The 51,177-nt window shown below is 62.0% G+C and carries 45 protein-coding genes; 20 read left to right on the top strand and 25 right to left on the bottom strand.

The genetic code is table 11. From position 1 onward, the window contains the following. Together VFO93_RS06360 and VFO93_RS06355 are read left to right on the top strand one after the other, a co-directional pair. Positions 1-185, top strand: a 185-nt coding sequence (locus VFO93_RS06360; protein WP_325133509.1) for a hypothetical protein, incomplete at its 5' end; no start/stop codon positions are given. Further along, a complete protein-coding gene (locus VFO93_RS06355) occupies positions 179-982 on the top strand; it encodes an OmpA family protein (RefSeq protein ID WP_325133508.1) in 804 nt (267 codons plus the stop codon). The genes VFO93_RS06360 and VFO93_RS06355, both read left to right, overlap by 7 nt. 197 nt (positions 983-1,179) lie before the next feature. Here VFO93_RS06355 and VFO93_RS06350 read toward each other — a convergent pair whose 3' ends face one another. From VFO93_RS06350 to VFO93_RS06340, 3 genes are read right to left on the bottom strand one after another with little or no spacing between them, the layout of a single operon-like run. After that, positions 1,180-1,566: a hypothetical protein gene (locus tag VFO93_RS06350; RefSeq protein WP_325133507.1), complete on the bottom strand. Its 387-nt coding sequence runs from the start codon at positions 1,564-1,566 to the stop codon at positions 1,180-1,182. Between the two features lie 18 nt (positions 1,567-1,584). Beyond that, positions 1,585-2,985 (bottom strand): M20/M25/M40 family metallo-hydrolase, encoded by a 1,401-nt coding sequence (locus VFO93_RS06345; protein ID WP_325133506.1) that lies wholly within the window; start codon positions 2,983-2,985, stop codon positions 1,585-1,587. Positions 2,986-3,021: 36 nt separating this feature from the next. After that, the gene (locus VFO93_RS06340; RefSeq protein WP_325133505.1) at positions 3,022-3,573 is read right to left on the bottom strand and encodes a histidine phosphatase family protein; all 552 of its coding nucleotides are present in this window, start codon (positions 3,571-3,573) and stop codon (positions 3,022-3,024) included. Positions 3,574-3,759: 186 nt separating this feature from the next. Here VFO93_RS06340 and VFO93_RS06335 point away from each other — a divergent pair, with 186 nt between their 5' ends. Together VFO93_RS06335 and VFO93_RS06330 are read left to right on the top strand one after the other, a co-directional pair. Next, positions 3,760-4,446 (top strand): response regulator transcription factor, encoded by a 687-nt coding sequence (locus VFO93_RS06335; protein WP_325133504.1) that lies wholly within the window; start codon positions 3,760-3,762, stop codon positions 4,444-4,446. 96 nt (positions 4,447-4,542) lie between these two features. Further along, positions 4,543-5,898, top strand: a complete 1,356-nt coding sequence (locus tag VFO93_RS06330; RefSeq protein WP_325133503.1) for a HAMP domain-containing sensor histidine kinase — start codon at positions 4,543-4,545, stop codon at positions 5,896-5,898. A gap of 6 nt (positions 5,899-5,904) precedes the next feature. On the opposite strand, the gene VFO93_RS06325 is transcribed toward VFO93_RS06330, so the two are convergent. Together VFO93_RS06325 and VFO93_RS06320 are read right to left on the bottom strand one after the other, a co-directional pair. Next, on the bottom strand, positions 5,905-6,630 hold the full coding sequence (locus VFO93_RS06325) for a hypothetical protein (RefSeq protein ID WP_325133502.1): 726 nt from the start codon (positions 6,628-6,630) through the stop codon (positions 5,905-5,907). Between the two features lie 39 nt (positions 6,631-6,669). Further along, complete coding sequence (locus tag VFO93_RS06320) at positions 6,670-9,243, bottom strand: ATP-binding protein (protein ID WP_325133501.1); 2,574 nt, start codon at positions 9,241-9,243, stop codon at positions 6,670-6,672. Positions 9,244-9,519: 276 nt separating this feature from the next. Here VFO93_RS06320 and VFO93_RS06315 point away from each other — a divergent pair, with 276 nt between their 5' ends. Then, positions 9,520-10,461, top strand: coding sequence for a UTP--glucose-1-phosphate uridylyltransferase (locus VFO93_RS06315; protein WP_325133500.1), 942 nt, complete (start codon positions 9,520-9,522; stop codon positions 10,459-10,461). A 108-nt stretch (positions 10,462-10,569) separates the two neighbouring features. After that, entirely contained in the window at positions 10,570-13,902 is a 3,333-nt protein-coding gene (locus VFO93_RS06310; protein WP_325133499.1) for a UTP--glucose-1-phosphate uridylyltransferase, read from the top strand. Between the two features lie 78 nt (positions 13,903-13,980). Here the strand turns inward: VFO93_RS06310 and VFO93_RS06305 are convergent, their stop codons facing one another. Then, positions 13,981-14,679 carry a hypothetical protein gene (locus VFO93_RS06305; protein WP_325133498.1) on the bottom strand — a complete coding sequence of 233 codons (699 nt, stop codon included), beginning with the start codon at positions 14,677-14,679 and terminating at the stop codon, positions 13,981-13,983. A gap of 50 nt (positions 14,680-14,729) precedes the next feature. Then, positions 14,730-15,809 carry an AAA family ATPase gene (locus VFO93_RS06300; RefSeq protein ID WP_325133497.1) on the bottom strand — a complete coding sequence of 360 codons (1,080 nt, stop codon included), beginning with the start codon at positions 15,807-15,809 and terminating at the stop codon, positions 14,730-14,732. A 310-nt stretch (positions 15,810-16,119) separates the two neighbouring features. On the opposite strand from VFO93_RS06300, the gene VFO93_RS06295 reads away from it, so the two are divergent. Both VFO93_RS06295 and VFO93_RS06290 read left to right on the top strand, forming a co-directional pair. After that, positions 16,120-17,655: an ATP-binding cassette domain-containing protein gene (locus VFO93_RS06295; RefSeq protein ID WP_325133496.1), complete on the top strand. Its 1,536-nt coding sequence runs from the start codon at positions 16,120-16,122 to the stop codon at positions 17,653-17,655. Positions 17,656-17,847: 192 nt separating this feature from the next. Beyond that, entirely contained in the window at positions 17,848-18,438 is a 591-nt protein-coding gene (locus VFO93_RS06290) for a DUF4269 domain-containing protein (RefSeq protein ID WP_325133495.1), read from the top strand. Positions 18,439-18,470: 32 nt separating this feature from the next. Here VFO93_RS06290 and VFO93_RS06285 read toward each other — a convergent pair whose 3' ends face one another. From VFO93_RS06285 to VFO93_RS06270, 4 genes are all read right to left on the bottom strand, one after another. Next, complete coding sequence (locus VFO93_RS06285; protein WP_325133494.1) at positions 18,471-18,854, bottom strand: hypothetical protein; 384 nt, start codon at positions 18,852-18,854, stop codon at positions 18,471-18,473. Between the two features lie 101 nt (positions 18,855-18,955). Continuing rightward, positions 18,956-21,748, bottom strand: coding sequence for a hypothetical protein (locus tag VFO93_RS06280; RefSeq protein ID WP_325133493.1), 2,793 nt, complete (start codon positions 21,746-21,748; stop codon positions 18,956-18,958). Positions 21,749-21,774: 26 nt separating this feature from the next. Next, positions 21,775-22,320: a carboxypeptidase-like regulatory domain-containing protein gene (locus VFO93_RS06275; RefSeq protein ID WP_325133492.1), complete on the bottom strand. Its 546-nt coding sequence runs from the start codon at positions 22,318-22,320 to the stop codon at positions 21,775-21,777. 35 nt (positions 22,321-22,355) lie between these two features. After that, positions 22,356-23,102, bottom strand: a complete 747-nt coding sequence (locus tag VFO93_RS06270) for a hypothetical protein (protein ID WP_325133491.1) — start codon at positions 23,100-23,102, stop codon at positions 22,356-22,358. Positions 23,103-23,215: 113 nt separating this feature from the next. On the opposite strand from VFO93_RS06270, the gene VFO93_RS06265 reads away from it, so the two are divergent. Continuing rightward, positions 23,216-24,727, top strand: coding sequence for an APC family permease (locus tag VFO93_RS06265; RefSeq protein WP_325133490.1), 1,512 nt, complete (start codon positions 23,216-23,218; stop codon positions 24,725-24,727). Positions 24,728-24,904: 177 nt separating this feature from the next. On the opposite strand, the gene VFO93_RS06260 is transcribed toward VFO93_RS06265, so the two are convergent. The 8 genes from VFO93_RS06260 to VFO93_RS06225 form a co-directional block, all read right to left on the bottom strand. Next, positions 24,905-25,147, bottom strand: a complete 243-nt coding sequence (locus VFO93_RS06260; RefSeq protein WP_325133489.1) for a T9SS type A sorting domain-containing protein — start codon at positions 25,145-25,147, stop codon at positions 24,905-24,907. A gap of 105 nt (positions 25,148-25,252) precedes the next feature. Then, complete coding sequence (locus VFO93_RS06255) at positions 25,253-25,474, bottom strand: hypothetical protein (protein ID WP_325133488.1); 222 nt, start codon at positions 25,472-25,474, stop codon at positions 25,253-25,255. Continuing rightward, the gene (locus VFO93_RS06250) at positions 25,471-25,734 is read right to left on the bottom strand and encodes a hypothetical protein (RefSeq protein ID WP_325133487.1); all 264 of its coding nucleotides are present in this window, start codon (positions 25,732-25,734) and stop codon (positions 25,471-25,473) included. The genes VFO93_RS06255 and VFO93_RS06250 overlap by 4 nt, the downstream gene beginning before the upstream one ends. Positions 25,735-26,377: 643 nt before the next feature. Next, positions 26,378-27,292 (bottom strand): T9SS type A sorting domain-containing protein, encoded by a 915-nt coding sequence (locus VFO93_RS06245; protein ID WP_325133486.1) that lies wholly within the window; start codon positions 27,290-27,292, stop codon positions 26,378-26,380. A gap of 54 nt (positions 27,293-27,346) precedes the next feature. Then, positions 27,347-27,931, bottom strand: coding sequence for a hypothetical protein (locus tag VFO93_RS06240; RefSeq protein WP_325133485.1), 585 nt, complete (start codon positions 27,929-27,931; stop codon positions 27,347-27,349). Beyond that, on the bottom strand, positions 27,870-29,039 hold the full coding sequence (locus VFO93_RS06235; RefSeq protein WP_325133484.1) for a hypothetical protein: 1,170 nt from the start codon (positions 29,037-29,039) through the stop codon (positions 27,870-27,872). The genes VFO93_RS06240 and VFO93_RS06235 overlap by 62 nt, the downstream gene beginning before the upstream one ends. A gap of 256 nt (positions 29,040-29,295) precedes the next feature. Beyond that, positions 29,296-29,856, bottom strand: a complete 561-nt coding sequence (locus VFO93_RS06230) for a carboxypeptidase-like regulatory domain-containing protein (protein ID WP_325133483.1) — start codon at positions 29,854-29,856, stop codon at positions 29,296-29,298. A 179-nt stretch (positions 29,857-30,035) separates the two neighbouring features. Further along, positions 30,036-30,485, bottom strand: a complete 450-nt coding sequence (locus VFO93_RS06225; RefSeq protein WP_325133482.1) for a hypothetical protein — start codon at positions 30,483-30,485, stop codon at positions 30,036-30,038. Positions 30,486-30,668: 183 nt separating this feature from the next. On the opposite strand from VFO93_RS06225, the gene VFO93_RS06220 reads away from it, so the two are divergent. From VFO93_RS06220 to VFO93_RS06200, 5 genes are all read left to right on the top strand, one after another. Next, positions 30,669-30,899, top strand: coding sequence for a hypothetical protein (locus VFO93_RS06220; RefSeq protein WP_325133481.1), 231 nt, complete (start codon positions 30,669-30,671; stop codon positions 30,897-30,899). A 267-nt stretch (positions 30,900-31,166) separates the two neighbouring features. Continuing rightward, complete coding sequence (locus VFO93_RS06215; RefSeq protein ID WP_325133480.1) at positions 31,167-32,327, top strand: efflux RND transporter periplasmic adaptor subunit; 1,161 nt, start codon at positions 31,167-31,169, stop codon at positions 32,325-32,327. Positions 32,328-32,341: 14 nt separating this feature from the next. Further along, positions 32,342-32,815 carry a DUF6896 domain-containing protein gene (locus tag VFO93_RS06210; protein WP_325133479.1) on the top strand — a complete coding sequence of 158 codons (474 nt, stop codon included), beginning with the start codon at positions 32,342-32,344 and terminating at the stop codon, positions 32,813-32,815. 12 nt (positions 32,816-32,827) lie between these two features. Continuing rightward, the gene (locus tag VFO93_RS06205; protein WP_325133478.1) at positions 32,828-36,130 is read left to right on the top strand and encodes an efflux RND transporter permease subunit; all 3,303 of its coding nucleotides are present in this window, start codon (positions 32,828-32,830) and stop codon (positions 36,128-36,130) included. 70 nt (positions 36,131-36,200) lie between these two features. After that, positions 36,201-37,775, top strand: coding sequence for an efflux transporter outer membrane subunit (locus VFO93_RS06200; RefSeq protein ID WP_325133477.1), 1,575 nt, complete (start codon positions 36,201-36,203; stop codon positions 37,773-37,775). Between the two features lie 73 nt (positions 37,776-37,848). Here the strand turns inward: VFO93_RS06200 and VFO93_RS06195 are convergent, their stop codons facing one another. Both VFO93_RS06195 and VFO93_RS06190 read right to left on the bottom strand, forming a co-directional pair. Next, complete coding sequence (locus VFO93_RS06195; RefSeq protein WP_325133476.1) at positions 37,849-38,316, bottom strand: peroxiredoxin; 468 nt, start codon at positions 38,314-38,316, stop codon at positions 37,849-37,851. A 332-nt stretch (positions 38,317-38,648) separates the two neighbouring features. Beyond that, the gene (locus VFO93_RS06190) at positions 38,649-39,668 is read right to left on the bottom strand and encodes an alpha/beta hydrolase (protein ID WP_325133475.1); all 1,020 of its coding nucleotides are present in this window, start codon (positions 39,666-39,668) and stop codon (positions 38,649-38,651) included. A 127-nt stretch (positions 39,669-39,795) separates the two neighbouring features. Here VFO93_RS06190 and VFO93_RS06185 point away from each other — a divergent pair, with 127 nt between their 5' ends. Continuing rightward, positions 39,796-41,649, top strand: a complete 1,854-nt coding sequence (locus VFO93_RS06185; protein WP_325133473.1) for a M2 family metallopeptidase — start codon at positions 39,796-39,798, stop codon at positions 41,647-41,649. A gap of 105 nt (positions 41,650-41,754) precedes the next feature. Here the strand turns inward: VFO93_RS06185 and VFO93_RS06180 are convergent, their stop codons facing one another. The 4 genes from VFO93_RS06180 to VFO93_RS06165 all read right to left on the bottom strand — a co-directional run bounded on the left by VFO93_RS06180 (position 41,755) and on the right by VFO93_RS06165 (position 44,676). Next, positions 41,755-42,381 (bottom strand): porin family protein, encoded by a 627-nt coding sequence (locus VFO93_RS06180; protein ID WP_325133472.1) that lies wholly within the window; start codon positions 42,379-42,381, stop codon positions 41,755-41,757. A gap of 55 nt (positions 42,382-42,436) precedes the next feature. Beyond that, entirely contained in the window at positions 42,437-43,150 is a 714-nt protein-coding gene (locus tag VFO93_RS06175) for a GAF domain-containing protein (protein WP_325133471.1), read from the bottom strand. A gap of 27 nt (positions 43,151-43,177) precedes the next feature. Continuing rightward, the gene (locus tag VFO93_RS06170) at positions 43,178-43,900 is read right to left on the bottom strand and encodes a pirin family protein (protein WP_325133470.1); all 723 of its coding nucleotides are present in this window, start codon (positions 43,898-43,900) and stop codon (positions 43,178-43,180) included. A gap of 200 nt (positions 43,901-44,100) precedes the next feature. Then, the gene (locus VFO93_RS06165) at positions 44,101-44,676 is read right to left on the bottom strand and encodes a DUF3109 family protein (protein ID WP_325133469.1); all 576 of its coding nucleotides are present in this window, start codon (positions 44,674-44,676) and stop codon (positions 44,101-44,103) included. Positions 44,677-44,897: 221 nt separating this feature from the next. On the opposite strand from VFO93_RS06165, the gene VFO93_RS06160 reads away from it, so the two are divergent. The 5 genes from VFO93_RS06160 to VFO93_RS06140 all read left to right on the top strand — a co-directional run bounded on the left by VFO93_RS06160 (position 44,898) and on the right by VFO93_RS06140 (position 51,056). Further along, positions 44,898-47,144: an ATP-dependent helicase gene (locus tag VFO93_RS06160; protein ID WP_325133468.1), complete on the top strand. Its 2,247-nt coding sequence runs from the start codon at positions 44,898-44,900 to the stop codon at positions 47,142-47,144. A 21-nt stretch (positions 47,145-47,165) separates the two neighbouring features. Further along, positions 47,166-47,759 (top strand): hypothetical protein, encoded by a 594-nt coding sequence (locus VFO93_RS06155; RefSeq protein ID WP_325133467.1) that lies wholly within the window; start codon positions 47,166-47,168, stop codon positions 47,757-47,759. A 40-nt stretch (positions 47,760-47,799) separates the two neighbouring features. After that, complete coding sequence (locus VFO93_RS06150; protein ID WP_325133466.1) at positions 47,800-48,561, top strand: DUF4290 domain-containing protein; 762 nt, start codon at positions 47,800-47,802, stop codon at positions 48,559-48,561. An 81-nt stretch (positions 48,562-48,642) separates the two neighbouring features. Beyond that, complete coding sequence (gene murA / locus VFO93_RS06145; protein WP_325133465.1) at positions 48,643-49,947, top strand: UDP-N-acetylglucosamine 1-carboxyvinyltransferase; 1,305 nt, start codon at positions 48,643-48,645, stop codon at positions 49,945-49,947. 245 nt (positions 49,948-50,192) lie between these two features. Next, positions 50,193-51,056, top strand: coding sequence for a DUF4349 domain-containing protein (locus VFO93_RS06140; protein WP_325133464.1), 864 nt, complete (start codon positions 50,193-50,195; stop codon positions 51,054-51,056). The last annotated feature ends 121 nt before the right edge of the window (positions 51,057-51,177 follow it).

Below are 51,177 nucleotides of genomic sequence, written 5' to 3'. Positions count from 1 at the left end.
AAAACGGCCCGGCGCGGGCCGGCATGGCCCCCGGCGGCGGGCGGCCACCCGGCAAAAGTAGCCCGCCGCGCCCTTCGCCCGGCCAGGTAGTGGCGCTCAACAACCCCCGCCCCGGCCGGTTCGTTTGTAAGACCCAGCTTCGGCCGGCTGGCCGGGGCTGCTTTTTGCTTTACTGCTTATGCTGAAACTACCTGCCTTCGCCCCAGCCACGCTGCTGGCCGCCGCGCTGCTCGTGCTGCCGGGCTGCAACAAGAAAACCATCGCCCTGCTGCAACAGCAAAACGCCGACCTCACCAAGTCGCGCGACCAGCTGCAACTTGAAAAAGACGCCTTGCAGCGCGATAAAACCAACTCCGAGAACAGCCTCACCAACCGCCTGCTCAGCAAAGACCAGCAGGTAAGCCAGCTCAACCAGGCGCTGGGCAACACCGAGCAGGACCTGGCTGGCAAAAACGCCCGCATCGCCGAAATGCAACGCATTCTGGATGAGAAGGATGCCGCCACCAAAGCCCTGCGCCAAAAGGTGAGCGACGCGCTGCTGGGCTTCAACTCGCAGGACTTGCAGGTGAACGTGAAAAACGGCAAGGTCTACGTGTCGCTCTCCGAGCAGCTGCTTTTCAAATCGGGCTCGACCAAAGTTGACCCCGCCGGCCAGGACGCGCTCATCAAGCTGGCTAACGCGCTGACGGGCAACAAGGACATCAACGTGCTCATCGAAGGCCACACCGACAACGTGCCTATCAAAGGCGTGGTAAACGGGGCCCGCGACAACTGGGACCTGAGCGTGCTGCGCGCCACCGAAATCACGCGCCTACTGGTGTCGGCCGGCATCGCGCCCGAGCAGATTACGCCCTCCGGCAAAGGCCAGTTTTTGCCCGTAGCGGCCAACGACACGCCCCAGAACAAGGCCCTCAACCGCCGCACCGACATTATTTTGACGCCGAAGCTCGATGAGTTGTTCTCGATTTTGAATACGCAGTAAGACGCTGGCCGTAGTTTAGCGCACAGCGCGCAACTGCTGGCCGATAACGAATGCCGTCTCCAGACTGCCGGATTAATTACGCCTCTCAACATATCTAATCCGGCAGTCTGGAGACTGCACTCATCATAGTAGCTGGCAGTCGTGCCGCTGCACGGCTAAGACTACCGCCAGGCCATCCACCTTAATTGTCAGCATATTCAGCGAGGGCATATTGCCCAGACGGTACCTACCACTACGCCGCCAAGTAATAGCGCAGTACTACATACTACCAGCACCACCGTCAGTATAATATGCTGCTTTTTACTGTATTCAGTATGCCGTTGGCATTCTTGCTGAAAGGCCAGCGAATTCAGTATCCGGGCTGCCAGCTTATCGGCAAAAACAGGAAAGACTATATAACTGGTGGCCAATACTAAAAGCGGCACTGGAAGGCGAAGTTTGCTAACAAACAAGCCCCCAAATAACGCTGCCCCTGCAACGGCGGTAGCCAAGAAACTAAAGACACCAGCGGCCTTTATCTTTCTGGCTTCGACATTCTTAACCCACACTAATAAGTAGCAGTAAGTTAGTACCTTGCTCAGCATAGAATAATTCTACTACGCTTACAATCCATACCGCGAGAGCAGATAAATCAGCGACGCCATACTGGCCCCGCCTAGCTCCAGCTCGCGGCGGTTGACTTGCTCGAAGGTATCGAGGCCCGAATGGTGCAAGTCGAAGTAGCGCTGCGAGTCGCCGTCGTAGCCGAAAAGCGCGGTGGGGCGCACGGTACCCACCAGCGGCTCGATGTCGGTGCCAGCGTGGCCGGGCGTGAGCGAGTTGGCATGGTAGGGCGCCAGCAGCGGGCCCCAGGCGGCCACTTTTTTGAGAGCGGCGGGTGTAGTTTCGGCCGTGAAGCCGCGGGGCGTGAAGCCACCGCCGTCGCTCTCGATGGCGGCGAGGTGGGTTTCGTGGTTTTGCTTGGCCAGCTCGGCGTATCGCTGGCCGCCGCGGGTGCCGTTTTCCTCGTTCATAAACAGCACGGCGCGCACCGTGCGCTCGGGGCGCAGGCCAGCGGCCTTTAGTAAGCGCACGGCCTCAATGCTTTGCACCACGCCGGTGCCGTCGTCGTGGGCACCCTCGGCGAGGTCCCACGAGTCAAGGTGGCCACCCACGGTGATAATCTGGTCGGGGTATTTAGAGCCGCGCACCTCCCCTACCACGTTGTAGCTGGTTTCGTCGGGTAGGGTTTCGCAGCTCATTTCCAGCTCAAACTGCAAGTTAGCATCGGCTTTCAGGAGCTGGCTGAGCTCGTCGGCGGCCTGGGTGCTGAGGGCCGCGCCGGGTACCTGGGTGGGCGTATCGCCGTAGGCCGTGGCCCCGGTGTGGGGGTTGTTGTCGCGGGCGCTGGTGAGCGAGCGCACGAGCGCGCCCACCGCCCCGCGCCGGCCGGCCTCGGCGGGGCCGCTACGGCGCTGGTCGCCGGCGCCGCCATAGGCCGCGCCCGGCTCGATGAGCGCGTCGTTGAAGGGGCGGTTGAAGAAGATGAATTTGCCTTTCACGGCCGCGTCGGGCAGGGCTTTGAGCTCGGCCAGGCTTTTGACCTCAACCACCCCGGCGCGCAGCTTGCCGCCCGTGCCTACCGAGCCGCCGAGGGCGCACACGGCGGCGGGCACGCTGCGGCCCTTGTTGCCGATAATCTGGCCTTTTTCCTTGCTGCCGCGCACCCAGTGCGGCACCCGGCACTCCTGCAAGTACACCTTATCGAAGCAGTTAGCTTTCTCCATCGTGAGCTTGCCCCAGGCCACGGCCTGCGCCGCCTGCGGCGAGCCCGACAGGCGCGGCCCCACTTTTTTGCAGAGGTAGCGCAGGTTTTCGTAGCTCTGGCCGCGTAGCAGGGCCTCGTCGTATATTTTGCGGAGCGCCAGCGAGTCGGTTTTGGGCGCGGAAGTCAGGTTTTGGGCGCGAGTGGGCGTGGCCCTGGCCAGCAGGCCGGCCAGTAGCAGAGAAGCAAGTAGCCGCATGGGTTTTGTAGATTCAGTTTTCAATAAATTTCTGGGTTAGCGCATGCTAGCGCCGCTTATCAGCGGGGCGGCCGCGCCGTAGCGGCTCACCTTGAGCCGGGCCGGCCGGCCCTCGCGCAATTCCACCTTGAATAAGTAGTCATACTCCTCATCTTTAATCTCCAGCATGGGCGCTTTCACGCCCAGCGCGGCCAGCAGCGGCAGCAGCGTATTGGAGTGGCCCACCACTACTACCGTGTGGCTGGGGTACTCTTTGTAGAGCCGGATGGCGAAGGCATCGGCCTCTTTAGGGCTGTAAACCAGGGGCGTGAGGTGGGTGGCCTGCGCCAGCGGGGCCAGCGTGGCGCGGGTGCGGCGGGTGTCGGTGGTGAAGAGGGCCACCGGGTGCTTGCCGGCCAGCTTGCTGGCCAGGGCCTGGGCGCGGGCCTGGCCGGCGGGCGTCAGCAGCGGGTCGGCCACGCCGGGCGTGGGGTCTTTTTCGCCGTGGCGCACTAGGTAAATAATCGTGGCGGGCGGCCCGGCCAGCGCCGGGCGGCTGCCCAAGGCCAGCACCAGGCCAAGCAACGCGCTCAGCAGAAAGCGTTTCATATTTCGCGGATTGAAAAGTCAGCAATGACTTTGCAAAGTACCACGTTCGGCGGGTTTGGGGCGCGGTTGGGCCGGCGGCGGACATATTTCGCCCAACTTCATCAAACCGACAGCCAATCTTCATCTTCACCTTAACGCTTGCTTCCGTATGTTGTAGTATCATTCCCCTTTCCCCTCCCCGACACTATGCACGTTTTGCTGGTTGAAGACGAAAAAAGCCTGCACCAGGAGGTGCGGCAGTTTCTACAACAGGCTCAGTACCTGGTCGATTCGGCCTACACCTACGCCGAAGCCTCGGAAAAGCTCTACGTCAATTCCTACGACTTCGTGCTGCTCGACCTGGGTTTGCCCGGCGGCGATGGCCTCGATTTGCTGCGCGACAGCCGCCGCAGCGAAAAGCAGGAGGCGTCGTTTATCATCCTCACGGCGCGCGGCGACCTCGACGACCGCATCAAAGGGCTCGACCTGGGGGCCGACGACTACCTGCCCAAGCCCTTTTCGCTGCTCGAGCTCACGAGCCGGATGCAGGCCATCACGCGCCGCAAGTTTGGGCTGAAGCGCTCGGAAATCACCTTCGGCGATGGCTTCGTGATGGACGTGACCGCCCGCACCGTGCGCCACGGCGCGCCCGACTCGCCCGAGGTGCCGCTCACCAAGAAGGAGTTTGACTTACTGCACTACTTGCTGCTGCACAAAGGCCGGGTACTCACGCGCTTGCAGCTCGGCGAGCATCTGTGGGGCAATGTGCTGGAGGACGACTCGGATTCGAACTACATCGACGTGCACATCAAAAACGTGCGCAAAAAGCTGACCCAGTTCGGCTCGGCCGACTTTATCGAAACGGTGCGCGGCATCGGCTACCGGGCGGTGTAGGGCACTGGCAGTTTTGGGCAGTGCAAAACGGCCGTCATGCTGCGCTCCGCTCAGCATGACGGTTTTATTTTTAGCCTTCCTCCTATCCTACCTAAAATGAGACTCCAAACCAAGCTCGGGCTTTTCAACGGCCTTTCCAAGCTGCTGCTGGTGGTGCTGGGGGCGCTGCTGATTCCGCCCGTGGTGCAGCAGGTGGCCGTGGCCCACACCGACCAGCGCCTGCAAGAGAAAAAGCAAGAGGTACTCGACCTCATTGCCCGCGACGGGCTGGCCACTTTTTTACGCGAAGAGCACAACGAAACTTACGCCGACTACAACATCCTCAAGCAGGAGTACATCACCCTTACGCCGCTGCTGGCCAACGACAAAACACCGCCCACCGAGCGCATTTTTGAGGAGCCGCGCCAGGTGGGCAAGGCCGTGGAAGACTTCCGCATTTTGAGCTACGTGGCCCCGCCGGGCGCGGGCCGGGCCGAGGCCGCCCGCCGCTACCGCCTCGAAATCGGCTCGTCGCTGGGCACCGTGGAGCTGCTCACCGACACGCTACGCTCGCTGGCCTTGTGGGTGCTGGTGGCGGGCGCGGCGCTCACGGTGTTTGTCGATGCTGCTTTTGCGCACTACCTGCTGCGCCCGCTGCGCGAGCTGATTTCGCGCAAGCTGCGGGGCATCCGGCAGCCGGGCGAGTTTTCGTTTGCCCGGCTCGATACCGATACCACCGATTTTCGGCACCTTGACGACTCGCTTTCCGCCCTTATGCGGCAGTTGCAAGCTTCGTTTGAGAAGGAACGCGAGTTTATGAGCAATGTCTCGCACGAATTGCTGACGCCCACCAGCATCCTGCAATCGCGCTTCGAGAACATGCTGCAAGACCCTACCCTGCCCGAAACCCACGCCCAGCAGATAGTGGAAAGCCAGCGCACCCTCTACCGCCTGCGCAACACGGTGCGCACGCTGCTGCTTATTGCCAATATCGAAAACGACCAGTACCTGCGCGATGCCAGCGTGAGCCTCCGCCAAACCGTGGCCGACGTGGCCGAGGAGCTTGATGACCGCCGCCAGCAACGCGAAATAACGCTGCACGTCGACCTCAGCCCCGACTACGTGGTGCCCCAGGCCAATGCCACGCTACTGCACACGCTGCTGCGCAACCTACTCTCCAACGCCCTCAAATACAACCACGAGGGCGGCCAGGTGCGCGTGCTGGGCCGCCCGCGCCCCGAGGGCGGCTACCAGCTGCGCGTGGAAGACGACGGCCCCGGCATTGCCCCCGACGACGTGCCGCTGCTCTTTGACCGCTTCCGGCGCTTCCACGCCACCGGCCCCAAGTCGCCCGAGGGCTACGGCCTGGGCTTGCCCATCGCGCAAACCATCGCGCAGTTTCACAAGGCCGTGCTACGGGCCGAGTCGGAGCTGGGCAAGGGCACAGCGTTTGTGGTGGAGTTTGCGGGATGAGGTGCTTTAATAGTCGTCTATCTTGAAAAGTGCTGTATCGAACACTGCTTCATTGTGATTATGATAGAGCTTACGTTGGAATCGCTTACCGTTACGCATTCTATATACCTCTATTTCGCCATTTCCCATATTATACTCCAGCCCTGCCGTTTGTTCTATTGAATCTCCACGCCAGTGGTATATCCTCTTAGAATGAACGCTAAACGCCCCACCAAAATAGAATGAATGCAATTCTTTTTTATTCCAATCATAGCTTATATTATGCAAAGATAAATTTGGTCGATAATGCATAACTCCTGCACTATCACTTATGAATACATAGGGCAGTTTTTGCCCATGCATATTAGCGTTTCCATAGACTATAAAATCGTCTTTATTATCCCCATTCAAATCATCCTTCTTAAAATCAGAAGCATAATCAGCAAAAGTAAATCTACCAGTTAATTGCGTAGTTGAATGAATCGATTGAAAAAATAATAAGACAGAATCAGTAATTGCCACAACTCCTATTTTATCAGTACCCAAATTCTCTCCATATAATACGTATCGGGCGCTATCACCTCGACTAACAAACTCACTCAAATGCATGTATTTATACAAGGAATCGGTTAATGATTTTTCTGATGTTGCTGTCAGAATAGTTGCCGCTGCTTGATTATCTGCATGCTTATTACCACTGCCCTGGCAAGAATAAGCTAGGCAGCCTAGAGAACAGACTACTAGTTGTTTCAAAAAACACCGATTTATCGTAATAGTATTCATACTAAATTTCTATCCCGCTACAGGTAACGTCAACGTCAACTCGGTAAACTCCCCTTCCTCACTGTCCAGCGCAAACGTGCCGCCGTGGCCCTTCGTGATAATGTCGTGGCTGAGCGACAACCCCAGACCGGTGCCTTCGCCGGTGGGCTTGGTAGTGAAAAAGGGCTGCAACACCTTCTGCCGAATGGCCTCCGGGATGCCGGGGCCGTTGTCGCGAATCTGGATTTTGACCTGGCCCACCTCGCGCTGGGTGCGCACCTGCACCTCGGGGTGGTAGGCGGGGCCAGCGATGCGCGCCTTCTGCTGCACGGCGTAGAAGGCGTTGGTAAATACGTTGAGCAGCACGCGGCTGAGGTCTTGCGGCACGGCGGGCACCGGGCCGAGGCCGGGGTCGAGGTGCAGCAGCAGCTTAGCTTCGAAGGCTTTGTCTTTGGCGCGGGCGCTGTGGTAGGCGAGCTTGCCGTATTCTTCGAGCAGGGCGTTGACGTCGGTGGGCGCTTTCTGGCCGGTGCTGGTGCGAGCGTGCTCCAGCATCCCCTTCACGATGGCCGAGGCCCGGCGGCCGTGCTGGTTGATGCGCAACAGGTTCTGGTGCACGTCGGCCAGCAGTTCGTCTTCCAGGGCCAGGTCGGGGGTGGGCTGGCGGCGCTGCTCCAGCAGCTCATCGAGCAGTTCGGTACTTACTTCGGAGAAGTTGTTGACAAAGTTGAGCGGGTTCTGGATTTCGTGCGCGATGCCAGCCGTGAGCTCGCCCAGGCTGGCCATTTTTTCGGATTGAATAAGTTGGCTCTGCGCGGTTTTCAGGTCGGCCAGGGTCGCCTGCAGGGCATTTTTCTGCTCTTCGAGCGCGGCATTGGCCCGGCGCTGGGCGCGGCTGCTGCGGTACAGCAAAAACGCCCCCATCGCCAGCATACCCACCACCGCGTTCAGAATTATTACCAGCAGCTTTTGCCGCCGGGCGGCCTGCTGGCGTATCTGCTGCTCTTTAGTAAGGTATTGAATGCGTGCTTCTTTCTTTGATAGATTCTGGCGGTATTCGAGCGCGGCCAGGCGGCGGGTGGTGGCCTCGGCGGTGAGGCTGTCCTTATAGGCGTTGTATTGCAGGTTGTACTGGTAGGCCCGCGCGTAGTCGCCCTGCTGGGCAAAGGCCGCGCTCAAGGCCTGGGTTTTGTCGCGCAGCTGGCGGCGGGCAGCCAGCTGGCGCACCACCTGCGGCGAGCTGCGGCGGTCGGTGAGCAGGGTATCGAGCCACTTGTCGGCCAGCGTAATGCGCGGCAGGCCATATACGCTCGTCGGTGCGCCGGGCAAGGCGGGCGGCGGCAAAGCCGCCAGGCTGCGCAGCGCCCGCCGCTCGGTGGGGGCGCTGGCCTCGGGCTCTTTGGCAGGCTGGTTTTGGGGCCGGGCAGCACCCAGGGCGGTGCTCAGCGCCTGCAGCAGCGGGGCGTAGAAGTCGCTCAGCCCGGCCGACTGCCTGGCCAGCCGGGCTTGCAGCTGGCCGACTTGCCCCAGCGCCCAGCCCGCTTCGGCGGCATCGCGCAGGGAGGCGGCCAGCTGCGCGGCGTCTTGCACCAGCGCGGCGGCCGGGCCGGGCGCCTGCGGCAGCCGGGCGGCGGCCAGTTGGCTCAGGGCCACTGCTTGGCCAGGCACGTAGGCCAAGCGGCGGGCCTGCGCCAGCAGCGTATCGGGCGGGGCGGGCGGGTTGTCGGGCCGCTTGCCGGCTTGCTCCAGCGCACTCTTCAGGTGCTGAACGTTTAGGGACGACGTGCTGCCGGGGTTGGGAGCGGGGGTTTCTCCGTTTTGCATCAGGCTGATGCTGCCGTTGACGGTAGCAGCTTTCAGCAGCGGGCCACCGCCCTGGCCGAGGCTACCGCTGGCCTCCTTGCGCCGGCCCACCGGCACGGCGAGCCAGCCTTTGGGCAGGCTACCGGCCTGAGTGCTCAGCAACAGTCGGGCCGAGTAGCCGGCCGGCACCTGCCACCGCACGCCGCCGTTGGTGGTACGCACGTCGAGCCCCTCGCCTACCCACGCGCTGCCGCCGAGCGCCAGGCTGAGGCTGCCGTTCACGGTTTCGCCCGCCACCCGGCCGCCCAGGTCGCGCAGCGTCACGTCGCCGTTTTGGTTATGAAACTCGATGTTAGCCTGCACGTTATCGATACGAATGCTACCATTGCCCGACGTGACGACAAGCGCCGTTTGGCGGGGCACGAATAGTTCGTAGCGCACCATGCGCTCGAGGCTGCCCTCGGGCAGAATGGCGCGCAGCACATTACCCGCCGCTACAATACTGATGGCCTGCACGCGCGCCTGGGCTTCCTCCTGGGTGCGGCCGCCGCATTGTACCAGGGCTTTGATGCGAATATCGGGCCCGGCCCAGCCGTGGATGGTAGTGCCCCCATTGCCGCCCTCAATGAGCAGCGCCTGGCCCACGGGCGCGGGCATGGTCAGGTCGCGGATTTCGCAAACCTGCTGCTTGTCGCGCCCCACCCGCGCGCCCGGCTGGCACGCCAGCGAAAACGCCGGCTCGGCCGGGGCCTGCGCCGCGCCCGAAAAGCACACGCCTCCCAGCAAAAGTACGACCAGCAAAATTCTGAATAAATATACTCGCATAACGTCGCCGAAAGCCTCGCCACCACCAGCAGGCGCGGGCCGACAAATAACCTACCGGCCGGGCATTCATTCGTTACGGCCGCCAGTTATTTTAATTCTATCCCGCCACACCCGGCAAAACTATCGGCAACGATTGCTACTTACGGCTCACTAGCCGCTTGCTACCAAAGCGGCGGCTTTTGGTACTGTGCGCCTTACGCACCACCTCAACACCTAGCGTAACTTGCGGCCCCTTCCCCATCGAAGCCCGATATGAAAGTCAGAAAAGCCGTCATTACGGCGGCCGCCCGCGGCGAGCGGCTCTACCCCGTAGCCGATACCATCCAGAAAGCCATGCTGCCCGTCGTGGACCTCGACGGCCTGCACAAGCCTACCATCCAAATAATTGCTGAAGAAGCGTTTAGCAGCGGCATTGAGGAAATCTGCGTGGTTTGCGCCCCCGGCGACGGCGAGCGCTACCTGGCCGCCTTTGCCTCCTTGCGCGACAACCTGGGGCGCTCGTATCAGGGCAGCGACTGGGCCATGCAGCAGGCTGAGAAAATCGACTTCCTGCTGAGCCGCCTGCATTTTGCCGAGCAGGCCGAGCCGCTAGGCTACGGCCACGCCGTGGCTTGCGCCCGCGCCTTTGTGCAGGACGAGCCGTTCTTGCTTTTGCTCGGCGACTACCTCTACGTATCGGCCCAGGCCGGGCAGCGTTGCGCGGCCCAACTGCTGGCGCTGGCCACGCGGGAGGAATGTTCCGTATCGGCCGTGAACCCCACCATAGAGCACCAACTTGGGCGCTATGGCACCCTCACCGGCGCGCTCGTGGCCGGGCAGGCGGGCGTGTACGAGATTGAGAAAATCATCGAAAAGCCCTCGCTCAGCACCGCCGAGTTGGAGCTAGCCACGCCTGGCCTGCGCGCCGGCTACTACCTGTGCTTTTTCGGGATGCACGTGCTCACGCCCAGCCTTTTTGGCATCCTGGAGCGCCACCAGGCCACTAGCAATGGTAACCTGCTGCTGACGCCCGCCCTGCAAGAGCTGGCCGAAACCGAGAAGTACCTGGCCCTCGAAGTGCAGGGTACCCGCTACGACCTTAGCCGCCCCCACGGCCTGCTGCGCGCCCAGCTGGCCCTAGGCCTGGCCGGCGACGCCCGCACCGAAACGCTCAGCACCATGGTCGAACTCCTCGCCGAAGCCAACGGCCGGTAAATTTTATAGATGTTAGACAGGAGACGTTAGACATGAGAGATGAGAACTGCTCTACTTTGCTGAGTTCTCATGTCTCATGTCTAACGTCTCCTGTCTCAGTACATTTCCATGAATATCCTCATTGAGACGATAACCGCGACCGACCCCGCCAAGCGGGACCGGTCGTTTTACGAGCTAGCCAAGGCCCTATCGGCCAGAGACCTGCTAAAAAGCCTGCGCGAGCTCGACGACTTCCGCAAGGCTACGCCCAGCCTCTACGACAAGGTGCGGGCCATCCTGTTCCTGTACGCCGGCTACCGGTTTTTCTTGCAGGAAGCGCCGGCTACGCCGGCCGTGGGCAAGATTCCCTACGCGGGCTTCGAGGACTTGCTGGCGCGGCGCTTCGAGCAGGCCATCAGCACGTTTCTGGCTGAGCTGGACGCGCACGGGCCGAACGCCATGCTGTTCAGCGCGCTGGCCGATAGCTACCACCAGCTTTCCTTCCAGACCCTGGCCAACCAGGTGCGCAAAAGCGTGCGCTCGACCAAGGGCAACCAGTGGATGTTCCGCGTGGGGCACCAGGACGAGCACCCCATCCGCATCCACAGGGCGCTGCTGCAACGGCCCGAAGGCTCGCTCTTCTACCCGGTGCTGCACGAGCACACGGCCGTGCGGATGGACCTGACGCACAGCGGCTGGTCGGATATTTTTTTCCTGGGCATGGACTACCCCGAGGGCGCGCGGGTCGTCAATTTATCCATTGACCTCGGCGTATTTGGGCGCGACAAGGACATTCGGCCGCCGCTGCACGCCTTCGTGCGCGTGATTGCCGAACCGGTGCTGCGCCTCACTAGCATCGACCTGAACACGACCAAGGACGTAACCGATTTGGCTGACTTGTTCAACTTCGGCAACGACTACCTGAGCTTGGTAAAGGCGGGCGTTATTGCCTCGGGCCTCATCCCGCCTTCCTTCGAGGGCACGGCCCAATCCCTACCCCAGCTGCTGGCGCGCATCGTAGCACCGGGCATGGGCATCGAGCTGGTTACCAAGGTAAATGACATTCCGAAGGGCTCGCGCTTCGCGGTGTCGACCAACCTCCTAGGGTGCATTATCAGCCTGCTGATGCGCGCCACCGGCCAAACCAAAAACCTCACCGGCGGCCTCGACGAAGACGAGCGCCGGCTGGTAGCCTCGCGGGCCATTCTGGGCGAGTGGATTGGTGGCTCGGGGGGCGGCTGGCAGGATTCGGGCGGCGTGTGGCCGGGCATCAAGGCCATTCAGGGCACGTTTGCCCAGGCCGGCGACCCCGAGTTTGGCATCAGCCGGGGCACGCTGCTGCCCCGCCACCGCGTGCTGGCAGGAGAAGATATTCACCCCGAAATGGGCGAGCGCATCCGCAACTCCTTGGTGCTGCTGCACGGCGGCATGGCCTCCAACGTGGGGCCGATTCTGGAGATGGTGAGCGAGAAATACCTGCTGCGCGGTGAGAAGGAATGGGCCGCCCGGCAGTTCACCAACCAGGTGTTTGACAACATCTTGGGTGCCTTGAAAGAGGGCGACGTACCCAAGCTGGCCGCCAACACGGCTCGCAACTGGGAGTACCCGATTAAGACGATTATCCCCTGGGCCTCGACTTACTTTACGGAAGAGATTATTGCCCGCGCCAAGCAGCAGTTCGGGGCCGATTACTACGGCTTCCTGATGCTGGGCGGCATGTCGGGCGGCGGCATGGGCATGTTTGTGAACCCCGCCCGCTACGAGGACTACAAGCTGCGGGTGCTGGAGCTACTGCGCTCGACCAAGCAGGAGCTGTCGGCCGCGCTGCCCTTCGCCATGGAGCCGGTGGTGTACAACTGGGACATCAACTACAAGGGCAGCTGGAGCACGTTGCACGAGGGTGCCGAGGCGCTGATGCCCGAGCAGTACTACGCCATCCACGTCTCGCAACTCGTGAAGCAAGACCCAGCTAGTATCTCCTACATTCGGCGGGCGGAAATTGATTTCTTCACCGCTCACTGCGAGCAAAATAACCTGGCCTACCCCCTGCTGCGCACCATCGTCAGCAACTTGTTTCAGGTGTCGGACCCCGGCGCGCAGGGCAACCGCAGCGCCGAAAACGACAAATCGGAGCGCATCAAGCAGGAAAACGGCTTCGATTATATTCAGCACGAAGACATTCGGGCCGACTTGCAGAAGGGCCGCATCGGCCTCTCGCGCAACCAGTTGCCGCTCGAAACCACCATCGCCGACGTGCAGCCCGGTGACGCCGCCCCGCTCACCAACCTAGGCGCGCACGCCGCGGCCGGCGAGGCCGCCATCCGGGCCGGCAAGGTGGGCGTGCTGAGCCTCGCGGCCGGAATCGGTAGCCGCTGGACCAAGGGCGCGGGCGTCATCAAGGCCCTGAACCCCTTCGTGGAAATCGAGGGCAAAATGCGCAGCTTCCTCGAAATCCACCTGGCCAAAACCCGCCGCACGGCCGAGCGCTACCAGGCCGTGATTCCGCACCTCGTGGCCACGAGCTACCTCACCCACGCCCCCATTCAAGCGCATTTGGCCAAGACCGGCAACTTCGGCTACCACGGGCCGGTGTACCTCTCGGAGGGCCGCTCCATCGGCCAGCGCTTCGTGCCGATGGCCCGCGACCTGCGCTTTTTGTGGGAGGAAATGCCCCAGGAAACGCTCGACGTGAACAAGCAGAAAGTGCGCGACGCCGTGCGTAACACCATGATAGTCTGGGCCAAAGCCAAGGGCGAGGGCACCGACTACGTGGACAACATAGCCGGGCAGCGCTTCTCGCCGCTTGGCCACTGGTACGAAGTCTCGAACCTGCTGCGCAACGGCACCCTGGCCCGCCTGCTGCGCGAGCAGCCGCAGGTCGAAACCCTGATGCTGCACAACATCGACACCCTCGGCGCCGACCTAGACGCGGCCGCCCTAGGCTACCACCTAGCCTCGCGCAACGTACTAACCTTCGAAGTAGTAGCCCGCCGCATCGAGGACCGCGGCGGCGGACTGGCCCGCGTAAACGGCCAGCTGCGCCTGCTCGAAGGCCTCGCCCAGCCCCGCGAGGAAGACGAGCTCGGCCTAAGCTACTACAACACCATGACCACCTGGATACAGGTGGACCCGCTGCTGGCCCTCTTCGGCCTCACCCGCGCCGAGTTGCAAGCCGCCGACGAGGCGCGCCTAGCCCGCGCCGTGCGCAGCGTGGCCCAGCGCATCCCCACCTACGTCACCATCAAGGAGGTGAAGTACCGCTGGGGCCACGGCCAAGAAGACATCTACCCCGTCGCCCAAATCGAGAAGCTCTGGAGCGATATGTCGGCCCTGCCCGACGTGCCCTGCGGCTACCTCGTGGTGCCCCGCCAACGCGGCCAGCAAATGAAAGACCCCGCGCAGCTAGATGCCTGGGTCATTGATGGCACTAAGGATTACGTGGCGGGGTTGGCGGCGTTTTAGAGATTTCCAAAGCTGTCAATAACTAAAAAGGGAGAAGTAGCAGCGTGCTACTTCTCCCTTTTTAGTTATTGCAAAAAATCAAGTAAATAGCAGAGAGCATTGAAGTCTTCGAGTTGCATATCCAGTAATATTATGGCGTTCAAAATTTCGGAGTAGCTTATCTGATATGTATCCTTTCACTCCAGACAAAAACTGAGTTCCCCAAATATCCAACTCTTGGTCGAAGCTGGAATTGAAACACAGCTTGGTCGCCTGTACCGCCTCCCCGGTCCCTTCAATTATCTGCATATAATCAGAATAACTGGAAATCGAGAAATGCTTTCCACTTGAGAACCTACTCGGGGCAAACTCGCTTTTTGCGAAATCCACACGGTCTTTCCCGGTTTCTAAATCATAACATAACCACCAATACCCAGTAATTTCATTATCTCCTTGTACAAAACTAGCTGGCAGATAACGATGCCTAGGCAAATGAGCACCTTCAAGCAATTCACGCAATCGATTATTTATTATATACCCGTGTTGAAAACCACCAAAATCGATAAAATCTGTATGGCAAGCCTCCTTTTCCATAGGTATCTGTAAAAGAGCTTGTCCATAATCGGGCATATTAGCTCGGGGCTTCCACCAATCTTCAGCAGGAATTACAGGAAGAAAAATTTGTGTATACCACGGGTTGCGTTCGTAAAATTCCTTATCTAAATAACATGGCCCAACACCATCCTTGACTCCTACAACTTTAGGTTCTATCGACCAGGTAAGCCTTGAGTACGACATCAGAGTGAATTACAATTAGTAAGACTAATACTATATATTAACCTCAGATTCTATCCCAGCACCGCCCGCACCTGCGCCACGCGCTCGGCCACCGAGCCATCGAGCAGCGTGTACGTAATCCCCAGCAGCTCCAACTGCATCAGGATGGCGCCGTGCTGAAACTGGCGCAGGGCCTCGGGGCCGCGCCAGCCGTCGTCTTCGAAGGGCGTAGTGGGCAGGCACACGAAGGTGTGGGCGTAGCGCTGGCGGCACACTTGGGCGAGGCGCTGCAAGGCGGGGTCGCAGCGGTGAAAATAGTAGTAGGAATACAGCGCCGTGGTGGCCGCGTTGGTATCGCAGACGAGCCAGCCGTGGGCCTGGGTGGCGGCCTCGTCCTCTAGCTCTAGCTGGCGGCGGCCGATGTAAAGCAAGTCCTCGTAGACCAGCTGGCCGTTTTTTTGCTCGTGCAGGGTGCGGCCGTATTCGGGCACCCAGGCGGTGCCCAGGGCCTCGGCCAGAGCAATGGACAGGGTGGTTTTGCCGCTGCTTTCGGCCCCCAGCAGCACGAGGCGGGGCACGGGGGCGGCGGGCACCACGCCGTATTGCGCGGCCACATAAGGGTGAATGTGCAGCGCCGACTCGGCGAAGCTTTCGGCCTCGGCGGCCAGGGCGGCGCGCAGGTGGGTGCCGCTGGTGGGCACCTGCCGGCGCTGGTTGTCCACGGCTACGTGGGTAGCGCCCAGGTACTCGGCAAAGCCGGGGCCGTAGGCTTCGCTGCTGAATACTACGTCGATACGCTGGCCCAGGTCGGCCAGGTACTGGCGCACAAACTCGCGGTGCGTGTGGTCGTCGGCGGCATCGGGGGGCGCGGCGGCGGTGGGCAGGCCCACGATGCGCAGCGGCGTGGTGCCGATGCGCGGGCCTTGCGCGAAGTCGTCGCCCCGGTAGAGCTCGCGCAGCCACTCGGCGCGGGCGGGCGCGGCGTGGCGCGGGTCGTCGGGGTTGGCATACACGAGCACCAGCAGCTCGGCTACCTGGGCGGCGGCGGTTTCGAGCAGCAGCTGGTGGCCCCGGTGCGGCGGCCAGAACTTGCCGACCACGAGGCCGGTGCGCGGGGGCATGGGTGAGGCGGCGGGTAGTACGTTTGTCATAATAGAAATCTTGGACAGGGCAAACCTACTGCCCGCTTTCTTAAGCAAATTCAAGTTGCGCGGTAGCCGCGAAGCGGCGGCATGTTGGTAGCTACCGCAGCCAATCGGCTACCTGGAGCCGCAAAGCGGCGGCACCTACAACGAAATGCCGCCGCTTTGCGGCTTCAGACTGCTAAAAATCACCTCGACTACCAACATACCGCCGCTTCGCGGCTACCCCGCAACTTGTACTTGCAAATGCTTCTGCCAAGGTTTACCGGACAAGTACTGTCTTTGCGAGTGCATTTCTTACACTTCTTCTCTTTTTCGCATGACTCTTCCCCTCCTCGCCTTCGAGCACTGCACCGTGCGCTACCTGGGTCAGGTTTTGTTTAGTGACCTCAGCTTACGCATTGAGGCGGGGCAGCACTGGGCGCTGGTAGGGCCGAGCGGCGCGGGCAAGAGCACGCTGCTCGCCACCCTGGCCGGGCGCTACGTACTCACGGGCGCGGCCAGCTACCCGCTGCTGGCCGCCGCGCCCCCCGGCCCGCCCGACCCGTTTTTCTCGTGGCGCAAGCGCGTGGCGCTGGTGGGGCCGCAGGCCGCGTTTCGGGCTAGCAACCACCTCGGCCAGCTCTACTACCAGCAGCGCTACAATGCTGCTGCTGCCGAGGAGATGCCCACCGTGCGCGAGTACCTAACCGCCATTCCGGCCCCGGCCGGTACCGTGGCCTGGCCCTACGCGCGGGCAGTCGAAACCCTGCGCCTCAGTCATTTGCAGGAGGAACGCCTCATCAAGCTTTCCAACGGCGAAACCCAGCGCCTGCGCCTGGCCGCCGCCCTGCTGCGCCAGCCCCGGCTGCTGCTGCTCGACGCGCCCCTCACCGGCCTCGACGTGGCTACCCGCGCCTGGTTCGATGAATTTCTGGCCGACGTAGCGGCCTCGGGCATCACCCTCGTGCTGGCTACGGCCGCGGAGGAAATACCCACAATCATCACCCACGTGGCGGTGCTGGCCGGCCAGCGCATCGTGCAAACGCTACCCAGGGCCAATTTTCAGCCCGCGCAGCTGGCTGGGGAAAGTTTGCCCGCCCCGCTCGATGCCGACGAGCTGCGCGCCCTCGCCAGCACGGCCGGCCCCGATGCGCCGGGTAGCGCCGACCCGCTCATCGAGCTGCGCAACGTTACCGTGCGCTACGGCGACAAAGTGGTGCTCGACAACCTGAGCTGGACGGTGCGCCCCGGCGAGCGCTGGGCCCTCACCGGCCCCAACGGCGCGGGCAAAAGCACGTTGCTTAGCTTGCTCAACGGCGATAACCCGCAGGCGTATGGCAAGGACATCACGCTGTTTGGCCGGCGGCGCGGCACCGGCGAAAGCATCTGGGACATCAAGCGGCACCTCGGCTACGTGTCGCCCGAGCTGTTGCACTACTTCCCCGGCCAGCTGACGGGCCGGCAGGTGGTCGAAACCGGCTTCACCGACAAGCTGGTGCGGGCGGCCACCACGCCCGCCCAGCGCGCGCTGGCCACCCGCTGGCTGCGCGTGCTGCACCTCGAAGGCCGCGCCGACCAGCCCCTGCGCCAGCTGCCCGCCAGCCAGCAGCGCCTGGTGCTGGTAGCGCGGGCGTTGGTCAAAAGCCCGCCCCTGCTGCTGCTCGACGAGCCCGGCCAGGGCCTCGATGCCGGGCAATTGGCGCACTTCCGGGCCGTGCTCGATGCGCTGTGCCAGGCCACCAGCGTGGCCGTGGTGTACGTCAGCCACTACGCCCGCGAGCTACCGGTCAGCCTCACGCGGGCACTGCGGCTAAATGCGGGCGTGGGCACGGTAGAGGAGTTAAGTCTTACCCCTGAATTCAAAACCTTGTAAACGAGTGTCATGCTGAACACAGTGAAGCATCTCTGCCGCATTCTCTGCTAAGCCGTTCAACGAAGCGACAGAGATGCTTCACTGCGTGGACGCCAGATAAGCATGACCCATTCTCACGTTTTGCTTAGCTTGGAAAACAAGCTTTTAATGCGAAAGCAGCGCCCGGCTTACTGGCCATCAGCTTATTCTCTCATGACCGAAGACTGGAGAAGCCTGCACTACCTGCGCACCGGCAGCCCCCGGCAGCGGCGGGCCTATGCCACACTGGAAGCCAGCGGCCTTTGGCCTTTATTGAGGGAGTTTGACCCGGTGCTGGCGGGCACCGTACCGCTGGGCATCGACATTGCCGGTAGCGACCTCGACGTGCTGTGCGAGGTGCCCGAGGCTGCCCAGGCCCGCTTTGCGGCGCTGCTGCGGGCGCATTTTGAGGCGCGGCCGGGGTTCCGGCTGGCGCAGCGCCGCATTGGCGGGCACGCCACCACGGTTTGCGGCTTTCGCTACGACACGGAGGAAATAGAGGTTTTCGGGCAGGCGCTGCCCATCGCGCAGCAGCACGGCTGGCGGCACCTACTGGTAGAGCGCGCCGTGCTGGCGGCCGGGGGCGAAGCCTGGCGCACGGCGGTGCGCGCCCTCAAGCGGCAGGGTTTCAAAACCGAGCCCGCCTTTGCCCAACTGCTCGGCCTGCCCGGCGCCCCCTACGCCGCGCTACTCACGCTGGAAAACTGGCCAGATGAGATGCTACGCGAGCGGGTAGCGTCCCGGCCGTTGCTTAAGCCGGAGTAGCGCCCGCAGTCCGCTACTATCGCAGGGCTAGCTTATTGAAGCTGGATACTTGATACTTCGAGGTAGTAATAGGTGTAGCCAGCCGGCAACGGCTGAGGCGCGGGCTGCCCGTATTCTTTAAAGGTGCCGCTTACTGTCACCTTTGCACCGTCTTTCTGAATGGCATCGGGAAGGGAGCCACACACAACTCCAAGGTCTACTACATCAACGGTGCCGGGTACGTGTACAGAAACCACGCACTGCTGGGTAGCCGCGTCTAAGCGCACGAAGCCCGTGGCGTTGGTAATTGTTTTTACTGTCTTGGCAGTGGGCGCGCAGGATTGCGTTAGCTTGTAAATTTCGGGTTCATCTTTTTTACAGCTACTGGCTAAGTAGAGCAGGGCTATGAGAGCGGCGTAGGTCAGGTTTTTGGCCATAAGAGCAGGAAAGAAGCGATTGAGGTACAACGTGTGTAGCAGGAGGAGCCAGCGCACGGCTCAAGGGTTGCATTCGTTGCTTGCCCCACAGGCGACTGCCCTTACGGCACAGCCAGCTCGTCGCGGCGCAGCTCGTGGCCCAATATGCGTAGCAGCAGGTAGCGGCGGCGGGCGGCATCGAGGCGCAACGCCACGCCGGTGCCGGTGCTGGGCCAGGGGGCGGCCGGCGCGGCGGCGGTGCCACCCAGCGGCCGGCCCTGCCCGTCGAACAGCATCACCTGGGCCGGGCCGGGCTCGGTGAGGGCCAGCACCTGGCGGCCGCCCCCAAAGTCGAACCACTGCACCGGCTTGAAGCCGCTGGTAAGCAATTGCCGGCTCAGGAGCGGCGCGCCGCCCGTAGTGCTGGCCCCGAATATATCGACCCGGCCGCCATCTTCGCGCAGAACTACGAACGAGCCCGCCCGGCCCTCGGCCTCGGGCACCAGGCTGAAGGTGGCGGTGCGGCTCCAGGTAGCCACCCGGCGGCGGTTGGTGATGTCGCCGCTGAGCGTGAGGGTCAGCAGCTCGCCGTGCTGGTTTATCAGGCGCACCGTGCTGCGGGCCAGCGTGGCGGCGGGCTGCGCCACGAGCGGCCCGTTCAGCCGCGCCCCGGCGCTGACGGGGAAGCCGGGGTAGCGCTCGCCGCTTTGGGTGAAGGCGTAGACGTAGCCGTTTTGCAGCGCGGCTACTATTACGTCGCGGCCATTGACGGTGAGGAGCAGCGGCGGGCCGGCCAGCGGGGCTTCGAGGCGGCGGGGCCAGCCGGGATACTGGCGGCCGTTGGCATCGAGCAGGCGCAGCTCGCCGCTGGCGCTGGCCACCAGCAGGTGCGGCACCGGGCGCGGCGCGGGCGCAGTGGCCACCGCCGCGATGGTAGCCGTGTCGGGCAGATTGAGCGGGAAGCGCGGGGCCTGGCGGCCATCGGCGAGGCCGAGCCAGTGCAGGCGGTGGGCGGTGGCCAGCAGCAGGCGGCCCCGCACCAGGCGCGGCGCGCTGCCCGCTACCACGGGGCCGGGGAGGGTATCGGTCCAGAGGGCCGCGTTGTCGCGGCTGCTCAGCAGGCGCAGCACGCCCAGCGAGTCGGCCACCACGGCAGGCGCGGGGTCGTCGGGGCGGGCGGGCAGCAGCAGTGGCTGCCCCACCAGGGCCGTGCGGAAGCGCAGGCTGCCGCTGCCCTCGGCGGTAGCAGCCGCAGCGGCCTGGCCGGGGCGGCGCAGCAGCAGCTGGGCGTAGTACTGGCTGCCGGGGGCGGCCTCGTCGGCGGGGTTTTCGGGGGGCGCGAGCTGCCAGGTTATCTGGGGGAAATACTGGAGCAGGCTTTCGTTGCGGAGCAGGCCGGCGCGGCGGTCTTCGGCCAGGTAGCCGAGTAGGGCGTTCCAGCCCTGGCGGGTATCGGCCAGCACCGTGAGACGGCTTTGGGGCAGCGTTTGCTGAAGCAAGGCCACCTGCGCGGCTGAGCTGCTCCAGGTTTGGCCGGCGGTGAGGTCGGTGAGGTAGGCTTGCAAATCGGCTGCTTCGCCTAAAACCAGGTAGTCGCGCACCAGCACGGCCGACAGCGGCGCGGCGCTTGCGCCGGCCGGCAGCGCGGGCAGCAGCGCCGGGGCTAATTCTTCGGCCGCGAAGCCCGCCCCGTACACATTAAACGCCCCTACCCGCACAAACGACGGGGCCACGCCCTGCATCCGGCGCAGCCGCGCCAGCCAAAGGGCAGCCCGCGCTGTCCGGGGGCAGCGCGCCAGCACCAGCCGGGCCGGGGCCACGCCGGGGCGCGGGGCGGCCAGGTACACCAGCGCCGCGCCGGGGGCCAGCGCCGTGCGCAGGCTGTCGAGCGCCGGGCCCAACTGGCTGGCCGAGTCGGCAGCTACGCTAGCGGCGGCGGGTGCGGCCAGCGGCCCGGCCACCGCCAGCACCAGGGCGGTGCGGAGGCTCAGCACGTCGGCCAGGGGGCGCAGGGGCTGGGCGGGCTGGCCGCGTAGGTGCTGGTGCCACGAGCTGGCGGCCGTTTCGGGGTTGGCAAAGCCGGTGAGGGTGAGCTGACCGGGGGCGATTTTGAGGCCCAGCAGCCCCTCGCGCACCAACCCGGCCGCCTGGTCGAGCTGGGCGTGGGTGCCGGGCCGGAACAGCACATCGAGCAGCGCGGGCAAGCGGCGAAAATTGACGAGCACCGTGGCGTCGAGGTCGCGCAGGCGCAGCAAATCCGTCTGCCCGAAGCCCGTCCGCACGGTGGGCGCGTCAGGCGGCAGGCGCAGGCGCTGCACCACGGCCTCCACCAGCGGCGCGTGGGTGCTGATGAGCAAGTGGTTGCGGTAGTTGAGCACCGTGAGGCGGCCGCCCTCGCGCTGGGTCAGCTCCTGTAGCTCGTAGCCTTCGTAGTCGCGGGTGCTCAGGGTGTAGCGCGGGTCGCGGCCCAGGGCGTCGAGCACGCTGCGGCTCTGGCGGTACTCGCGCACGGTGTTCAGCGGTAGCTGGTACAGCACATCGACCTGCCCCGGCCCCGTGATGTGCAGCGAGGTCAGCACCAGCTTGCGGCCCAGCAGGGCCAGCAGGCCGCGCCGCTGCCGGGCGGCGGCGCTCAGGTTGCTGCCGCCCGCTTCGAGGCTGTCGGCCAGGGCCAGCTGCCCGGCCACCTGCTGGAAGTAGCGCACGCCGCTCACGTTGTCCCACACGCCGGCCTCCTGCAAGTGGCGCACCAGGGCGGGGTGGTCGCGGGTGGCCAGCACCAGCACGGCATCGTCGGGCACCAGGGCGTAGGCATCGACGGGCACGGCGGCCAGCGTGCGGCGGTAATACACGTAGGTGGCCAGCGAAAGCAAGAGCAGCGCCGCCACCAGCAGGGCCAGAAGCTTGCGGGACATGGGGCAAAAGTAGGGCGGGCAGTCAGCTAGTGGCCCACCTTCGGCAAATGCAGGTCGATGGGCGGGCTGTAGCTGGGCGCAAAATCGGGCCTGAAATCTATTGTATTGGCTTCGTTTGAATCCAGCAGCCGCCGGTCGGGCCGGTCTTGTGACGAAGCAAGGCTGCCAGCATCGTGAAAGACATATCGGCTCGCTCCGTTGCCGCGCCGACCCATCGCCGGGTCAAACAGAATCGCGTATCCCCGGCTCCGGTCTTCTTCTACTTTGAAACGCAGCGCATAGCGGCCCTGCGCATCGGTGCGCGTCGAATCGCCGGTGAAGCGAAAATCCCAGGCGCCGAAGTACCCGAACGAGCAGGAATTAATAATCAGCAACACGCCCGCCAGCGGCCGGCCCGATTGGGCAAACCGCACGGTGCCCCGCACGGTAGTATAGCGCCCGCTATCGGGCGGTGCGGCCGGGTGCCCGGCGGCGAGGCGGCGCATAGGCGAGCACCTAGCCGGGCGGCCAGGCACGGAAGCCGCCAGCAGGGCCAGCAGCAACGGCAGGAAACCTAGAAGCTTGCGGGACATGGGGCAAAAGTAGGGCCGCAGGGCTGCGGCGCAGCCTAGCGGCCGAACTGCAACGTGGCTTCTACGGTATCAGCCGTGACCGAAGTAGTGGGTACTACCCGCACGAGCGTATCCTGCCGGGCACCGCTGGCCGCCTGCCGGGTGAAGGAAATGCCGGGCAGCGGGCCGGGTACTTGGGCAAACTGCTGGCTGGTGCTGGCAAAAAACGGCGGCACCTGGTAAAGCAAGACCGTGAAACGCTGATTATCGGCCGGCCGGGGCGGCAAGTCATTCGTAATCACTAGCTGATTGTAGCCAGTAGCGCGGGTAGTAACCCGCACCCGAAATACCCGCCTGGGCGACGCCCGGAACTTCACCAGGTTTTTTTTACCCAGCGCCAGGTCAATGGTGCGCAGGTTGGTAGTGAACGTGCCCGTGAAAGGTGGCTTCTGGTAAGTCGTATCGGCAAAATCGAGCCGGTAAGGCGGGTAGAACGGGTAGTTGAACGTGCCTTCGCAGCTGACGGCGTAGTAAAACGTAGCCTTGTTGGTGAAGCTGAGCGCGTAATTGCCTTGCTTATCCGTTCGCACGCTGTCTTCTATCTGGTTGTAGCTGCTCGTGCCCCGGTTGTCGGCTGCCAGCAGCACGAGCACGCCCGGTAGCGGCCGGCCCGTGCGGATGTTCACTACCTGCCCCTGCACTACCGTGAACTGCCCAGCGGGTTCCTTGTTGGGGCAGCCCGCCATTGAGGTCAGGCAAAACAGCACGACGGCCAGCAAGGGAAGGCGTAGTTGGTAAGTCATAGGAAAAGAAGAAGAAGCGTGCTAAGCGGCGTGCAGGTCAGGGAGACCAAATTACTGGCCGACGGTTGCATTATACAACAGGCCTTTTCTTTGGTGAAAATCATCCTGCTGCTATGGCTTCTCCCCTACCCGCCCCCCCCACTCCCGACAATAACTCGCCCGGCCACTTCAAGCGCGCCCTCACCCTCTTCGATGCCGTGATGCTCGTGACCGGCTCCATGATAGGCTCGGGCATCTTCCTGGTTTCGGCCGACATTAGCCGGCAGGTGGGCTCGGCGGGCTGGCTGCTGGTGGTGTGGCTGCTTACGGGCCTCATCACCATGGCCGGGGCCATCAGCTACGGCGAGTTGGCCGCCATGTTTCCCAAGGTGGGCGGGCAGTACGTGTATTTGCGCGAGGCCTTCGGCCGGTTGGTAGCGTTTTTGTACGGCTGGACGCTGTTTCTCGTGATTCAGACCGGCGTCATTGCGGCCGTGGCCGTGGCGTTTGCCAAGTTCACGGGTGTTATCTGGCCGTGGTTTTCGGTTAACAATGTGCTGTTTTCCATCACGCTTCCGGGCTGGCACACAACCGTTTTCCCGTTCAGCTCGGTGCAGCTGCTGGCCATTATTCTCATCGTGGCCATCACGGCGGTGAATGCGCGGGGCGTGAAGGCTGGCAAGCTCATCCAGAATGTGCTGGGCTCGACCAAGCTCGTGGCGCTGGCGCTGCTCATCTTATTCGGCCTGTTTCTGGGGCTGAATGCCGAAGCCGTGCAGGCCAATTTCCACGACCTGTGGACGGCCACGCGCTCGCCCGCGCCGGGCGCGGCGGGCGGCGTGCTGCCCCTCGGGGCGGGTAGCCTGGTCATCGCCATCGGCATGGCCATGACGGGCTCGCTGTTCTCGTCCGACTCGTGGAACAACATCGGCTTCGCGGGCGAGGAAATCCAGAACCCCGAGCGCACGCTGGTACGCAGCATGGCCCTGGGCACGGCCATCGTCACCACGCTTTATATTTTGATAAACGTGGTGTACCTGCTGGTGCTGCCCCTCAAGGGCTCGCCCGAGGCCACCACGCTGGCCGGCCGCGGCATCCAGTACGCCACCGACGACCGCGTAGCCACCGCCGTGGCTGAGTCGGTAATGGGCCAGGCTGGGGCCTACGTGCTGGCCGTGCTTATCATGCTCAGCACCTTCGGGGCTAATAACGGCATCATTTTGAGCGGCGCGCGCGCCTACTTCGCCATGGCCAAAGACGGGCTGTTTTTCCCCTCGCTGGCTACCCTCAACCGGGCTGGCGTGCCCGGCCGCGCCCTGTGGGTGCAGTGCCTATGGGCCAGTCTTTTGTGCCTCAGCGGCAGCTATGGCCAGCTGCTCAATTACGTCATGTTTTCGGTTATCCTGTTCTACCTCATCACGATAATCGGCATTTTCGTGCTGCGCCGCACCCGGCCCGATGCCCACCGCCCCTACCGCGCCTGGGGCTACCCGGTGCTGCCGGGCATCTACGTGGCGCTGGCCTCGGCCTTCTGCGTTATCCTGCTCATCGCGCCCGACACGGCCGAGTACTCGCGCTACGGCCTGGGGCTGGTGGCGCTGGGGCTGCCGGTGTACTTTTTGTTTGGGCGGAAAATGGGCGCGTGAACCTCACCCCCCGGCCCCCTCTCCAAAAAAGAGGGGGAGCCTGACGATAATTATTACGAATAAACAACAAGGGCTTTCAGCGATGCTGAAAGCCCTTGTTGTTTCAAAACACCTTCGCCTGCGGTCGGCTCCCCCTCTTTTTTGGAGAGGGGGCCGGGGGGTGAGGTTCGCGCGCTCTTACCGCACCACCGTCACGCGCTGCGTCAGCGCCCCACTACGGGTAATCACACGCAGCACGTAGGCCCCCGGCGCTACCGACGCCGCACCGAGGCTGATGTGCGTGGTGCCCGCGTGCGCGGCCACGGCGGGCGCGCTCAGGGCCGGGCGGCCCAGGGCGTCGAGCAGCTGCACCTGGATGGTTTCGGCCGCGTCGGCCACGTAGTCGAAGGCTAGCTCCTGGGCCACGGGCACGGGGTACACGCGCAGGCGGGTTTCGGGGGCGGTAGTGCTGGTGGTGGCCAGCGCGGTGCGTGCGGCGCCCTGGTCCGAGAGCCACCAGCGCTGGTTGTCGGCGCCGGTCCAGTCCTATTGTTGCAGGTTGGCGTCCTCGTTGGCGTTGGGGGTGTCGAGGGCTTTGCCGCTGTTTTTGTTGATATAGTTGCCGTAGGCCGAAAAGTCCGACGCGCCCATGCTGTACCGCAAAAAGCTGAGCCGGATGCCCCCACTCGTAAACAGGTCGTTGAGCAGGGCATCGCGCTGGCTGGCGCTCATTTTCTGATTGAGCACATAGGCCGCCGAGCCCGTCATCGACGCCCCAAACCCATCAATGGTCTGGTAGGTAGTGGCGTCGTCAATGGTAATGGTCGTACTGCCGAGGGCGACGAGGCCGCGAAGCTGATACTGGCCTGCTGCGCCAGCAGCTTGCTCTGGTCGCCGGTAGTGAGCCACACGCTCACTACTTCATTGGCCTGCACGCGGGCCAAATGGGCGGGGCGGAAGGCCGTGGCGGGCACCAGGGCCAGCCCAACGGCCAGCAAGGGCAGTCGGGCAAGAAGTAAATACTTCATACTTGAATGGGTGGGAAAAGGATAAAAAGCCCCGCCGCCAGCCGGCAGCAGAGGTAGCACCAATCAGCTGTCCTTGCGAGCGCCGCGAAGCAATCGCACCTGTTGAGTATGTTGTTCAGGAAGTAAGCGGGTAGTGCCCGGCGCTTTATGTGGGGAGGTACCCGGAAGCCGCGGGCAATCTCATGATGTAAGCGGGTATTGCCCGGCGCTTTAGCGCCGGGATTTAGCAGCGCTATGCTTCACGGGGCTTTAGCCCATTCTGGCACCGATAGGGGCTAAAGTCCCGGGAAAATGGGCAGCCTGCACATTGCCCGGCGCTAAAGCGCCGGGCAATGTGCAGTAACTTGCTGAACAAGGTATTAAGCACCGCCGCTCGGGTGCGATTGCTTCGCTGCGCTCGCAATGACAATCTTGTTTTACACGCTTCTGAGAAATTGTTCATACCTAGCCGCCCTGACGTGGGCGCCTCACGAGACCCCTGTGGGGCCGGCCCCCTCTCCAAAAAGGAGAGGGGGAGCCGACCGTCAGCAGACGTAAGCAGTCGTTGAGTAATCGTCTGGCTCCCCCTCTCCTTTTCGGAGAGGGGGCCGGCCCCACAGGGGTCTCGTGAGGCGCCCACGTCAGGGCGGCTAGGTATGAATAACTAATCCGCCGCTCGCACCAACCGCTTGCGCACGGTTTCGCCATCGAGCTCAAATTGCAGCGAGTACACGCCGGCCGGCAGCGCGCCCACGTCGAGGCGGCCCTGGCGCACGGGGGCCGTGAGCACGGCGCGGCCCAGCAGGTCAAACAGCTGCACTACGGTGCCGTCGAGGCTGCGCGGGGCTTGCAGCTGCACCAGGCCAGTGCTGGGGTTCGGATAGAGGCCGATGGCGGCGGCCTGGGCGCTTTCGCGGGCGGCCAGCGGCGTGGCTAGGCGGCTCAGGGTGTTGAGGCTCTGGGCCAGGTTGGTGAGCGAGTCGGCGGCTACGGCGCGGCTGCCGTCGAGCGGGGCGTAGAGCTCCAGGCTCGATTTGAGGAGCGAGTCGGCGGCCATCGCTAGCACCTCGCCCTCGTTCATGCCCGCACGGTAAAACAGGAAGTCGCGCAGCTGCACGCGGGCCGGCGCGGCGCTGCCGCCCAGGTCGAGGCGGGTGGGGCGCAGGCGCTCAGCGGCGGTTCCTTCGGCCGTGCTGTCCACGTAGAGGCGCGTGAGGCCGCGGGCGTAGTAGTGCGTGAGCACCAGCTTGTGCCAGCGGTTGTCGCTCACCGTTTTGGTGCCCGCGATGGTGCGGCCCTTGGCCGAGGTGTACAGCAATTTGCCCGTGCCGGCCACCTGAATGGTGCCCGCCGCTAGGCCCGCGCTATCGCGCGCCTCCACCAGCCGGCCGGGGCCGCTGGTGCGGAAGCGCAGCGTGGTGGTGAAGGCGTGCGCCACGTCTTCGGGCACCAGGCGCACGGTGGGCGCGGGCGCGGTGGCCGCGTTGCGCAGCACGATGCCCGCGCTGGCGCGGCGCTTGGGCTGGGGCCGGGCGGCGGCCAGGGCGTCGAGCAGCGAAGGCACGAGGGCGTGGGCCATTTCGGCGTGGCCGCGGTCGTTGGGGTGCAGGGCGTCGTACCAGTAGCCGGGGGTTTAGCGGCCGTTGCCGCTGAGGTCGTCCACGGCCCCGAGCAGGTTCACGGTGGGCACGGCCCAGCCGCTGAGCAGGGCGTTTATCTGCCGCACGTAGCCGTATTCGGTGCTGGTGTAGTCGTTGCGGCCGTAGTTGCCGGCCACCACCGGCACCAGCCCATTGGCGCGGGCGTGCCGGATGAGGGCCAGCATGTTATCCCGAAACTGGTTGAACGTAGCCTGCCCGCCAGTAAGAATACCCTCATTACCCAGCGACAAGCCGATGAATACGTACTTGCCGTTCTGCGGAAAGATGTCGCTGTCGAAGCGGTTGGTAACATCGATGGTGTTATTGCCGGGCACGCATACATTGGCCGTAACCCAGGGGCCGCCCTGGCCGGCCGCGCCGCGCGCCGCCAGCAGCGCGGCGTAGATGGAGGTATAGCCGAAGTTATTGGTCGCGCCCACCCCAAAGGGCACCGACGAGCCGATATAGGTCATTTTGTTGCCATTAATCGGCACATAAGGCTCTACCGCCAAATCATCAAAATACACGCTGCCCGTGGCCGTCGCGGCGCTGTTGCGCCACACGGCCGCCGCCTTCACGAAGGCCGTGCCGGCCGGAATGGCCCCCCACCGCCGAGAGCCGCACCCAGGTATCGGTGGGCGTGCTGGCCCGCACCGAATCCGACAAAAAGCGCCCGAGCAGGGCATTGGTCGAGCTGTAGAAAAGCAGCTCCAGGTGCGCCGCCTGCGCGCCACTCAGGGCGCTGGCCGAGGCGTTGAGAAACCAGCCGTTGAGGCGGTAGGTGCCCACGCCGCCGGCGGCCTGGTAGCTGATTTGCTGCGTCAGGCTCAGGCTGTTGCTGCCCGTGAGCCTAGCCGCAAACGAGCCGCCGTGCTTCGCGGTCTGCCCCACCGTAGCGCCCCCGGCGCTGCCGCCCACGGTAGCCCAATACGCCAGACTGCCCAGCTCGAAGCCCGGGTTTTGGAAGGTGTAATAAACGGGCGGCGCGGTAGTGGTGCGGCCCGGCACAATGTCCATCCGCATCAGATTGAGGTAGGCGTACATGCCCGCTACCTTGCTCAATTCCAGCGTAATGCCGCCTGCCGCGTCGGCCGTGATGGTGTCCGATTTGGTGATGGTGTTGTTGTTGCCGGGGTAGCCGTTGGCCCCCACGCCGGTGCCAGTGGTGGTCTGGGTAATGGTGCTCACGTTGGCCCCCGTGAATTTGTACTGCGAGGTGCGCGTCTCGGCCGTGGTCTGGCGCGAGCCAAACACGTGAAACACGTAGCGCTGGCTGGCGCTCAGGCCGCTAAAGCGCAGCGTGGCCGTGCTGGTGCTGCCCGTGCCCTGCACAAAAAAGTAGTCCTGCGTGGCCGTGGCCACGGCGTACTCGCCCAGCAGCGCCGCGCTCGGGGCCAGCAAGCCGCCGGTGGCAATGCCGTTGGTGAGGAAGTTGGGGCCGACTTTCACCTTCACGCCGGTGGCTGCGTTTTGCTTGTCTGCCAACCGAAAGGTATCGGCCACGCCCGTGTTATTGAGCACGTTGTTCCAGTAGCTGCCGTTGGCGTCGGGGCTGGTGGTAATGTTGCCGTTGGTGCCGTCGTTCACGCCGAAGTCGATGAGCATCGAGCGCACTGCGGGAGTTTGGGCGTGCGCCTGGGTCAGGCCCAGGGCGGCCAGCGCCAGGAGTAAAAGTTTTCTCCGCATAAAAGAGCAGGGAATGGGTGGGGAATGGTGAAAAAGCAACGCCAAAACCTTTGCGGCGAGCCCCAACGGGTACTGCCCGCAGCCGGCCTCGAGCCTTTGCCGCCGGGCGCGCCGGCCAGCAGCCGGCTCCGCAAACGTTTGGGGTAGTACACCGCGCCCCCTCCCCTACCCTTAGTGCCCCACCAAAAATTTCAAAAAAAGAAAGCCGGCACCTCGCGGCACCGGCTTTCTTCGTAGTCAAAACGAGCAGTAGCAGCTAGCGCGGCGCTTTGCGCAGGCGCTGCCTGGGCGCGGGCTGCTCGGGCGTGGCGTGTGCCTGGCCCGGCACGGGCAGCAGCGTCACGGTCAGGGGCTGGCCATCGCGGCTCTGGGCCACTTCTTCCTGGTAGCCGGTGTGGGCCACCACGAAGGTGTTGAGGCCCAGCGGCACGGGCAGCGCGTAGTCGCCGTTGGCATCGGTGCTGGTGCCGCGGGTAGTGCCTTTGAGCAGCACCGTGGCACCCACCAGCGGCTGGCCGGCCTCGTCGATGATGCGGCCGGCCTGAATGCGGCGGTTTACGGCGCTCATGGCCAGGGCGGGCGCGGCTTCGGGAGCCGGCGCGGTGGGCCGGGCACCGGGCAGCCGCGCCGTAACGAGGGCTACCGGCCCGGGGGCCGGGCGCACTGCCGCACGGCGGCCGGGCACCTGGGCCGGGCGCTCGCCAGCCACAGAAGCACGCACGCGCACCGGCGGGTGCGCTGCCGCAGCGGTAGTACCGGCCCCGAGCAGACCGGCGGCCAGCAGCCCCCAAACTAGTTTTTGCGCCTGTATTTTCATCTCTACAACTCTACAACTAGACTAGCGGGCCCTAGGTCAGGCTACGCATGCTGATGGGTAGCGCTGGCCACTAATGGCTGCAAATTACAACCCAATCCTGTATTTACCCAAATGGCCGCGTTGCGTCTGCCCGGCAGACGCAACGCGGCCTTGATAGCAAGCAGTCAGGTAGCAATCAACTACTTGAGGCGCTCGTCCTGGGTGCGCTGCACCGAGTCGCCGGGCGCGTCCTCGCCAAATTTCTGCTCGTGCATCCGGATGCCTTCGCCTTGCTCGTCAAGCTCGTAGCTACCTTCCTGGGTAAAGCCAGGGCCTTGGGCCTGCTCGCCGGCCGTGTCGTGGTTGTTGCCGCCCTGGGGCTCGCCTTCGCCACCACCGATGTGCAGGTTTTGCAGCTGGTCTTTCTGGTCGCTGCGCTGGGTGTAGCCGTTGGCCCCCACGTTGCGGTGGGCGCTGGCGTCGTCGCTGTTTTTGTTGTTGCTCTGGTCGCGCTGGTAGTCGCGCTGGGCTTCGAGTTCCTCGTTTTTGGGGCCCACGCTGTTGGTGGGGTTTTGGTTGGCGGGCTCGTGCTTCTGGCCGTCGGCCTGGTTGTCGCTGTCGTTGCCGAACAGCTCGTCGCTGAGTATCATAGTCTGAGTGGGAGTGGGTTAAAGAAACGAGGGAGGAGGCCCCGGCAACCGGGCGGGCCGTGCGCTAGTACACAGCCTGCGGCCCGGCCGGGAGCTACCCGGTGTACGCACCGGCCGGCCCGAAGTTGGTCGGGCGCGGCCTTGGCGGCCGTTTCTTTGCGTTTTATTTTCCCGCGCCTTCTCATGAATTTTGGCAAGCTCTACCGCCCTACCCTCTTCAATTCCTGGCAGTTTATTGCTTTCGTGGGCCTCATCATGAGCGGCGGGGCCGAGTTGATTATGCGCCTCATCGGCTACCCGCGCCCGGTGGGCTACGGCTGGCTCTACCTGTGCTGGGCGGCGCTGTTTGTGGGCGGCGCGCTGGTCAACCTCTTTGGCAAGCCCAAGCCGCACGGGCACCATCACCATCATTGAGAGCGTAGATTTTAGACAGGAGACGTTAGACATGAGACATGAGACATGAGAACTCAGCAAAGTAGAGCAGTTCTCACGTCTCATGTCTAACGTCTCCTGTCTTTCTAACAACCCAGCACTACGGCTCTGCTTATCTTGTATTAAGCCCCGCGCTTAACTTGCAATTCACCTGAACGTATAGCGGCTTCTGTCGGCACAATACGGGGCGTGGTCTTTTCCTTCCCCACCGGCCCGACCTTCCTGCGGCTTCTTTACGTTTCAGCCCCCATGCGTACCCGATTACCAGTCCTCGCGGCCGGGCTGCTGGCCCTCAGCGTCGCCGCCTGCGGCAAAAAGAAAGACGAAGCCAAAAAAGGGCCGCCGCCCATCAAAGAATACCCCGTGCTGGTGGTGCGCCCCGACTCGGTGACGCTCTACCAGGACTACCCCGCCACGGTGCAGGGCCAGCAGAATGTCGAAATTCGCCCCAAAGTAGATGGCTATGTAGAAGCTATTTACGTGGATGAAGGTGCCAATGTAAAGAAGGGCCAGCGGCTGTTTCACATCTCGGCGCCGCAGTACGAGCAGGATGTGCGCACGGCCCGCGCCGGCGTGCTCACGGCCGAGGCCGACGTGAGCACCGCCCGCATGGGCGTGAATAAAGTAGCCCCGCTAGTAGCACGCGGCATCATCAGCAAGTACGAGCTGGAAGGCGCGCAGTACACCCTCGACGCCAAGCTCGCTGCCCTGGCCCAGGCCAAAGCTACCTTGGCCAACGCCCTTACTAACTTGGGCTACACCGACATCGTGAGCCCGCTCGATGGCGTCATCGGCTCGCTGCCCAACAAGATTGGTAGCCTCGTGAGCAGCACCTCTACCGACCCACTCACTACCATTTCGAGTGTCAACAACGTGTACGCCTACTTCTCGCTCAGCGAAAAGGCGTTGCTCAGCTTTACCCGCCGCCGGCCCGGCCGCACTTTGCAGGAGAAGCTAACCAAGGTGCCCGACGTGCGCCTGGTGCTGGCCGATGGTACTGTATACAAATATCCGGGGCGTGTCAAAACCGCTATTGGCCAGATTGATACCGAAACTGGAGCTAGTAGCTTCCGGGCCACGTTTCCTAACCCCAATGGCTTTTTGCGCAGCGGCAGCAGCGGCTCGGTCCGCACCTTCCAGCCCAAGGAGAACGTGCTCATCGTGCCCCAAAGCGCTACCTACGAGTTGCAAGGCAAGCGTTTCGTGTATGTGGTGGGCCAGGACACGGCAGCCCACGCCGTGGCCGTCACGACTACGCCCACGCCTGACGGCCAGTCGTTTGTGGTAGATAAAGGCCTGAAAGCCGGGCAAAAAGTGGTGCTGGAAGGTGTAGCGACGCTGAAGGAGAATACCAAGCTGAAGCCCAAGGTAGTATCGCCAGAAAAGGCAAAGACGGAATTGGCGGGATAAAGAGCAGAATTAGGGTGGAACAGTCTTTAAAAGAGGAATTAATCAACTGGATTGAGTTACTTCAATCTCGTTGTTTTGAACTCAATACTGCTTTGATAAAAGTCAATAAGCTTGACGAAAAGGCGGAACTGGCAGCTTGGGATTCTTTCAGTTGCCCAGCACGAGCTGTTCGGCTGAATCTATTACCAAGAACTGGAAATGTTATCAATGATAGCGAAGCATTTGAGTTCACTTATCATGTCCACGGCACTGGCATTACCATAAAAGCGGCTATTGGTGAGGTTGTCCATTTTGAGTATTTCCCTCAACCAGCTTTTGGCCCCAGGCCGGTACTCGGCTTTGGGCCGGTACAGCAGTTCATATCCTCGCTACAACCAGCCAGCGCCCTATGCGACTCGCATTTATTAGCGAGCCTTTTGGAAGAATTATTTAAGGATAAGAAATTGGTGAGAATCCACGAAACATACTTCAGCTTCTACTTAGAGTAAGCTAACCATTTCATGCTAAAAATATTCATCGAGCGCCCGGTGCTCTCCACCGTTATTTCGGTTATCCTCGTGCTGCTGGGGGTGCTGGGCCTCACCACGTTGCCCATTGCGCAGTATCCTGACATCTCGCCGCCCACAGTGCAGGTGTCGGCCAGCTACGCGGGGGCCAACGCCGACGTGGTGCTCAAGAGCGTGCTCACGCCCCTAGAAGAGCAGATAAATGGCGTGGAGGGCATGACCTACATGACCTCGACCGCTACCAACGCGGGCGCGGCCACCATCCAGGTGTATTTTAACGTGGGCCGCGACCCCGACCAGGCGGCCGTGGACGTGCAAAACCGCGTGGCCAGCGCTACCAGCCTGCTGCCGCAGGAAGTAACCCTGGCCGGCGTAACGGTGCGTAAACAGCAGAGCAGCAACCTTTTGATTTTTGCACTCTACAGCGACAACCCGGCCTACGACCAAACTTTTCTTCAGAACTACGCCCAGATTAACATCACGCCCCAAATTCGGCGCGTCACGGGCGTAGGCGCGTCCAACGCCTTTGGCTCGCGCGATTATTCCATGCGCATCTGGCTCAAGCCTGATGTAATGGCCATTTACGGCCTCACGCCGTCCGACGTGACGGCCGCCTTGGCCGACCAGAACGTGGAGGCCGCGCCCGGCGCGTTCGGGCAGAATTCTGACCAGAGCTTTCAGTACGTCATCAAGTACACCGGCAAGCTGGTGTCGGCCGAGCAGTTTGGCAACATCGTGCTCAAGGGCACGGCCCAGGGCCAGCTGCTGCGGCTTAAAGACGTGGCGCGCATCGAGTTGGGTGCGCAGGACTACAGCAGCAACAGCGCCACGTTTGGCAAGCCTTCGGTGGGTATTTCGGTGAACCAGACGCCCGGCTCCAACGCCCGCGAGGTCATCGAAAACTCGGTGAAGGTGCTGGAAACGGCCGCCAAGTCCTTCCCGGCCGGCATCCACTACGTGCCGCTGGTGAACATCAACGACTTCCTCGACGCCTCGATTGATAAGGTGATTCACACGCTCATCGAGGCGTTTGCGCTGGTATTTTTGGTGATTTTTATTTTCCTGCAAGACTTCCGCTCCACCATCATCCACGGGGTGTCGGTGCCGGTGTCGATTATCGGTACGTTCTTCTTTTTGAAGGTCTTCGGGTATTCCATTAATATATTGACCCTCTTTGCCTTGGTACTGGCTATCGGCATCGTGGTCGATGACGCCATCGTGGTAGTGGAGGCCGTGCACGCCAAGCTCGAAAACGGCTACTCCTCCCCTAGGCGGGCAGCCATCGACGCCATGAGCGAGATAAGCGGGGCCATCGTGAGCATTACGCTGGTGATGGCAGCGGTATTCCTACCCGTTACCTTTCTGGAAGGCTCGACGGGCGTATTTTACAAGCAGTTCGGCATCACGCTGGCTATTGCCATTATGATTTCGGCCGTGAACGCGCTGACCCTGTGCCCGGCGCTGGCGGCCCTGTTCCTGCTACCGCCCGACCACGGCCACGAGCAGCCCGCCGGGGCTGAAGGCTCGGCTGGCGAGCTAGGGCCGAATGATGATAAGGATACTAAAAAGCCTGAGAAGAAAACCTTTCGCCAGCGGTTTAGCATTGCCTTCAATGCCGCCTACGATGCCCTGGTGGCCAAATACACCAAGGGCGTTGAGTTCCTCGGCGCTCACAAAGTAGTGGCGCTGGCGGGCGTGGCGGCCTTCGGCGCGGGACTGTATTTCCTGATGTCGACTACGCCGAGCAGCTTCGTGCCAGCCGAGGACATGGGCACCATTTTCGTGAACGTGAGCTTGCCCCCGGCCTCGACGCTGGAGCGCACCACGGCGGTGAATACGGAGGTCGATAGCCTCATTCGCACCATTCCGGCGGTGCGGGGCACGCTACGCATTACGGGCCAGAACTTCCTGGCCGGCGCGGGCAGCAGCTACGGCATGGTTATCGTGCGCCTCAAGGAGTGGGGCAAGCGGCCCGACATGAGTAACACGCAGGTTATCGACAAGATAACCCAGCTCACGAGCCACATCCGGGCGGCCGAAATCCGTAGTATTTCGCAGCCCACCATCACGGGCTTTGGGCAGACGAGCGGCTTCACCTTCCAGTTGCAAGACCGGGGCGGGCACAGCACTCAGGAGTTTTTCCAGGTGGCGCAGGACTTCCTGGCCGCCCTCAACCAGCGCCCCGAAATTCAGTACGCTACCACGGCCTTCAACCCCGGCTTCCCGCAGTATCAGCTGGCCGTGAACGTGGCGAAGGTGAAAGAAGCCGGCCTCACCGAAGCCAATGTCTTGAACGCCATGCAAGTGTATTACGGCGGGCTGTACTCGACCAACTTCAACCAGTTTGGCAAGCAGTACCGCGTGATGGTGCAGGCCGACACCAGCTACCGCGCCAGCCCCGAGGGCCTGAGCAAAATATTCGTGCGCAACGCCAGCGGCACGATGGCCCCCATCACCGAGTTTGTGACCCTCACGCGCATCTACGGCCCCGAAAGCTTGAACCGCTTCAACCTGTTCACGGCCATTTCGGTGAACGGCTCGCCCAAGGAGGGTGTCAGCTCGGGGCAGGCACTCATCGCTATTCAGGAGGTAGCCGCGCAGAAGCTGCCGCAGGGCTACGGCTTCGAGTTTTCGGGCCTCAGCCGCGAAGAACAGAAGGTGGGCGGGCAAGCGCTGTACGTGTTTGCGCTCTCGCTGATATTTGTGTACCTGCTACTTAGCGCGCAGTACGAGAGCTACCTGCTGCCATTTGCGGTGCTACTGTCCATCCCGATTGGCTTGTGCGGCACCTACCTGTTTGCCAAGCTGATGGGCATCGACAGCAACATCTACTTGCAGATTTCCATCATTATGCTCATTGGGCTGCTGGCCAAAAACGCCATTCTCATCGTGGAGTTTGCCACGCTGCGGCGGCTGCACGGGCTCAGCATCGCGGAGGCGGCACTGGAAGGTGCGAAAGCCCGACTGCGGCCGATTTTGATGACGTCGCTGGCCTTCGTGGCGGGGCTGCTACCGCTGCTGTTTGCCAGCGGCGCGGGCGCGCAGGGCAACCGCAGCATCGGCACGGGCGCGGTGGGCGGGATGCTGTTTGGCACGCTCATCGGGGTGTTCTTCATCCCGGTGCTGTACATGGTGTTTGCGGGCTTGCAGGAGCGCATCAGCGGCCCGCCCAAAACGCGCGAACAGATTGATAAAGAGAATGAGGAGGGCGGGCCGAAGGATGCCCCCAAGACAGCCGACGAGCCGAAAGAGCACCGCGCCGAGCCGGTAGTAGAACTAGCGAACGACCATGCGTAACCAGCCTCTCCGTATAAGCAACAAAAACAGTGTGATGGCTACCGCTAAGCTACCTAGGCTACTCCTACCCTTGCTCCTGCTGGCTGGCAGCGGCTGCGGCATCCTGCGCCCCTACGGCCGCCCTGATACCGCCACCACCGGCCTCTACCGCGACCGCACCCCTACCGATACTACCAGCCTGGCCCAGCGGCCCTGGCAGCAGCTTTTTACCGACCCCAATCTGCAAAAACTCATTGCCGAAGGCATCGAAAACAACCGCAACCTAAAGGTAGCCGATGCCCGCATTGCACAGGCGCAGGCGCTGCTGGCCCAGAGCCGGGCGGCCTTTTTACCTAGCCTGACGGGGCGCGCCACTACCACACTTTCACGCGCGGGCGGGGCGTTTGTGAGCACCGGCATCGGTGGTGGCTCCACTACGGTGGGCGGCACCACAGGCACGGGGGTTGGGGGTATTGGTACGGGCACGGGCGGAACGGGCACCGGTGGTACCGGCACGGGTGGAACGGGTACGGGCACGGGCACGGGCGGAACGGGTACCGGAACTGGTACGGGCGGTACCGGAACGGGCGTAGGCGGCACGGGTACTAGCACGACCACCGACCAATCGACGGTAGTAACCGGCGGAGCAGCACACCAATACCTGCTGGGCCTCAGCAGCAGTTGGGAAGCCGATGTGTGGGGCAAGCTTCGCAGCACCCGCCGAGCCTACGCTGCCAGCGTGCTGCAGAGCGAGGCGTACCGCCGCGTAGTGCTCACGCAACTCATCGCCGACATTGCCGACAATTACTACTCGCTGCTGGCGCTGGATGCACAGCTCGAAATAACCCGTCAGACGGTCAAAAACCGCATTCAGGACGTAGAAACCATGAAGCTGCTGCTCGAAGGCGACGTGGTAACCGGGGCCGCCGTGGTGCAGAGCGAGGCCAACCGCTACGCCGCCGAGGTCACCATCCCAGACCTGGAGCGCAATATTCGGGAGGCCGAAAACCTGCTGGCAACCCTCCTAGGTCGCACGCCCGGCCCCATCGCACGCGGCACCCTGGCGGGCCAGGACGCGCCGCCCGAGCTGCTCACGGGCGTGCCAGGCCAGCTCTTGCGCAATCGCCCCGACGTGCAGCAGGCCGAGTACGCCTTTGCGTCGAACTTTGAGTTTACCAACGCGGCGCGCACGTATTTCTACCCCTCGTTTACCATCACGGCCAACGGCGGCCTCACCAGTACCACGCTTTCTAATCTGTTCTCGCCCACGGCCATCTTTGCCAGCGTAGTGGGTGGGCTGGCGCAGCCCATTTTCAACCAAGGCCTCAACCGGGCCCGCCTGCGCCGTTCCGAAGCTTTACAACAGGAATACCTCTACACCTACCAGCAAACCATGTTCACGGCCGGCCAGGAGGTGAGCAACGCGCTGTTTTCCTACCAAAGCGCAGCCGACAAAAAGCGCATTCGCGCCCAGCAGCTCGCCGCCCTCAACCTGTCGGTCGATTACACCCAAGAGCTGCTGCGCGCCGGCTTCGCCAACTATACCGAGGTGCTGCAAGCCCAGCAGAGCCTGCTGCAAGCCCAGCTCAATAGCGTGAATGACGAGCTACAGCAGCGCCAGGCCGTGACGGACTTATACCACGCGCTGGGCGGCGGTTGGCAGTAGCCATCGGGCCCGCCCTAGGCACCTATTAGTAAGTAGCTGCTCCAAAACACCCAGGCAACTGCCTCGCACTGCATTATTTGCCCGGGCTGTTTACCAGCCCACGCAGTACTTCCTTCGTCTTACTTACGTGGTCGGTAGCCCCGCTCATGGAGTTGAAAATGTAGGCGATTTTACCTTGGGCGTCGATGACGAACGTGACGCGGCCCGGCAGTAGCCCCAGGAAGGCGCGGGGCACTTCGTACTGCTTACGTAGTACCCCACTGGTGTCGGCCAGCAGCGGGAAGGGCAACCGATGCTTTTGAGCAAACTTCTGGTGCGAGGCCTCGCTGTCGGAGCTTACGCCCACTACGACGGCACCTAGGTCCAGAAAATCCTCGTATTGGTCACGAAACGCGCAGGCCTCGGCCGTGCAGCCGGGGGTATCGTCTTTGGGGTAGAAATACAGCACGACCGGCTTGCCGCGTTGGTCGGCCAGATGGAACGTGTTGCCGCTGCCGGTGGGCAGCGAAAAATCGGGGGCTTGGTCGCCTAGTTGGAGCATAAGTAAGGAGTGAACAAACAAGCCGCGAAAGGTTCACTGCTTGTTTGAATACGTGTAAGCAGCTGTATACGTAACACCTGCTATATTAGCGGCACACCACCTTACTTCTCCTGTTTTCTCTTATGACACCGGCTGGGCGCAGTCGCTGCACCGCGCCCAAACCCGCCGCGCCATGACGCGGTTGCGGCAAGGGGCCAAAGAAACCGACGTATTCTTTCCCTTCCACCACAAGCACTGGCTGAAGTGGTAGTGGTAGTGGTAATAACGAAAGCCCCGCTTCCTACGCAGGAAGCGGGGCTTTTTGTGTCAGCTTTAGACGCCGCAACGCACGGCTATTTCGTTAGCCAGCCGTTGGCGTCCAGCCAGTTTTGCAGGCGCTCTACCCACTGGTCTTTGGTGGTTTTGTTGTTCATACCAAAGCCGTGGCCGCCCTGCGGGTAGAGGTGCATTTCGGCGGGCACGTTGTGGCGGTGCAGGGCCTGGTAAAAGACGAGGCTGTTTTGCACGGGCACGACCTTATCGTCTTCGGCGTGCACGAGGAAGGTAGGCGGCGTCTGGGCCGTTACTTGCAGCTCATTGGAGTACAGGCGCACCTGGTCGGCAGCGGGCACATCGCCGAGCAGGTTATTGCGCGAGCCTTTGTGCATGAGGCTATCGCTGAAGCTGATAACCGGGTAAATCAGCATCAGAAACGCCGGCCGCACCGACGTAGGGCCGGGGCTCACGCCCACCGGCTTGGCGAAGTGTGTGCCCGCCGTGGCGGCCAGGTGTCCGCCCGCCGAGAAGCCCATCAGGCCAATGCGCTCGGGGTTGAGATTGTACTTGGCGGCTTGCTCGCGCACCAGGCGCAGGGCCTGCTGGGCATCGAGCAGCGGCGCGATGCTGGGGTCGGGCTGGGTCTGGCCGTTGGGCAGGCGGTATTTGAGCACGAATGCGGCCACGCCCATCTCGTTGAGGCGCTTGGCTACGTCGTAGCCCTCGTGGCCGATGGCCAGCCGGGCGTAGCCGCCGCCGGGGCAAATGACTACCGACGTGCCATTGGCCTTGTCGCGGGGCGGCAGATACACCGTGAGCGTGGGCTGAAGGACGGTGGCCACGCGCGGGCCGCCGTTTTCGGTTACGCTGGTTTCCTGGAGATTGCTGGGCTTCGAGTTGGGCACCGAGCCGCTGTAGAGCGGCAGCACGGGGTGGGGCACCTCGTCGAGCGGGGCTTCGGGCACGGGCGCGGGGGGCGGCAGGGGCGTTTTGTCAGGCGTCACGCGGGGGGCGGGCTTGGCGGGGCGGGGGGCCTGGGCCAGCACTGCCTGCGCGGCCCCGAAGCTCAGGGCCAGCAAAAAAGTGGTTTTTTTCATGAAAAATAGGATGCCGCCGCTAAGCACGGCCGGGCGGTAACTTTACGCACCCCGGCCGCCGTCGTTGCCGGCCGGGGTATTCTGGTTTTTGGAGTTGGCCGTTGGCCGCTCGCTACTCGCTCTTTTTATGCCGCTTAAACCCGCCCACCTTCTGCCGCTGGCACTGCTCGCCGCCTGCGCCCCCACTGCCAAAGTGCCCGTAGCTACCGCGCCGCCCGTCGCGCCTGCGCCCGCTGCTACCCCCGCCGCGCCGCCCAACTACCGCGCCCAGGCTGAGGCCTTTTTGCGCAGCTATAATACTGAATACGTGCGCCTCTACACCCAGGCCAGCGAGGCCGAGTGGCAAAGCAACACCCACATCGTGCCCGGTGACACGACCAACGCCGGCCGCACCACCCGCGCCAACGAGCGCATGGCCGCCTTCGCGGGCAGCACGGCCAACATCACCACGCTGCGCGAATTGCTGGCCCACAAAGAGCAGCTGACGCCGCTGCAAGTCAAGCAGCTCGAAACCGCCCTTTACAACGCCGCCAACTCGCCGCAGACCGTGGCCGCGCTGGTGAAGCAGCGCATCAAGGCCGAAGCCGCTCAGACCGAAAAGCTCTACGGCTTCGACTACAAATACGCGGGCAAGAGCGTCACCACCAACGACATCGACGAGCTGCTGCGCACCGAAACCAACCCGCAGAAGCGCCGCCAGGTGTGGGAAGCCAGCAAGGAAATCGGCCCCTCCCTCAAGCCCGGCCTGCTGAACCTACGCAACCTGCGCAACCAGACGGTGCAGGCGCTGGGCTATCCCGATTTCTTCACCTACCAGGCCAGCGACTACGGCCTCACCCGGCAGGAAATGATGACGCTGGTGCGCCAGCTCAACACCGAACTGCGCCCGCTCTACCGCGAGCTGCACACCTACGCCCGCTATGAACTGGCCAAAAAATACCGTGCCCAGCAGGTGCCCGACTACCTGCCCGCCGACTGGCTGCCCAACCGCTGGGGCCAGGACTGGGGCAGCCTGGTAACGGTAAAAGGCGTAAACCTAGACGCCGCCATTGCCAAAAAAGGCACTGAGTGGCCCGTGCGCCAGGCCGAGCGCTTCTACCAAAGCCTGGGCTTCCCGGCCCTGCCGAGTACCTTCTACGAGAAAAGCAGCCTCTACCCGCTGCCCAAAAACGCGGATTACAAGAAAAACAACCACGCTTCGGCCTGGCACATGGACCTCAACCTGGACGTGCGCAGCCTGATGAGCGTGGAGCCCAATACCGAGTGGTACGAAACCACCCACCACGAGCTCGGCCACATTTACTACTACCTGACGTACAGCAACCCCGAGGTGCCGCCGCTGCTGCGCCAGGGCGCCAACCGCGCCTACCACGAGGCGCTGGGCAGCATGATGGGCCTGGCCGCCCAGCAAAAGCCCTTCTTGGTCGGGCTGGGTTTGGTGGATGCCAAAACGCAAACCAACCAAACCCAAACGCTGCTCAAGGAAGCGCTGCAATACGTGCCGTTTATCCCCTTCGCCTCGGGCGTGATGAGCGAGTGGGAAAACGCTTTCTATGCCGAAAACCTGCCCGCCGACCAACTCAACGCCAAGTGGTGGGCCCTCTGCAAGCAATACCAGGGCATGGTGCCGCCCACCGCGCGCGGCGAAAACTACCTTGACCCAGCCACCAAAACCCACATCAACGACGACCCCGCGCAGTACTACGACTACGCGCTGAGCTACATCATTTTATTTCAGCTGCACGACCACATCGCGCGCAAGATTCTGCACCAGGACCCGCACGCTACCAACTACTTCGGCAGCCGCGAGGCCGGGCAGTTTATCCAGGACATCATGCGCCCCGGCAGCAGCCGCGACTGGCGCACCGTGCTCAAGGAGAAAACCGGCGAAGACCTGTCGGCCCGCGCGATGGTCGATTATTTCCAGCCGCTGATGGTGTATTTGAAAGCGCAGAATAAGGGCCGCAAGTACACGATGTAAGCGCGAAAGCGCCGCCGGCGCGGGCTGCCCAATGATGTGCAGGCTTAAAACCAACCAAGGCCCTACTGGCCGCCGCGGGGCAGCCAGTAGGGCCTTGGCTATTTCTCAAAAGCGCACCTCGGCCGCCAGCTGCGCCGACTGCCACTTAAACTCCTGCACCACCGAGCGCTGCCCGATGCCGACGTGGTTGAAGCCCTGCAAAAAGCGGCTGCTCAGGCTGATGTTGCGCCACATCCGGATTTCCAGCCCGGCCACGGCGCCCACGGCGCGGTCCTCGGTATCGTGCGTAATATCCTTGGTCTGCCCGTTGGCTTTTGCGGTAGTCGCTATCATCAGGTCAAACTGGGGGCCGGCTACCAGCGTCACCCGGTCGGACACCTGATACTTGACCAAGAGTGGTAGCGACAGGTAGCGCATGCGGTAGCGCGTGGCCGAATCGCGCCGCTCGCCGCCCTGCTGCGAAAACGAGTATTCCTGCTGCAAGGAAAGCCAGCGGTTGAGGTCTATCTGCACCAGCGCCCCGGCCAGAAAGCCTGGCCGCCAGACGGTTGGAATAGGTCCAAAAGGCACCGGCTGCGCCCCCTGGTTGAAATTGGTATTGGAATAATTCAGGCCCAGACGGAGCCCAAATTTAACGGGTAGCTTGCGGGAGCGCAGGCCCCTGTAGGGGCGCTGAGCACTCGCGGCGAGCGCCCACCCAACCAGTAGGCCAGTGCATAAATATTGTTTCACTTACTTTATTTTCAAACCACTAGCTGCGTTGGATTTCAACGACACTCTTTTGGCCTCAGCTCACGTGCGAGCTTAGCCGGCGGCTCAGCACCTTGGCCACATTACTCAATCGCCGGTCGATGAGCTGCGCCACTTCCGGGTCGGTCAGGTCGATGCGCTGATTGCGCGTGATGAGGTAGCGCGCCAAGGTCACGTTTTCGTCCAGGGCTAGCGAGAGGGCGCGTTGGGCATCTTCCCACTCGGCGGCTTGGTCGGCGGCCAGGTACTGGTAGCGCAGCTCGATGGTTTGCGTGACGAGGTCGGCTAGGCGCACGAGCACCGCGATTTCTTCTGCGGTGGGCTCGCGGTATTCCTTGCCGATTGCGGCCAGCATACCCAGTCGAGCCCCATCGCTGGCCGTGAGCACGGCCCCGGCATAAAAATTCAGCCCAATGGCCTGGGCTACATCGGGCTTGATGAGCGTGCAGCTTTCGGACTTATAGTCGGATAATATCACCTGCTCGCCGGTGAGAATGGCCGCTGCGCACATGCTCTCGTCGCGCACCAAGCCATTGACCTCGGGGCCGCCGGTGCGCGACTTGAACCACACGTACTCCTTATCAACCAGCGAGATAATGGAGATTGGAACGTTGAAAAGCTGCGCTGCCCAGGCCGTGTAGTTATCAAAAATCAGCTCGGGCGTGGTGTTCACAATCTGAAACTGGTGCAGCGTGCGTAGGCGCACCGCATCATCGTTGGGTATCAGCGACTCGGGATAGGAATGTGGCATTAACGATAAAAGCTAAACTCAAATAACTTAGTAATTGGCTTCGCTACCGGGCAGGTCGATTACTATAAACTCGGCATCTTTGGTAGCTTTTATCTCCACTACTTCCTCGGCCGTTAGGCGGGCTTGGTCGTTGGGCATCAGGGCTACACCGTTTACGAGCAGGCTACCTTCTTTTACATAGATAAAGGTAAGGCGAATAGCGAAGGTTTTAAAAACAATTTGCTTTTCCGCGTCGAGGCGCGCCCAGTACACAGTGCTGTTCGAGTTCATATACACCACGTCTTCGAGCACTTTCTGGCCTGTTGCGAGCGGCACGAGCTCGTTTTTCTTGCTCTTCAAAAAACCCAGGTCTTTTTGCTCGTAGCTTGGGGCCAGGCCTTTTTGGCTCGGGATAAACCAAAGCTGGTAGAGGTGCAACTGGTTATCGGTGCGGTTCATCTCGCTGTGGGCCAGGCCGGTGCCGGCCGTCATGCGCTGCACCTCGCCCGCCGTGATGCTGGTGCGGTTGCCGAGCGTGTCTTCGTGGCTTACCTCGCCTTCGAGCACCAGCGTCACAATTTCCATCTCGGAGTGCGGATGCTGCGGAAAGCCATTCTGGGGCGCTACCGTGTCGTCGTTGAACACGCGCAGCGGGCCGAAGTGCACGTTGTTTTTGTCGAAATAATCGGCAAACGAGAACAGAAAATACGAGCTGAGCCAGGAGGCGGGCGCGGCGTGGTGGCGCTGGGCGGCGGTGATGAGAGCGAGCATAGGAGCGAACTAGTTTAGCCTGCCTCTACGCGAGCCAGCGGGCGAGGTTAGCCCCGCCCCTGGCTACGTCTGATACTTAGGCTACCTAAGCTACTGCGGCCGCGCTTAGTTTACCCCAGGCTGCAGTTTGGCCCCAAATCTGCACTTAACTATCCTGACAGTAAAAGCCGGTTTTCGACCGGCTTTTTTGTGCCCCTGCCCTACTCTACTATCGTCGGGTTCTCAATCTCGCGCGACAGCTCGGCGTACCAGGCCGCGCCGTACTTGCGCTCCAGCGGCTCTTTCAGGAATTTATAAACCGGCACGCCCAGCTCGCGGCCGAAAGTGCAGGCCGGCGAGCAAATGTCCCAGCGGTCGTAGTTGAGCGCCTCGAAGCCCTCGTATTTCGTGATGCGAATGGGGTATAAGTGGCAGCTAATCGGCTTCTTAAAGTCGGTAGCGCCCGCCAGGTACGCCTGCTCGATGCCGCATTTCAGGATGCCGCGCTCGTCGTAGAGCGCGTAGGCGCACTCCCGGTCGTTGATGGTGGTAGTGCTGTAGTCGCCCTCCCAGTCTTCGATGTAGAGGCCCTGCTCGGCGATGGCTTTTTTGCCGGCCTCGGTCAGGAAGGGCTCGATTTTGGGATACTCGTTTTTGAGAATTTCCAGTTCGTCCAGCTCCAACGGGGCACCGAGGTCGCCCTCTACGCAGCAGGCGCCTTTGCAGGCGTCGAGGTTGCAAACGAAGAAGTTATCGGCTACGTCATCGGAGATAACGGTATTTTGAATAACAATCATGGCTATCGGGCGAATTTATCGGCGGCTAAATGCGGTTAGAAACCCTACTAAGCGGGCGGTGGCTACGCGCTAAAAACGGTAGCACAAAGATACCGCCGGCCCGCCCCCTCAACTTATCTTTGTCAGCTAGCCCCGGCTGGTTTTCCGCTACGCGGCTGGCCCGGCTTCCACATTTCAGCAAAAGCTAACAGCTAGTAGCTCATAGCTAGCAGCTTACCTAAATGGCTTTAGATTACAACGCGCTCCTGAACCCCTCGCAGGCCGCCGCCGTGCTCCAAACGGAAGGCCCCTGCATGATTATCGCCGGTGCCGGCTCGGGCAAAACCCGGGTGCTCACCTACCGCATTGCCCACCTGCTCGAAAAGGGCGTGGACCCCTTCAACGTGCTGGCCCTCACCTTCACCAACAAGGCCGCCAAGGAGATGCGCGCCCGCATCGAAAAGGTCGTCGGTCCCAATGCCAAGAACCTGTGGATGGGCACTTTCCACTCCGTTTTCGCCAAAATCCTGCGTACCGAGGCCGAGCGCATCGGCTTCCCGCGCTCGTTTACCATCTACGACACGCAGGACTCGAAAACCCTCATCGGGCAGATTGTGAAGGAATTGGAGCTGGACGACAAGCTCTACAAGGCCAGCACGGTGCTGGGCCGTATTTCGGCGGCCAAGAACAAGCTGATTTCCTACCAGCAGTACGTCAACGACCCCGTGATTCGGCAGGACGACGAGGCGGCGCTGCGGCCCAAAATCGGGGTGATTTACCAGCAGTACCAGCAGCGCTGCTTCAAGGCGGGCGCGATGGACTTCGACGACCTGCTGTTCCAGACCAACGTGCTGTTCCGCGACCACCCCGATATTCTGAATAAGTACCAGAATAAATTCCGGTACGTGATGGTGGACGAGTACCAAGACACCAACTATTCGCAGTACCTCATCACGCGCAAGCTGGCGGCTAAAGAGCGGAATATCTGTGTGGTAGGTGATGATGCACAGAGTATCTACGCCTTCCGCGGCGCGGATATTTCGAACATTCTCAACTTCGAGAAAGACTACCCCGAGCTCAACGTTTTCAAGCTGGAGCAGAACTACCGCTCGACCAAGAACATCGTGTGGGCGGCCAATTCGGTGATTAAAAACAACCAAGAGCAGCTGCGCAAAAACGTGTTTTCGGAAAACGAAAGCGGCAACCTGATTGAGGTTATCAAGGCGGCCAGCGACAACGAGGAAGGCAAGCTCATCGCGCAGTCCATTTACGAGGACAAGATGAACCAGCGCCTCAATTACGACCACTTCGCCATCCTCTACCGTACCAACGCGCAGAGCCGGGCCATGGAAGAAGCGCTGCGCAAGCTCAACATCCGGTACAAAATCGTGGGCGGCCTGAGCTTCTACCAGCGCAAGGAAATCAAGGACTTAGTGGCCTACCTGCGCCTCACGGTAAACCCGAATGACGAGCAGGCACTGCGCCGCGTCATCAACTACCCCAAGCGCGGCATCGGCGACACCACCATCTCGAAGCTGATAAACGTGGCCGAGGAGGCCAACCACACCATCTGGGAAGTGGTGAGCAACGCCGAGCAGTTTTTGCCAGCGCGGGTGAGCAATCCGGTGGTGGGCTTCGCCGAAAAAATCAAGAGCTACACCACCGTGGCGGCTAAGGAAGACGCATTTGAAGCAGCCAAATTCATTGCCAAAAACTCGGGCATGATTGAGGAATTGTACGCCGACAAGAGCATCGAAGGCTTGTCGCGCTACGAGAACATTCAGGAATTGCTCAATGGCATCAAGGAATACACCGACGACCCGGAGCGCGAAGACAAGTCGCTCGGCGCGTTTTTGCAAGACATTGCGCTCGTCACCGATTCTGATTTGAAGGATGCGGCGCAGGAAGGTGAGGCCGTGACGCTGATGACGATTCACTCGGCTAAGGGGCTGGAATTCCGCAATGTATACATCGTGGGCATGGAGGAAAACCTCTTCCCGAGCCAGATGATGATAACCTCGCGGGCCGACCTCGAAGAAGAGCGCCGCCTGTTCTACGTGGCCATCACGCGGGCCGAGAAGAAGTTGACGCTCAGCTACGCTACCTCGCGCTACCAGTGGGGCAACCTGCGGAGCTGCGAGAAATCGCGCTTCCTCGATGAAATTGACCCGCAGTACCTGAACATCAAGTTTGCGGCCGGGCCGGCTATCGGCGAGTCGCCGGTGCAGCACGTGTTTGAGCGCCGCTCGAACCTCGTGGCCGCCCCCGTGCGTAAGCAGACGCCGACCAAGTACGTGGCCCCGGCCGATTTTAAACCCTCCGACACCACTAACTTGCAGGCCGGCCAGCGCGTCGAGCACCCCAAGTTCGGCTACGGCCAGGTGACTACGCTGGAAAAACAGCAAGGCACCGTGAAAGCCGTGATTCTGTTTGACGAGGTGGGCGAAAAGACGCTGCTGCTGAGCTTTGCGAAATTGCGGGTGCTGTAACTACTGAGCCCGCCCAAAAGAATGGAAATCCCTGTTAGCTACGTAGTCAATGACGCCAATCGCCGCCAAGCCGTGCAGGTTTCGTATGCAGACTGGAAGCAATTGACGCAGCGGTTGCAGGACGCAGAAATGCAGTTTTGGGTAATTCAGGAACTAGAAGGACAAATACGCAAGGCTGATTTAACGGCAGCACTAGCTGAGATTCGAGAAATAGAATCGGGCTACCGGCCTGGAAAGACTGTAGCCGAGGCCTTTTCTGAAGCTTCTGTTAATGAGGTTTCGCCACCTATCAGAGTTGCTATTCTGGCAACAGACTTGTTTTGCCGTAATGCCGAACCGTTGCTTAAGAAATACCCATTACTTAGGCAATACTTGTTGGAACTACCACAGCAAAAGCTAGGTGGTTCTGCTGTGCGAGTTGGCGAAGAGCATTTAAGCATTGGTTGGGTATTCGCCCGAGCAAAGAAAAAGAATCAACCAGCAATGCGTATTGAGGTGCATTTCATTTGCGAGTATCCTACAGATACGCCCCGAATGGCACCGCTATACTTAGCTGCTATTTATGATAAATCAGAGCGAAAGTTGATAGAGCCTCCTTTCACTCAATTTATCTAGCAAGATAAAATACTAGTCAATTTACTTTGGCTACCATCGCATGCAAGAAATACCCACTCCCCTGCCCTTCCACCTGCAACTGCTGGTGCGCGAATACGGGCAAAGCACCTACGCGCTCATCCAGGGCCTAGCCCAGATTGAGGACGTGGCCGAACGCACGCGCCGCGCCGCCGGCATCGTGCAGATGATGCTGCGCCTGCGCCCCAGCCTGCGCGACCAGCCCGACATCCAGACCCGCCTCTGGAACCATATTCACGCCCTGGCCGGCGAAGACGTGGCCCTCGACGCGCCCGTGACCCTGACTGCCCCGCGCCTGCACACCGCCCGCCCCAAGCGCGTGGAGTACCCGCGCCAAGCGCCCAAGCTGAAAGCCTACGGCCGTGGCGTCGAAGCCTTGGTAGCAAAAGCTTTGACCCTCGAAGACGCTACTGAGCGCGAGCAAGCCGCCGTGCAAATCGGGCGCACCATGAAGTTCCTCTACCGCCAGCACAACAAGGAAAACGCCAAGGATGTGACCATCATCCGGCACCTCAGTGAGCTGTCGGGCGGGCAACTGAAGCTCGACGCGCAGGCCGTGGCCGACCAGGGCTTGTTTGAAATTGCCAGCCTGCCGGCCACCGCCGCTACCACGCAGCGCCCCGCCAGCGGCCAGTCGAGCAGCCGCCCCGAGGGCCGCGACAACCGCGAGCGCCGCACCGAAGGCCAAAGCCAGGGCCAGAGCAGCGGCTTTGGCAACGGTAAAAAGCGCGACAAGAAGCGCGGCAAAAAATTCCGCTCCGAGCCGCAGCAGCCGCCGCAGTAGCTTTGCGGCTTATTGGCTGAGTTTAGTTTCTAAGCCCGGCCAATTGATAATTGCTCATTGTTAATTGATAATTGAATAGAAATGGCTGCATTTGAAGTGCGCGGTGGGCGCAAGCTGCACGGGGAAATCATTCCGCAAGGAGCTAAGAATGAGGCACTCCAGATTTTGTGCGCGGTGCTGCTTAGCCCCGAGCCCATCACCATCGGCAACGTGCCCAACATCCGGGACGTGAACAAGCTCATCGAGCTGTTGCGCGACCTGGGCGTGAAAGTGGGCCAGCTTGGCCCCGACACCTACATCTTCCAGGCCGAGGACGTGCGCCTCGACTACCTCGACACGCCGCAGTTTGTGGCCCAGGCCCGCGAGCTGCGCGGCTCCGTGATGCTGCTCGGGCCGCTGCTGGCCCGCTACGGCCGCGCCCAGCTGCCCAAGCCGGGCGGCGACAAAATCGGCCGCCGGCCGCTCGATACGCACTTCGTGGGCCTCGAAAAACTCGGCGCTCAGCTCACCATCGAAGGTGCCGACTTTTACCGCCTGCACGTAGATGGCAAGCTGACCGGCGCCTCCATGCTGCTCGATGAAGCCAGCGTAACCGGCACCGCCAACATCGTGATGGCCGCCGTGCTGGCCGAAGGCACTACTACCATCTACAACGCCGCCTGCGAACCCTACTTGCAGCAGCTGTGCCGGATGCTGGTGCGGATGGGCGCTAACATTCAGGGCATTGGTTCGAACCTGCTCACCATCGAAGGCGTGCAGAGCCTCGGCGGTACCGAGCACCGCATGCTGCCCGATATGATAGAAATCGGCTCCTTCATCGGCCTCGCGGCCATGACGGGCTCCGAAATCACCATCAAGGACTGCCAGATTCCCGAGCTGGGCATCATCCCCGACACCTTCCGCAAGCTGGGCATCAAGCTGGAGTTCCGGGGCGACGACATTCACATTCCGGCCCAGGAGCACTACGAAATCGCCACCTACCTCGACGGCTCCATCCTCACCGTCAGCGACCACACGTGGCCGGGCTTCACGCCTGATTTGCTGAGCATTATCCTCGTAGTAGCTACGCAGGCCAAGGGTACGGTGCTCATTCACCAGAAGATGTTTGAGTCGCGCCTGTTCTTCGTGGATAAGCTCATCGACATGGGCGCGCAAATTATTCTTTGCGACCCGCACCGCGCCACGGTTATCGGCCTCGACCGCCAGAAGGACTTGCACGGCATCACCATGTCGTCGCCCGACATCCGGGCCGGTGTGGCGCTGCTCATCGCCGCGCTCTCGGCCGACGGCACCAGCAAAATCCTCAATGTGGAGCAGATTGACCGCGGCTACCAGAATATTGACGAGCGACTGAACGCTATTGGGGCGGATATTCGCCGGGTGTAGTTTTAAGCCGTTGAGCGGGGTAGAGACGCACTATTTTGCGTCTTGCGCCCTGCATACGTTATCCTAACGGCAGACGCAATATGTTGCGTCTCTACCCCGCTCAAGGACAATCCTAAATAAAAGCTCGGTCTCTCCAGACCGAGCTTTTTTTACGCCCCTCTGGGTTACCCGCCGGGGTAAGTTGGATAAAGAAGCAGCTGCGCGGCTGTTTTCCCTCACATCCAGCTTTCCCCTCTTTTTTTCTGATGAAACGCCTGATTTTGCCGGCCCTCCTCGGGCTGGCCCTGGCGGGGTACGACTCATCCCACGAGGAAACCAGCGCCGACGCGCCAACCCAAACAACTGTTTCTGAGGTCAAAAGCCCTACCCTACCGCCTATGCCTGCCGCCGAGCCCGAAGCGGCTCCGGCAGCCGCAATAGCCATGACCGCCCCTGTCGCCAAGCCAAACCGCGACATCATCTATCAAGGCGAGTTGGACCTTGCCGTGAATGATTTCAACCAGGCTACCACGCGCATCAATCAGCTGCTGGAACTGCACGACGCTTACCTGAGCACCGCTCACGAAACCCGCGCCGACGGACAGCACCGGCAGGAAATGACCATTAAGGTGGTGCCGGGTAAATTTGTGGAGCTGGTAACGGCCCTAAGCCAGCTCGGCCACGTGGAAAACAAAGACGTAGCCTCGGCCGACGTGACAGCCGATGTGCTGCAAACCGCTAAAACTCTCGCTACCAAGCAGGCTGCCGCTACTAAGCTTCAGCAACAGCTAGCTAAAACCACCGATAAGGACGAAGCCAGCCGCCTCCAGGCGCAAGCCAGCCAGTTGCAAACCGACTTGGCGACCGACCAAGCCAAGCTTCAGCAAATCGGCGCGCGCAGCACCTGGGCCACGCTGCGGCTGCGTTACTACCAGCCGCTGGCGGCTACTGACACTGATGAGCCGCAGCCCGCTTTTGCCCCGCAGTTTCAGGTGGCGTTCAACCGGGGTTGGTCGGTGGTACTGAGCATTGCCGTGGTGCTGACGAACATTTGGCCACTACTGCTACTCAGCGGCTTAGGCACCTGGGGCTGGCGGTGGTGGCGGCTGCGCCACCCCGAGCAGGCGTAGTGTGCATTTAGCGCATTAGCGGCATCTGTTAAGGGCATTCGGAATATATTATCCGACCTTACTCACTTTTAGCATTAAACGGTATCATTGGTTTGTATTTGGCTTAGCTGCAAGCCTACAG

This window comes from Hymenobacter sp., from assembly GCF_035709525.1.
Classification (GTDB): Bacteria; Bacteroidota; Bacteroidia; order Cytophagales; family Hymenobacteraceae; genus Hymenobacter.
The sequence above is the reverse complement of the archived record's forward strand: the minus strand, read 5'-3'. Positions and strand labels throughout refer to the sequence as shown.

Bases quoted from the DNA above. Each gene is read 5' to 3' on its own strand.
- VFO93_RS06195 (WP_325133476.1), bottom strand. From the start codon at position 38,316: ATGCTCCAACTAGGCGACCAAGCCCCCGATTTTTCGCTGCCCACCGGC.
- VFO93_RS06185 (WP_325133473.1), top strand. From the start codon at position 39,796: ATGCCGCTTAAACCCGCCCACCTTCTGCCGCTGGCACTGCTCGCCGCC.
- VFO93_RS06290 (WP_325133495.1), top strand. From the start codon at position 17,848: ATGACCGAAGACTGGAGAAGCCTGCACTACCTGCGCACCGGCAGCCCC.
- VFO93_RS06190 (WP_325133475.1), bottom strand. From the start codon at position 39,668: ATGAAAAAAACCACTTTTTTGCTGGCCCTGAGCTTCGGGGCCGCGCAG.
- VFO93_RS06330 (WP_325133503.1), top strand. From the start codon at position 4,543: ATGAGACTCCAAACCAAGCTCGGGCTTTTCAACGGCCTTTCCAAGCTG.
- VFO93_RS06205 (WP_325133478.1), top strand. From the start codon at position 32,828: ATGCTAAAAATATTCATCGAGCGCCCGGTGCTCTCCACCGTTATTTCG.
- VFO93_RS06350 (WP_325133507.1), bottom strand. From the start codon at position 1,566: ATGCTGAGCAAGGTACTAACTTACTGCTACTTATTAGTGTGGGTTAAG.
- VFO93_RS06280 (WP_325133493.1), bottom strand. From the start codon at position 21,748: ATGTCCCGCAAGCTTCTGGCCCTGCTGGTGGCGGCGCTGCTCTTGCTT.
- VFO93_RS06340 (WP_325133505.1), bottom strand. From the start codon at position 3,573: ATGAAACGCTTTCTGCTGAGCGCGTTGCTTGGCCTGGTGCTGGCCTTG.
- VFO93_RS06225 (WP_325133482.1), bottom strand. From the start codon at position 30,485: ATGATACTCAGCGACGAGCTGTTCGGCAACGACAGCGACAACCAGGCC.
- VFO93_RS06275 (WP_325133492.1), bottom strand. From the start codon at position 22,320: ATGTCCCGCAAGCTTCTAGGTTTCCTGCCGTTGCTGCTGGCCCTGCTG.
- VFO93_RS06235 (WP_325133484.1), bottom strand. From the start codon at position 29,039: ATGCGGAGAAAACTTTTACTCCTGGCGCTGGCCGCCCTGGGCCTGACC.
- VFO93_RS06175 (WP_325133471.1), bottom strand. From the start codon at position 43,150: ATGCCACATTCCTATCCCGAGTCGCTGATACCCAACGATGATGCGGTG.
- VFO93_RS06215 (WP_325133480.1), top strand. From the start codon at position 31,167: ATGCGTACCCGATTACCAGTCCTCGCGGCCGGGCTGCTGGCCCTCAGC.
- VFO93_RS06335 (WP_325133504.1), top strand. From the start codon at position 3,760: ATGCACGTTTTGCTGGTTGAAGACGAAAAAAGCCTGCACCAGGAGGTG.
- VFO93_RS06165 (WP_325133469.1), bottom strand. From the start codon at position 44,676: ATGATTGTTATTCAAAATACCGTTATCTCCGATGACGTAGCCGATAAC.
- VFO93_RS06155 (WP_325133467.1), top strand. From the start codon at position 47,166: ATGGAAATCCCTGTTAGCTACGTAGTCAATGACGCCAATCGCCGCCAA.
- VFO93_RS06305 (WP_325133498.1), bottom strand. From the start codon at position 14,679: ATGTCGTACTCAAGGCTTACCTGGTCGATAGAACCTAAAGTTGTAGGA.
- VFO93_RS06160 (WP_325133468.1), top strand. From the start codon at position 44,898: ATGGCTTTAGATTACAACGCGCTCCTGAACCCCTCGCAGGCCGCCGCC.
- VFO93_RS06230 (WP_325133483.1), bottom strand. From the start codon at position 29,856: ATGAAAATACAGGCGCAAAAACTAGTTTGGGGGCTGCTGGCCGCCGGT.
- VFO93_RS06295 (WP_325133496.1), top strand. From the start codon at position 16,120: ATGACTCTTCCCCTCCTCGCCTTCGAGCACTGCACCGTGCGCTACCTG.
- VFO93_RS06310 (WP_325133499.1), top strand. From the start codon at position 10,570: ATGAATATCCTCATTGAGACGATAACCGCGACCGACCCCGCCAAGCGG.
- VFO93_RS06250 (WP_325133487.1), bottom strand. From the start codon at position 25,734: ATGAAGTATTTACTTCTTGCCCGACTGCCCTTGCTGGCCGTTGGGCTG.
- VFO93_RS06245 (WP_325133486.1), bottom strand. From the start codon at position 27,292: ATGGCCCACGCCCTCGTGCCTTCGCTGCTCGACGCCCTGGCCGCCGCC.
- VFO93_RS06300 (WP_325133497.1), bottom strand. From the start codon at position 15,809: ATGACAAACGTACTACCCGCCGCCTCACCCATGCCCCCGCGCACCGGC.
- VFO93_RS06270 (WP_325133491.1), bottom strand. From the start codon at position 23,102: ATGACTTACCAACTACGCCTTCCCTTGCTGGCCGTCGTGCTGTTTTGC.
- VFO93_RS06265 (WP_325133490.1), top strand. From the start codon at position 23,216: ATGGCTTCTCCCCTACCCGCCCCCCCCACTCCCGACAATAACTCGCCC.
- VFO93_RS06285 (WP_325133494.1), bottom strand. From the start codon at position 18,854: ATGGCCAAAAACCTGACCTACGCCGCTCTCATAGCCCTGCTCTACTTA.
- VFO93_RS06355 (WP_325133508.1), top strand. From the start codon at position 179: ATGCTGAAACTACCTGCCTTCGCCCCAGCCACGCTGCTGGCCGCCGCG.
- VFO93_RS06150 (WP_325133466.1), top strand. From the start codon at position 47,800: ATGCAAGAAATACCCACTCCCCTGCCCTTCCACCTGCAACTGCTGGTG.
- VFO93_RS06255 (WP_325133488.1), bottom strand. From the start codon at position 25,474: ATGACGGGCTCGGCGGCCTATGTGCTCAATCAGAAAATGAGCGCCAGC.
- murA (WP_325133465.1), top strand. From the start codon at position 48,643: ATGGCTGCATTTGAAGTGCGCGGTGGGCGCAAGCTGCACGGGGAAATC.
- VFO93_RS06345 (WP_325133506.1), bottom strand. From the start codon at position 2,985: ATGCGGCTACTTGCTTCTCTGCTACTGGCCGGCCTGCTGGCCAGGGCC.
- VFO93_RS06315 (WP_325133500.1), top strand. From the start codon at position 9,520: ATGAAAGTCAGAAAAGCCGTCATTACGGCGGCCGCCCGCGGCGAGCGG.
- VFO93_RS06220 (WP_325133481.1), top strand. From the start codon at position 30,669: ATGAATTTTGGCAAGCTCTACCGCCCTACCCTCTTCAATTCCTGGCAG.
- VFO93_RS06170 (WP_325133470.1), bottom strand. From the start codon at position 43,900: ATGCTCGCTCTCATCACCGCCGCCCAGCGCCACCACGCCGCGCCCGCC.
- VFO93_RS06140 (WP_325133464.1), top strand. From the start codon at position 50,193: ATGAAACGCCTGATTTTGCCGGCCCTCCTCGGGCTGGCCCTGGCGGGG.